General features: G+C 65.2%; 56 protein-coding genes and 1 tRNA gene (2 of these 57 only partly in view). 15 read left to right on the forward strand and 42 right to left on the reverse strand.

Annotated elements, in window-relative coordinates; genetic code table 11:
* Positions 1–1,126, reverse strand: partial view of a proline--tRNA ligase gene (locus ACPUD7_RS00500; RefSeq protein ID WP_135539409.1) — the 5' portion only. It extends 749 nt beyond the left edge of the window; only the first 1,126 of its 1,875 coding nucleotides appear in the window; the start codon lies at positions 1,124–1,126; the stop codon falls past the left edge of the window.
* Between the two features lie 242 nt (positions 1,127–1,368).
* Here ACPUD7_RS00500 and ACPUD7_RS00505 point away from each other — a divergent pair, with 242 nt between their 5' ends.
* Positions 1,369–2,115, forward strand: a complete 747-nt coding sequence (locus ACPUD7_RS00505) for an NUDIX hydrolase (protein ID WP_135539411.1) — start codon at positions 1,369–1,371, stop codon at positions 2,113–2,115.
* A complete protein-coding gene (locus tag ACPUD7_RS00510) occupies positions 2,112–2,528 on the forward strand; it encodes an RNA-binding S4 domain-containing protein (RefSeq protein ID WP_135539413.1) in 417 nt (138 codons plus the stop codon). The genes ACPUD7_RS00505 and ACPUD7_RS00510 overlap by 4 nt, the downstream gene beginning before the upstream one ends.
* Positions 2,529–2,542: 14 nt before the next feature.
* Here ACPUD7_RS00510 and ACPUD7_RS00515 read toward each other — a convergent pair whose 3' ends face one another.
* Both ACPUD7_RS00515 and ispG read right to left on the reverse strand, forming a co-directional pair.
* Positions 2,543–3,424 (reverse strand): DUF4081 domain-containing GNAT family N-acetyltransferase, encoded by an 882-nt coding sequence (locus tag ACPUD7_RS00515; protein ID WP_240689746.1) that lies wholly within the window; start codon positions 3,422–3,424, stop codon positions 2,543–2,545.
* Positions 3,425–3,513: 89 nt separating this feature from the next.
* Positions 3,514–4,665 (reverse strand): flavodoxin-dependent (E)-4-hydroxy-3-methylbut-2-enyl-diphosphate synthase, encoded by a 1,152-nt coding sequence (gene ispG, locus ACPUD7_RS00520; protein WP_135539415.1) that lies wholly within the window; start codon positions 4,663–4,665, stop codon positions 3,514–3,516.
* A 236-nt stretch (positions 4,666–4,901) separates the two neighbouring features.
* On the opposite strand from ispG, the gene ACPUD7_RS00525 reads away from it, so the two are divergent.
* Positions 4,902–6,341, forward strand: a complete 1,440-nt coding sequence (locus ACPUD7_RS00525; RefSeq protein WP_425118799.1) for a serine hydrolase domain-containing protein — start codon at positions 4,902–4,904, stop codon at positions 6,339–6,341.
* A 12-nt stretch (positions 6,342–6,353) separates the two neighbouring features.
* Here ACPUD7_RS00525 and ACPUD7_RS00530 read toward each other — a convergent pair whose 3' ends face one another.
* Both ACPUD7_RS00530 and dxr read right to left on the reverse strand, forming a co-directional pair.
* A complete protein-coding gene (locus ACPUD7_RS00530; protein WP_425118800.1) occupies positions 6,354–7,862 on the reverse strand; it encodes a M50 family metallopeptidase in 1,509 nt (502 codons plus the stop codon).
* Positions 7,859–9,151: a 1-deoxy-D-xylulose-5-phosphate reductoisomerase gene (gene dxr, locus ACPUD7_RS00535; protein ID WP_135539420.1), complete on the reverse strand. Its 1,293-nt coding sequence runs from the start codon at positions 9,149–9,151 to the stop codon at positions 7,859–7,861. The genes ACPUD7_RS00530 and dxr overlap by 4 nt, the downstream gene beginning before the upstream one ends.
* 171 nt (positions 9,152–9,322) lie before the next feature.
* Between dxr and ACPUD7_RS00540 the strand changes: the two genes are divergently transcribed.
* Entirely contained in the window at positions 9,323–10,522 is a 1,200-nt protein-coding gene (locus tag ACPUD7_RS00540) for an acyl-CoA dehydrogenase family protein (RefSeq protein ID WP_135539676.1), read from the forward strand.
* 96 nt (positions 10,523–10,618) lie between these two features.
* On the opposite strand, the gene ACPUD7_RS00545 is transcribed toward ACPUD7_RS00540, so the two are convergent.
* From ACPUD7_RS00545 to rpsB, 9 genes are all read right to left on the reverse strand, one after another.
* Positions 10,619–11,503, reverse strand: coding sequence for a hypothetical protein (locus ACPUD7_RS00545; protein ID WP_425118801.1), 885 nt, complete (start codon positions 11,501–11,503; stop codon positions 10,619–10,621).
* Between the two features lie 31 nt (positions 11,504–11,534).
* The gene (locus ACPUD7_RS00550) at positions 11,535–12,221 is read right to left on the reverse strand and encodes a hypothetical protein (RefSeq protein WP_425118802.1); all 687 of its coding nucleotides are present in this window, start codon (positions 12,219–12,221) and stop codon (positions 11,535–11,537) included.
* On the reverse strand, positions 12,214–12,774 hold the full coding sequence (locus ACPUD7_RS00555; RefSeq protein WP_425118803.1) for a DivIVA domain-containing protein: 561 nt from the start codon (positions 12,772–12,774) through the stop codon (positions 12,214–12,216). The genes ACPUD7_RS00550 and ACPUD7_RS00555 overlap by 8 nt, the downstream gene beginning before the upstream one ends.
* 114 nt (positions 12,775–12,888) lie before the next feature.
* Complete coding sequence (gene rlmN, locus ACPUD7_RS00560) at positions 12,889–14,193, reverse strand: 23S rRNA (adenine(2503)-C(2))-methyltransferase RlmN (protein WP_240689748.1); 1,305 nt, start codon at positions 14,191–14,193, stop codon at positions 12,889–12,891.
* Between the two features lie 65 nt (positions 14,194–14,258).
* A complete protein-coding gene (locus ACPUD7_RS00565) occupies positions 14,259–15,281 on the reverse strand; it encodes a phosphatidate cytidylyltransferase (protein WP_135539426.1) in 1,023 nt (340 codons plus the stop codon).
* Entirely contained in the window at positions 15,281–15,838 is a 558-nt protein-coding gene (gene frr / locus ACPUD7_RS00570) for a ribosome recycling factor (RefSeq protein ID WP_135539428.1), read from the reverse strand. The genes ACPUD7_RS00565 and frr overlap by 1 nt, the downstream gene beginning before the upstream one ends.
* A gap of 168 nt (positions 15,839–16,006) precedes the next feature.
* The gene (gene pyrH, locus ACPUD7_RS00575; protein WP_135539682.1) at positions 16,007–16,759 is read right to left on the reverse strand and encodes a UMP kinase; all 753 of its coding nucleotides are present in this window, start codon (positions 16,757–16,759) and stop codon (positions 16,007–16,009) included.
* A gap of 185 nt (positions 16,760–16,944) precedes the next feature.
* Positions 16,945–17,772: a translation elongation factor Ts gene (gene tsf, locus ACPUD7_RS00580; protein WP_135539430.1), complete on the reverse strand. Its 828-nt coding sequence runs from the start codon at positions 17,770–17,772 to the stop codon at positions 16,945–16,947.
* A 33-nt stretch (positions 17,773–17,805) separates the two neighbouring features.
* The gene (rpsB, locus tag ACPUD7_RS00585) at positions 17,806–18,780 is read right to left on the reverse strand and encodes a 30S ribosomal protein S2 (RefSeq protein WP_135539432.1); all 975 of its coding nucleotides are present in this window, start codon (positions 18,778–18,780) and stop codon (positions 17,806–17,808) included.
* A gap of 588 nt (positions 18,781–19,368) precedes the next feature.
* On the opposite strand from rpsB, the gene ACPUD7_RS00590 reads away from it, so the two are divergent.
* The 5 genes from ACPUD7_RS00590 (at position 19,369) to ACPUD7_RS00610 (ending at position 24,314) form a co-directional block, all read left to right on the forward strand.
* The gene (locus ACPUD7_RS00590) at positions 19,369–20,505 is read left to right on the forward strand and encodes a D-alanyl-D-alanine carboxypeptidase family protein (protein ID WP_425118804.1); all 1,137 of its coding nucleotides are present in this window, start codon (positions 19,369–19,371) and stop codon (positions 20,503–20,505) included.
* Between the two features lie 142 nt (positions 20,506–20,647).
* Entirely contained in the window at positions 20,648–21,766 is a 1,119-nt protein-coding gene (locus ACPUD7_RS00595) for a tyrosine-type recombinase/integrase (RefSeq protein ID WP_193084467.1), read from the forward strand.
* On the forward strand, positions 21,763–22,119 hold the full coding sequence (locus ACPUD7_RS00600) for a helix-turn-helix domain-containing protein (RefSeq protein ID WP_193084466.1): 357 nt from the start codon (positions 21,763–21,765) through the stop codon (positions 22,117–22,119). The genes ACPUD7_RS00595 and ACPUD7_RS00600 overlap by 4 nt, the downstream gene beginning before the upstream one ends.
* A gap of 75 nt (positions 22,120–22,194) precedes the next feature.
* Positions 22,195–22,821, forward strand: coding sequence for a histidine phosphatase family protein (locus ACPUD7_RS00605; RefSeq protein WP_193084465.1), 627 nt, complete (start codon positions 22,195–22,197; stop codon positions 22,819–22,821).
* A gap of 353 nt (positions 22,822–23,174) precedes the next feature.
* Positions 23,175–24,314 (forward strand): hypothetical protein, encoded by a 1,140-nt coding sequence (locus tag ACPUD7_RS00610; RefSeq protein ID WP_425118805.1) that lies wholly within the window; start codon positions 23,175–23,177, stop codon positions 24,312–24,314.
* Between the two features lie 37 nt (positions 24,315–24,351).
* Here the strand turns inward: ACPUD7_RS00610 and ACPUD7_RS00615 are convergent, their stop codons facing one another.
* The 18 genes from ACPUD7_RS00615 to smc all read right to left on the reverse strand — a co-directional run bounded on the left by ACPUD7_RS00615 (position 24,352) and on the right by smc (position 43,310).
* Positions 24,352–25,404 carry a tyrosine recombinase XerC gene (locus ACPUD7_RS00615; RefSeq protein WP_135539436.1) on the reverse strand — a complete coding sequence of 351 codons (1,053 nt, stop codon included), beginning with the start codon at positions 25,402–25,404 and terminating at the stop codon, positions 24,352–24,354.
* Between the two features lie 156 nt (positions 25,405–25,560).
* Positions 25,561–26,769 carry a DNA-processing protein DprA gene (gene dprA, locus ACPUD7_RS00620; RefSeq protein ID WP_135539438.1) on the reverse strand — a complete coding sequence of 403 codons (1,209 nt, stop codon included), beginning with the start codon at positions 26,767–26,769 and terminating at the stop codon, positions 25,561–25,563.
* Entirely contained in the window at positions 26,766–28,346 is a 1,581-nt protein-coding gene (locus ACPUD7_RS00625) for a YifB family Mg chelatase-like AAA ATPase (protein ID WP_240689750.1), read from the reverse strand. Before ACPUD7_RS00625 ends, dprA begins: the two co-directional genes overlap by 4 nt.
* On the reverse strand, positions 28,343–28,744 hold the full coding sequence (locus tag ACPUD7_RS00630; protein ID WP_240689752.1) for a YraN family protein: 402 nt from the start codon (positions 28,742–28,744) through the stop codon (positions 28,343–28,345). Before ACPUD7_RS00630 ends, ACPUD7_RS00625 begins: the two co-directional genes overlap by 4 nt.
* A gap of 154 nt (positions 28,745–28,898) precedes the next feature.
* Positions 28,899–29,216 carry a DUF2469 domain-containing protein gene (locus ACPUD7_RS00635; RefSeq protein WP_135539440.1) on the reverse strand — a complete coding sequence of 106 codons (318 nt, stop codon included), beginning with the start codon at positions 29,214–29,216 and terminating at the stop codon, positions 28,899–28,901.
* The gene (locus tag ACPUD7_RS00640; protein ID WP_135539442.1) at positions 29,203–29,964 is read right to left on the reverse strand and encodes a ribonuclease HII; all 762 of its coding nucleotides are present in this window, start codon (positions 29,962–29,964) and stop codon (positions 29,203–29,205) included. Before ACPUD7_RS00640 ends, ACPUD7_RS00635 begins: the two co-directional genes overlap by 14 nt.
* Entirely contained in the window at positions 29,964–30,668 is a 705-nt protein-coding gene (gene lepB, locus ACPUD7_RS00645; RefSeq protein ID WP_135539444.1) for a signal peptidase I, read from the reverse strand. Before lepB (ACPUD7_RS00645) ends, ACPUD7_RS00640 begins: the two co-directional genes overlap by 1 nt.
* Positions 30,669–30,841: 173 nt before the next feature.
* The gene (lepB, locus tag ACPUD7_RS00650; RefSeq protein ID WP_425118806.1) at positions 30,842–31,465 is read right to left on the reverse strand and encodes a signal peptidase I; all 624 of its coding nucleotides are present in this window, start codon (positions 31,463–31,465) and stop codon (positions 30,842–30,844) included.
* Positions 31,466–31,496: 31 nt separating this feature from the next.
* Positions 31,497–31,838, reverse strand: coding sequence for a 50S ribosomal protein L19 (gene rplS / locus ACPUD7_RS00655; RefSeq protein WP_135539448.1), 342 nt, complete (start codon positions 31,836–31,838; stop codon positions 31,497–31,499).
* Positions 31,839–32,012: 174 nt separating this feature from the next.
* On the reverse strand, positions 32,013–32,783 hold the full coding sequence (gene trmD, locus ACPUD7_RS00660) for a tRNA (guanosine(37)-N1)-methyltransferase TrmD (RefSeq protein ID WP_425118892.1): 771 nt from the start codon (positions 32,781–32,783) through the stop codon (positions 32,013–32,015).
* Positions 32,784–32,857: 74 nt separating this feature from the next.
* The gene (rimM, locus tag ACPUD7_RS00665; RefSeq protein WP_425118807.1) at positions 32,858–33,358 is read right to left on the reverse strand and encodes a ribosome maturation factor RimM; all 501 of its coding nucleotides are present in this window, start codon (positions 33,356–33,358) and stop codon (positions 32,858–32,860) included.
* A gap of 190 nt (positions 33,359–33,548) precedes the next feature.
* Complete coding sequence (locus ACPUD7_RS00670) at positions 33,549–33,779, reverse strand: RNA-binding protein (RefSeq protein WP_135539452.1); 231 nt, start codon at positions 33,777–33,779, stop codon at positions 33,549–33,551.
* 1 nt (position 33,780) lies between these two features.
* Entirely contained in the window at positions 33,781–34,215 is a 435-nt protein-coding gene (gene rpsP / locus ACPUD7_RS00675) for a 30S ribosomal protein S16 (protein ID WP_135539453.1), read from the reverse strand.
* 157 nt (positions 34,216–34,372) lie between these two features.
* The gene (ffh, locus tag ACPUD7_RS00680; RefSeq protein ID WP_425118808.1) at positions 34,373–35,986 is read right to left on the reverse strand and encodes a signal recognition particle protein; all 1,614 of its coding nucleotides are present in this window, start codon (positions 35,984–35,986) and stop codon (positions 34,373–34,375) included.
* 327 nt (positions 35,987–36,313) lie between these two features.
* Entirely contained in the window at positions 36,314–37,534 is a 1,221-nt protein-coding gene (locus tag ACPUD7_RS00685) for an ammonium transporter (protein WP_425118809.1), read from the reverse strand.
* A 161-nt stretch (positions 37,535–37,695) separates the two neighbouring features.
* Positions 37,696–38,838 (reverse strand): signal recognition particle-docking protein FtsY, encoded by a 1,143-nt coding sequence (gene ftsY / locus ACPUD7_RS00690; protein WP_425118810.1) that lies wholly within the window; start codon positions 38,836–38,838, stop codon positions 37,696–37,698.
* A 195-nt stretch (positions 38,839–39,033) separates the two neighbouring features.
* Positions 39,034–39,435 (reverse strand): hypothetical protein, encoded by a 402-nt coding sequence (locus ACPUD7_RS00695; protein ID WP_135539461.1) that lies wholly within the window; start codon positions 39,433–39,435, stop codon positions 39,034–39,036.
* Between the two features lie 287 nt (positions 39,436–39,722).
* Positions 39,723–43,310 carry a chromosome segregation protein SMC gene (gene smc / locus ACPUD7_RS00700; protein WP_425118811.1) on the reverse strand — a complete coding sequence of 1,196 codons (3,588 nt, stop codon included), beginning with the start codon at positions 43,308–43,310 and terminating at the stop codon, positions 39,723–39,725.
* An 86-nt stretch (positions 43,311–43,396) separates the two neighbouring features.
* Between smc and ACPUD7_RS00705 the strand changes: the two genes are divergently transcribed.
* A tRNA-Asn gene (locus tag ACPUD7_RS00705) sits at positions 43,397–43,469 on the forward strand.
* Between the two features lie 534 nt (positions 43,470–44,003).
* The gene (locus tag ACPUD7_RS00710) at positions 44,004–44,486 is read left to right on the forward strand and encodes a hypothetical protein (RefSeq protein ID WP_135539465.1); all 483 of its coding nucleotides are present in this window, start codon (positions 44,004–44,006) and stop codon (positions 44,484–44,486) included.
* An 89-nt stretch (positions 44,487–44,575) separates the two neighbouring features.
* Here ACPUD7_RS00710 and mutM read toward each other — a convergent pair whose 3' ends face one another.
* The 7 genes from mutM to ACPUD7_RS00745 form a co-directional block, all read right to left on the reverse strand.
* Complete coding sequence (mutM, locus tag ACPUD7_RS00715; RefSeq protein WP_135539467.1) at positions 44,576–45,595, reverse strand: bifunctional DNA-formamidopyrimidine glycosylase/DNA-(apurinic or apyrimidinic site) lyase; 1,020 nt, start codon at positions 45,593–45,595, stop codon at positions 44,576–44,578.
* Between the two features lie 38 nt (positions 45,596–45,633).
* Complete coding sequence (gene rnc, locus ACPUD7_RS00720) at positions 45,634–46,338, reverse strand: ribonuclease III (RefSeq protein ID WP_135539469.1); 705 nt, start codon at positions 46,336–46,338, stop codon at positions 45,634–45,636.
* 4 nt (positions 46,339–46,342) lie between these two features.
* On the reverse strand, positions 46,343–46,546 hold the full coding sequence (gene rpmF / locus ACPUD7_RS00725; protein WP_025777330.1) for a 50S ribosomal protein L32: 204 nt from the start codon (positions 46,544–46,546) through the stop codon (positions 46,343–46,345).
* A gap of 2 nt (positions 46,547–46,548) precedes the next feature.
* Complete coding sequence (locus ACPUD7_RS00730; RefSeq protein ID WP_240689754.1) at positions 46,549–47,028, reverse strand: YceD family protein; 480 nt, start codon at positions 47,026–47,028, stop codon at positions 46,549–46,551.
* A 155-nt stretch (positions 47,029–47,183) separates the two neighbouring features.
* Entirely contained in the window at positions 47,184–48,374 is a 1,191-nt protein-coding gene (locus ACPUD7_RS00735; RefSeq protein ID WP_135539473.1) for an MFS transporter, read from the reverse strand.
* Positions 48,375–48,377: 3 nt separating this feature from the next.
* Entirely contained in the window at positions 48,378–48,908 is a 531-nt protein-coding gene (gene coaD, locus ACPUD7_RS00740) for a pantetheine-phosphate adenylyltransferase (protein WP_135539475.1), read from the reverse strand.
* Between the two features lie 66 nt (positions 48,909–48,974).
* A complete protein-coding gene (locus ACPUD7_RS00745; protein ID WP_425118812.1) occupies positions 48,975–49,733 on the reverse strand; it encodes a GntR family transcriptional regulator in 759 nt (252 codons plus the stop codon).
* A 116-nt stretch (positions 49,734–49,849) separates the two neighbouring features.
* Here ACPUD7_RS00745 and ehuB point away from each other — a divergent pair, with 116 nt between their 5' ends.
* Genes ehuB through ehuA form a run of 4 tightly spaced genes read left to right on the forward strand, consistent with a single transcriptional unit; the run spans position 49,850 to position 53,046 of the window.
* Positions 49,850–50,728, forward strand: a complete 879-nt coding sequence (gene ehuB, locus ACPUD7_RS00750; protein WP_135539478.1) for an ectoine/hydroxyectoine ABC transporter substrate-binding protein EhuB — start codon at positions 49,850–49,852, stop codon at positions 50,726–50,728.
* A gap of 23 nt (positions 50,729–50,751) precedes the next feature.
* Positions 50,752–51,582, forward strand: coding sequence for an ectoine/hydroxyectoine ABC transporter permease subunit EhuC (ehuC, locus tag ACPUD7_RS00755; protein ID WP_425118813.1), 831 nt, complete (start codon positions 50,752–50,754; stop codon positions 51,580–51,582).
* Entirely contained in the window at positions 51,579–52,238 is a 660-nt protein-coding gene (gene ehuD, locus ACPUD7_RS00760) for an ectoine/hydroxyectoine ABC transporter permease subunit EhuD (protein WP_425118814.1), read from the forward strand. Before ehuC ends, ehuD begins: the two co-directional genes overlap by 4 nt.
* Positions 52,225–53,046 (forward strand): ectoine/hydroxyectoine ABC transporter ATP-binding protein EhuA, encoded by an 822-nt coding sequence (gene ehuA, locus ACPUD7_RS00765; RefSeq protein WP_425118815.1) that lies wholly within the window; start codon positions 52,225–52,227, stop codon positions 53,044–53,046. The genes ehuD and ehuA overlap by 14 nt, the downstream gene beginning before the upstream one ends.
* A gap of 35 nt (positions 53,047–53,081) precedes the next feature.
* Here the strand turns inward: ehuA and rsmD are convergent, their stop codons facing one another.
* The 3 genes in view from rsmD to ACPUD7_RS00780 are tightly spaced (at most 10 nt apart) and all read right to left on the reverse strand, a layout consistent with a single transcriptional unit that may run on beyond the window.
* Positions 53,082–53,669 (reverse strand): 16S rRNA (guanine(966)-N(2))-methyltransferase RsmD, encoded by a 588-nt coding sequence (rsmD, locus tag ACPUD7_RS00770; RefSeq protein ID WP_135539486.1) that lies wholly within the window; start codon positions 53,667–53,669, stop codon positions 53,082–53,084.
* A 10-nt stretch (positions 53,670–53,679) separates the two neighbouring features.
* Positions 53,680–55,827: an ATP-dependent DNA helicase RecG gene (locus ACPUD7_RS00775; protein ID WP_135539488.1), complete on the reverse strand. Its 2,148-nt coding sequence runs from the start codon at positions 55,825–55,827 to the stop codon at positions 53,680–53,682.
* Positions 55,824–56,697, reverse strand: partial view of a DAK2 domain-containing protein gene (locus tag ACPUD7_RS00780; protein WP_135539490.1) — the 3' portion only. It continues 758 nt past the right edge of the window; only the last 874 of its 1,632 coding nucleotides appear in the window; the start codon falls outside the window, past its right edge; the stop codon is at positions 55,824–55,826. Before ACPUD7_RS00780 ends, ACPUD7_RS00775 begins: the two co-directional genes overlap by 4 nt.

The raw sequence follows: 56,697 nt of genomic DNA on the forward strand, positions 1-56,697 counted from the left end.
CGAGCAGGTAGCGGATCTTCGAGGGCGATTCGAGACCGAGCACGGGGTCGGCCAGGTCGTTGCCGGGCCCGATGTAGCCCTTGACGAGTTCCGGGTGGGCGGCAAGATCCTCGGCGGTGGCGGCCTCGAGGCCGACCTCGCCGTTGCCGAGCATTCCGGTGCCGGCGGCCCGGTCGAGGTCGACTTCGCGATCACCGGGCAGGCCGATGACGATGATCTCGCGCGTGCCGTCGGGATGGGTGACGGCACAGACGACGTTCTTCAGTGTGTCTGCGGCCGTCCACTCGCGGTCGGCGCGCGGATGCTGAGCGTTCGCGGCGGCGACGAGGGTTTCGATCGTCGGGGTGTCCGGGGTGTCCTCGACGTGGGCGGCAGGAGATTGAGCGTACGGAATCGCCTCGGGAACGATCGAGGTCACGGCCTCGACGTTCGCGGCGTACCCGCCGGGCGAGCGCACGAAGGTGTCCTCGCCGACCTCGGAGGGGTAGATGAACTCTTCGGTGCCGGAGCCGCCCATCGCGCCCGGGGTCGCCTTGACGGGCAGGCAAGGCAGGCCGAGGCGAGCGAAGGCCCGCAGGTAGGCCACGCGCATGGCCTCATAGGAGGCGTCGAGTCCGGCATCGTCGATGTCGAAGGAGTAGGCGTCCTTCATGATGAATTCGCGTCCGCGCAGCAGTCCTGCCCGGGGCCGGGCCTCGTCGCGGTACTTCGTCTGGATCTGGTAGATCGACAGCGGCAGGTCCTTGTACGAGGAGTAGAGATCCTTGACGAGGAGGGTGAAGACCTCCTCGTGGGTGGGCGCGAGGATGTAGTCGTTGTCCCGACGGTCCTTGAGGTGGAAGAGGTCGGGTCCGAAGGCTTCCCAACGGCCCGAGGTCTTGTACGGGTCGGCCGGCAGCAGGCCGGGGAAATGGACTTCCTGGGAGCCGGCGCGCGCCATCTCTTCGCGCACGATGGCCTCGATCTTGCCGAGTACGGCCAGACCCAGCGGCAGCCACGTGTAGATCCCCGGGGCGGACCTGCGGATGTATCCGGCGCGGTGCAGCAGTTTGTGGCTGGCCACCTCGGCGCCGACCGGGTCCTCCTTCTGGGTTCGCACGAACAGGGACGACATGCGCAGGGCCATGGGTGATTCTCCTCAACTTGTCAGGACTCTGCTCGAACACTATCGCACGCGGGCGAGGGTCAGGGAATCGGCGCGGAACAAACGGCGGGGGCAGGATTTCGCTCACCGGTGAGAGAGGATTCGTCACCCGGCAGAAGAGAATTAGACTGGTGCGTGCTGCACGGAAGTCCAGCACCACGCGAGACCTCCGGTCTCCTCGCCGACCACCTGCACCGACGACGAATTCGAACGATACGAAGAGCATGCCTGATCCGAGTCAACTCACGCAGTTCCCGCGGCCCTCGGTCGCGGTCGACACCGCGGTCCTCTGCCCCGTGCCCGGCCGCGGCCTGCATGTTCTCATGACCCATCCCGGGGATGGGGTCTGGCAGCTGCCCGGGTCGATCCTGCGTCCGCAGGAACGGCTCGCCGAGGCGGTCGCCCGGTGCCTGCGCGAGAAGGCCCGGCTGGTCGACCGGGCACCGGTGCAGCTGCACGTGTTCGATCAGCCCGACCGTGACGATCGCGGGTGGGTGATCTCCGTGGCTCACCTCGATGTGCTCTCGGCCGCCGACGTCGGCCTCGCCGAGGATGATCATCCCCACCCCGCCGCCGAGGAGGCTGCGCGGGATTCCGATTACGCCGACTCCCCCGCCCACCGCCGCAGACTCGTGCCCGTGCACGAGGTCGAGGAGCTCAGTGAGGAGCATCGGGAGATCGTGCGCGTGGCCGTGCACCGGCTGCGGGCGCTGCACGAACGGACTCCGGATCCCTTCGGTCTGCTCGAAAGCGAGTTCTCGCTGCGGCAGCTGCGCGAACTCCACGAGGTTGTGGCCGGGGAGAGTCTGCAGGCCGATACGTTCCGGCGCACCATGCTGCCGCTGCTCGATCCCACCGGTCAGGCCGTGACTCAGGGGCGGGGCCGTCCCGCCCAGACGTTCACCCGCCGCTCCGAGCTGGCCCTGCGGGCCGACTCTCGCAGCCAGGAGCCCGAAGGACACCGGCGATGACCGAGATCAACCGTGATGCGGCAAAGCACATGCGCGTCGACGTGTGGCTGTGGACGACGCGGATGTTCAAGACCCGCAATCTCGCCACTCAGGCCTGCCGAGGCGGGCATGTGCAGGTCGACGGTCAGCGGGTCAAAGCCGCACAGAAGGTGACGATCGGCCAAGAGGTGCGGGTGCGCAAGGCCGGGTCCGAATTCACCTGGAAGATCACCGGCTTCATCCCGACCCGGATGCAGGCGTCCGTCGCAGTCAAGTGCTACGAAGATCTCACTCCCCCGCCGGACCCGGCTCTGCGCGGGTTCGTGCCCCGTCGCGACAAAGGGCTGGGACGTCCGACGAAGAAGGACCGTCGGGAGATGGAGAAGTTCTTAGGCGACATGGCCAAGCCCCAGTCCCGCAACCGCCGCGACTGAGGTTTACCACCCGATCAGTACATGACGGTGGCGAAGGTGCCGACCTGGTCGAAGCCGACGCGGGCGTACATCCGCAGCGCGGACTCGTTGTAGTCATTGGCATACAGGCTCACCGTGGAATGGCCCTTGTCGCGCGTGCGTTGGACGACGGCGGCCATCCCGGCCGCCCCGAGCCCCTGGTTGCGCACCTCAGGGTGGACCCACACGCCTTGGACCTGGACGATGCGGCGGGCCCGAATGCCGATATCGGCTTTGAACAGCACCTGCTCGTCCTGTTCCGTCGCCGGCCATCGGGGCACGGCTCCGCCGTCGGGCAGAGTGGTCGAGATCCGGGCGTAGCAGTTCTTGCTGCGGATGATGCCGCGCACCCGAGACAGGTAACCGGCGGTGCCGTCTTCGACGGGTGAGAATCCGACCTCTTTGGTGAACATGTCGACGCTGGCGGGAAACACCGCGCCGAGGTCATCGAGGGTCACCCGGTGAACGTGTTCGTCCGGGGTCACGAGCGGATCCGAACTGATCGCCAGCAGCGGCTGGCGCTGCCTGACGCCTCGCGGTCGACCCCAGTTCAGCCGCGACTGCAGGTCGAGGATGACGGTGCGCTCACCGATGAGCGAACAGGAGACGCGGCCATCGGCATTGAGTTTGCGTGCCAGCACCTCGTTCGTCTCCGGCGTCGCCGCGACCGGGATGATGTTCCCGCCCACCCAGTAGGCGGCCACCGGCCGGTCGCGGTCGAAGACCCCATAGAGAGTCCCGGCGGGCGAACCGAGTCGGGCGGTGCCGGTGACTTCGAGCAGGGAGATGAGGTAGACGTTCTGGCAGGGATTGCGGGCGAGCAGGTCTGTCAGCCACTGCGTATGCTGATGCTCCAGTCGCGCGATTCTCAGCACCATCTGCCCGTGCACTCTTCCCTGACGCTGTCCGTGGCCGTCACGAAGGAGGCGGCCCGGATGATGAACGTGTTCGACTCAAGGTATCGCACTCACCCGACGACGACCGCAGGCGGGCCCGATGAGTCCCCGGTGGCATCCTCGGCGATCCGGTTGGCCTCCTCGATGAGCGTCTGGACGATCTCGGATTCGGGCACGGTCTTGATGACCTCCCCCTTGACGAAGATCTGGCCCTTGCCGTTTCCGCTGGCGACTCCGAGGTCGGCGTCGCGGGCTTCACCGGGGCCGTTGACCACGCAGCCCATGACCGCCACGCGCAGCGGCACTTCCATGCCTTCGAGCCCGGCGGTGACCTCCTCGGCGAGGGTGTACACGTCGACCTGAGCCCGACCGCACGAAGGGCAGGAGACGATCTCGAGCCGGCGCGGGCGCAGGTTGAGCGATTCGAGGATCTGGTTGCCGACCTTGACCTCTTCGGCCGGAGGCGCGGACAGGGAGACGCGGATCGTGTCGCCGATGCCCTCGGCGAGCAGGTGGCCGAAGGCGGTCGCGGACTTGATGGTGCCCTGGAAGGCGGGTCCTGCCTCGGTCACACCCAAGTGCAGCGGCCAGTCCCCGCGTTCGGCGAGCAGTTCGTAGGCACGGACCATGATCACCGGGTCGTGGTGCTTGACGGAGATCTTGAAGTCATAGAACCCGTGCTCTTCGAACAGGGAGGCTTCCCACAGCGCGGATTCGACGAGTGCTTCCGGGGTGGCCTTGCCGTACTTGTCCATGAGTCGCCTGTCCAGGGAACCGGCGTTGACGCCGATGCGGATGGACACTCCGGCGTCGGCGGCGGCCTTCGAGATCTCACGCACCTGATCGTCGAACTTCCGGATGTTGCCCGGGTTGACGCGCACTCCCGCACATCCGGCGTCGATCGCGGCGAAGACGTACTTGGGTTGGAAGTGGATGTCGGCGATGACAGGGATCTGGGACTTCCCGGCGATGATCGGCAGGGCCGCGGCATCCTCGGCCGTCGGGCAGGCGACACGCACGATGTCGCAGCCGGCTGCGGTGAGTTCGGCGATCTGCTGCAGGGTCGCGTTGATGTCGGTCGTCGGCGTCGTCGTCATCGACTGCACGCTCACCGGGGATTCGGATCCGACCCCGACCTTGCCGACCTGGATCTGCCGGGTCTTCCGCCGGGGCTGAAGCACGGGAGGTGGAGCGGCGGGCATTCCGAGATTCACCGATGTCACGAAGACGATCCCTTCCGTCTGGCTGGTGACCAGCGACGATGATGGTGCCGACGCCGAGGTGGCGCCTCGCTGCGGCCGGATTGTTCGAACCACGTCCATTGTAGGACCTCTGGGCGAGTCCCGGTCGCGCGTTCGAAGGTCGATTCCGTCCCAGCCGCCCCTTCCGGTCTGCCGCCCGACCGGTAGTGTGACAGTGACCTGTCAGAACTGTGCCGGAAATGTGAAGGAGCGGACCCGTGAGCGAAGGCGCATACCCCGAACCCGACATCGAGGCGATGACCGCCTCCCTGGATGCGGAGGCGAGCGCGCTGGCCGATCAGGGTGGATCCCTGGCTTGGGGGATCTTTCGCCGAGGCGGCCCCGCACGAGCCGTCAACGCCGACGTTCCGTACCGGATCGCGTCGATGACGAAGTCCTTCACCGCCGGCGCCATCGGTCTCCTCGCCGCGGACGGCCTCGACCTCGACCGGCCGTTCGGTCGGCTTGTGCCCGAACTGGCCGGCACGGCGATCGCCGACCGCACCTGCCGGCAGGCTCTGACCATGGGCACCGGGTTCACGAAGGACGATCCGTGGGCCGACCGGATGGAGCCGATGGCCCCGGACGAGCTGATCGCCTGGCTGCGCCGCGGCGCGATCGCCACAGCGCCCGCCGACACCGGTTACGAGTATTCGAACCTCGGCTATGCGGTGCTCGGCATGGTCGCCGAGGCGGTCACCGGACGCCCCTTCACCGAACTCGTGAGCGCGGAAGTCTTCAATTCCCTGAGACTCACGCGCACCGGTTTCGACCACACCGACTTCCCGGACCTGACACCGGGATTCCGAGTCGATGCCGACGGCGGTCTTCACCCGGCCGAGCTCACCGGGCCCGGGGTCTTCTCCCCCATCGGCGGCGTGATCTCCACGGTGGGCGACATCGGCACGTGGATGGCGGCCCACCTCGACGCGCTCGACGACCTCGATGCGGAGCCCGGAACGCTTCCGCACATTCTCACCGGCAATCAGCAGGGCCGACGGCTCATCGAGACCCAGCGCAGCGAGCACCATACGGAGACCCTGGTCTACGGGTATGGCCTGGAGACCCGGCTGGATTCGCGCTTCGGGCGAGTGGTCTGCCATTCGGGCGGCTATCCCGGCTACGGCTCGCACATGCGCTGGTTCCCCGACCTGGGGTTGAGCATCGTCGTGCTCGGCAACACCACGTACTACCCGGCTCAGCGCAGTGTTCAGAACGCCGTCGACGCCGGTTGGGCGGCAGCCATTGGGAGGCCGGGCCTGGCTCTTGACCGCAGCTCCACCTCGGCGCCGGTGCCCCGCTATGAGGCGAAGTCCGCACAGATTCAGACGGTCTTGGACGCGGCGAACCTCGTCACGCAATTCGACGACACGATCGCCGATGAGCTGTTCTCGATGAACATGGACCTCGACGAACCCCGGGACGAACGACGGGAGCGCTTCACAAGGTGGCGGGCGACCAAGCAGGTCACGGCCCCGTTCACCGAAGCGGACCTGACCATGGTCTCCCCGCTGCGCGGAGTGGTCACGGTGCCGGGCAACGGGACAGCGACGGGCACCAGCGATGCAGCAGCGACGGATGCACCGGATCAGACGGTGACGATCACGGTCGGGCTCAACCACCTCGGTGAGGTGCAGGCGATCACCCTGAGCGCCTGAGGCCCTGCACCCCTATCCGCCGGCGTTGAAGATCGCGTCGAGGGTGATGGGTTTGACGAGGTCGACGTAGATGAGCAGCGCCGTCATGCACAGCATGAGTCCGATGCACACGTAGGTCAGCGGCAGCAGCTTCGCCGTGTCGAAGGGTCCGACCAGTCCGCGACCGCGCAACCGATTGATGCGGCGGCGAGCGCCTTCGTAGAGGCCGACGGCGATGTGTCCGCCGTCGAGCGGCAGCAGCGGGATCATGTTGAACGCGAAGAGGAAGATGTTGACCGAGCCGAGCATGCCCAGACCCATCTGCGCCTTGTTCATGACGTCGATGCGGTCGGTGGACACGATCTCACCCGCGATGCGGCCGACGCCGACCATGCCGACGAGCCCTTCGGCGTCGCGGTCCTTCGACCCGACCGCGACCTCGCCGATGTCGACGAGCTTGACCGGCAGGGTGACGATCGCGTGGAAGACTCCCGAGACCTGGTCCCAGACGGCTCCGGGGAATTCGCCGAGCGGCAGAGGCTGGCGATCGAACACGGGTCCGATGCCGAGGAAGCCCTGGCTCTCGGTCTGCGGGGTGCCGTCGGCGTTCATCAGCGCATTGCCGGAGTCATCGACCTTCGGACGTTCAGTCGCGATGATCGGCACCGTCACCGACGCTGCCTTTCCGTCGCGGATGTAGTCAACGTCAACGCGCTCACCGGCATGGTCTTTGATGACTGCAGACAATTGGTCCCAGTCCTTCGTCTCGACACCGGCGATCGCTGTGATCTCATCGCCGGGTTCGATCCCGGCCTCCCAGGCGGGGGTGAGCTGGTCATCGGCACGGCACGTGTTCTGCTCCGACGCGGGACGCTGCTGAGCCTCGGAGGCCGGCACCGCGCATTCGACGACGGTCTGCACCGTCGTCGTCGGCGTCATCACGCCGATGCCCAGCAGCGAGATCGCCATGATGAGGATGCCGAGGACGAGGTTGACGAAGGGTCCGGCGAACATGACAACGAGCCGCCTTGGCACGCTCAGCGCGTAGAACGTCCGGTGCTCTTCCCCCGGCTCGATCTCCTGATTCGAAAATTCCCGGGCATCAGCCATCGTGTTCTCAAACAGGCGACCCTTCCGCCGATTCCGACGTGGTGAGTCACCGTCGAGAGGCTCGCTCCGATGAAGGTCGGAATCACCCTCGCCGAGGTGGCCCGCCGTTGCCGTGACTTCACCGTCCGTCCCCGTGCCGCTGTCGACCGCAGCCACAGCACCGACCCGGTCGACGCGCTGCGTCGTTGCTTCGGCAGGCGGGTACATGCCAGGCATCGCGATGAACCCGCCGAGCGGGAACGCTTTGATGCCGTATTCGGTCTCTCCCCTGCGGAAGGAGAACAGGGTCGGGCCGAACCCAACCATGTAGTGGGTGACCTTGACCCCGAACTTCTTCGCCGGGGTGAGGTGGCCGAGTTCGTGCAAGGCGATGGAGATCGAGATGCCGATGAGGAAGAGGATGATCCCGACGATGTAGAGCACAACGGTCATGCGCGGCCCCCGTTCCCTGCAGAGTCGTGCGCGGAATTCCGGGCAGAATCGCGTGCGGAGTCGCGCGCAGGCTTCTGGGCCGCCTTCTGTTCTGCGACGTCGGTGTGGGCGAACTCGCGGGCCCAAGCATCGGCTGCGAGCACGGTGTCCACGGTGTGTGCGGCGGCCGGTTCGTGCGCGGCCAGGGCTCGGGCGAGGCCTTTGTCGATTCCTGTGAACGGAATGTCACCGGCGATGAACGCTGCTACGAACACCTCGTTGGCGGCGTTGAGCACCGCCGGATAGCTGCGTCCCTTCCGCCCGGCATCGATGGACAGGCCGAGTGCCGGGAACGCGAGATGGTTGACGGGTTCGAACGACCAGTGCATGGGCTGGCCCCAGTTGTTCGCCACCGCGCCCGAGGACAGACGTTTCGTCGTTCCATCGTCCTCAGTGCCCAGGGCGTAGGAGATGGGCAGTCGCATGTCCGGCGGGGAGATCTGCGCGATCGTCGAGGCGTCGCTGAATTCGACCATCGAGTGGATGTGGGACTGCGGGTGGACGACGACTTCGATGTGGTCGAAGTCGATGTCGAAGAGCAGATGGGCTTCGATGACTTCGAGGCCCTTGTTGACCAGAGTCGCGGAGTTGATGGTGATCATCGACCCCATCGACCATGTGGGATGGTTGAGCGCCTGTGCCGGGCTGACACGGCGCAGGGCATCGCGAGTCATGCCGCGGAAGGGCCCGCCCGAGGCGGTGATGATGAGTTTGCTGACCTCACCGTGGGTGCCGGCGCGCAGTGCCTGCGCGATCGCCGAATGCTCGCTGTCGACGGGAATGAGCCGGGCACCGGTGGCACGGGCGGCGTCGAGGACGATGGAGCCGCCGATGATGAGGGATTCCTTGTTCGCCAGAGCCACATCGGTGCCCTGGGCGAGGGCGGCCAGGGTCGTGCCCAGGCCGGCGGCACCGGTGATCGCGTTGAGGATCATATCCGCGTCCAGGCCCGCAACCGCCTCGGCGGCGGTGTCGCCGAGGTGGATGACCTCGACGGGATCGGCGATTCCTCGCTGCGCGGCCATCTCAGACAGGCGCGCACGCACTTCGGCCTCTCCCCCGGCCGGTGGGGTCGTGAGCCCGATGACGGGAACGCCGAAGGTCAGCGCCTGGTCGGCCAGCAGATCGAGTTGGGATCCGGCGGCGAGGCCGACGATCCGATGCTCGTCCCGATGTCCACGGAGAACATCGAGGGCCTGGGTGCCGACCGAACCGGTGGAGCCGACTACAATGAAGCTACGTTTACTCACGCCAACCGATGATGCCAAAGTTCTCTGGGAAATGACTCGACACGACCCCGCGTGGCAGCTCGTGTCCCACCCGATGAACCGCAGGTGTCTGCTGTGGTTCGCCGGCGCTGGTCTTCCACCGCGATCCGGTGAAACAGTGAGTGAGAAGAATCAATGGCGAAAGAGATGGATATGAGCAAGACGCTGAGCCCTGACGACATTCTTGGACTGGATTCGGTCTTCGAATCCGATGACCTCGAATTCGCATCGATTGTCAAGAAGTGGTTGGACGAGAACGTTCGCGAGAAGATCGGTGACTACTTCCTCGACGCGACCATCCCCGCCCGTGAGCTCGCGGAGGGTCTCGGCGAACTCGGTCTGCTCGGCATGCACCTCGACGGCTACGGCTGCGGCGGATCGACTGCCACACAGTACGGTCTGGCCTGTCGTGAGCTCGAAGCCGTCGACTCCGGTCTGCGCTCGCTCGTGTCCGTGCAGGGCTCGCTGGCGATGTTCGCCATCCACCACTTCGGTTCCGAGGAGCAGAAGGAAGAATGGCTGCCGAAGATGGCCGCCGGCAAGGCCATCGGCTGCTTCGGACTGACCGAACCCGATGTCGGCTCCGACCCTTCGGGGATGAAGACGACCGCGAAGAAGGACGGGTCCGATTGGGTCCTCAACGGCGCGAAGATGTGGATCACGAATTCCCCGGTCTCCGATGTCATGGTCGTGTGGGCCAAGACCGAAGAGGTCGACGACAAGGGCAAGCAGGTCGTGCGCGGTTTCGTCGTGCCGTCGAACACGGAGGGTGTGCAGACCCCGGAGATCCATCGCAAGATCTCGCTGCGGGCGTCGATCACCGGTGAGATCGTCCTCGACAATGTCCGTCTGCCCGAAGATGCCATGCTGCCGAAGGCCAAGGGACTCAAGGGCCCCCTGTCCTGCCTGTCCGAGGCTCGCTACGGAATCGTCTTCGGTGTCACCGGCGCCGCTCGTGACGCGCTGCTCTCGGCGCTGGAGTACACCGGAACCCGGATCCAGTTCGACCGTCCGCTCTCGTCGTTCCAGATCACGCAGCAGAAGCTCGCGAAGGCCTTCGGCCAGTATTCGCAGATCACTCTGCTCGCCGCTCACCTGGGCAAGCTCAAGGATTCCGAAAAGGGCGTGCGTCCGGAGCAGATCAGCCTCGGCAAGATGGTCAACGTCGATACCGCGATGAACGTCTGCCGTGACCTGCGTGCCCTGTTCGGCGGTTCGGGCATCACGAGCGAGTACCCGCCGCTGCGTCACGCGGTCAACCTCGAAACCGTGCTCACCTACGAAGGCACGCATGAGGTCCACCAGCTCACCCTGGGTCGGACGATGACCGGAATCAACGCCTTCGCCAACTGAAGTTGGGCCGCCGGCTTCTGCGCAAGCTCGGCGCTCCCGCCGCTCAGTGTCGCTGCCGCCCGCCGGCCCTTCGGGGTTCGGCGGGCGGTGTCGCGTTCACGACACCGGTCGCAGTTCCAGCGTGATCGTCAGTTCGTCCTCGCCGAGGCGGCTGTGAGCGTGCATCCCATGGGCAGTGGCGAACTCGGCGGCGTCCGCGGCCTGTTCCCGGCCGAGTTCGATGAGCAGCACACCGTCGGCTGCGAGCCAGTCAGTGGATTCGATGATGAGACGTCGCACGAGGTCGAGCCCATCGGGACCCGCGAACAGTGCACGGGCCGGTTCGAAGTCCACGGCTTCACGGGGCAGGAAGTCCGCGGCGGTCTCGGGCACATAGGGTGGAACGGCGGCGATGACCGAGAACCTGTGCCGCAATGCCTCGGGCAGGCCGTGCAGACAGTCGAGAGTGTGTCCGTGCACGGTGATCCCCGGCCGCGGCGCATGCCCAGACATCCCTGACTGCCCAAGCGCTCCCGGCTGCCCAGGCGCCCCGGCCTGCGAGGATGCTGTCACATTCCGCACGGCGCACCTCACCGCCTCTGCCTGCACATCACCGAGATGGATCTGAACGTCCGGCACCGAAGCGGCCGTGACTGCGGCGGCTGCGACCGAGGCGACGGGACCGACTCCGCAGAAGACTTCGAGCACCACCGGGCCTGCTCCTCCTGCACCGCGGCGGCGCGCCACGTCCCTGATCGCGGACGCCGTGGCCTCGGCCAGCTGGCGGGTGCGCTGCCGGGGAACGAACATTCCGGGCAGCACGTTCAGGCGCAGTCCGGCGAAATCGACCCAGCCGACGATCTGTTCGAGCGGTTCTCCCGCGACCCGTCGTGCAACGAGGTCGACGAGCTTCGTGTCCGGGTCGCCGAGGTGCGCCGCTTCGAGAAGAATCGCCGCTTCGTCTTCGGCGAAGACGCAGCCGGCGGCGCGCAGACGCTCCACGGTCGGTGCGAGCTGCGGATCGTGCTGCGGCCTACGAGGCAGAGAGGGCCTCGTTGCGCAGCCACTCGAGGCTCGACTCGGCATCGATCTCGCCGGAGTCCGTGAGCAGAAGGATGTGGTCGGGTGTCAGCGGGACGAGTGCGGCGAATTCGACCCGGGAGTCGCGCATCGCCTGATCGAGGTTCGCGGTCTCGGCCCCGATGGTCACGCCCACGCCTTCGAACCGCGAGCGGGTGACCCGCACCGACGCCCGACCCGGTTCGACCGGTTCGGCTTCGATGGCGTGCAGAACGATCGCATCCCCGGCACCCGCGACACCGTCAGAGGAACCTTCAGGGCCGCGCAGGTCCACGGTCAGCCCGATCCGGGCGGCGGCGAGGAGACTGAGCGCCCGCGCCACCGGTGGGACATCCTCGGCGACGGTGAGCGTGGCACCGGACTCCGGGACCACACCCATGGCCCGCAGCACCCCGGCGAGTTTCGAACTGCGGTCGAGCACCTCCGCGCGGTCGAGTTCGACAGGCACGGACAGGGCCTTGATGAGCCGGGGGTCGGTGACTTCACGACCGTCGACGAGCGGTTTCTCCGGTGCGGGACCGGTGAGGACGACGTCGTCGGCCTGCCCCATGGCGATCGGGAAGTCGAGGATCTCGTAGACGGGGTTGAGGGTGCCGGGATGCGACTTCGTCGGAACGGAGAAGAAGTGGAAGTCAGTCAACGGAGGCCATCACCTCGACGACGCGGTCGATGAACGCATCGACCTGGTCCTCGTTGTAGGCCTTCTTGCCCTTCGCCGTCTTGAACAGCACACGGCGGACCTGGTCGACGCTCATCGCCACGCCCTGCGTGAAGTAGGAGTTGACCTTGTCGCACATGTCATCGACCTGCTCGATGTCATAGCCGATAACACCGGGAGGCGGGTTGTCGAAGCGTTCCCCGGCCTCACGCACCAGACGGCCCCGCAGGGACGCGGCGACGCGGGTGAGCTCGGAGACCCAGGCGTCCTGACCGGACTGTGCGATGAGACGGTCGCGGGCCTGCTTGGCGAAGGCGTCTTCGAGGCGGTCGAGTGCGGCATCGACGACGGCGACATGATAGCCCTTGCGGACGAGGTCGAAGCCGACCGTGCGCACGGCACGCGAATCCAGGTCCCCGGGCTGCGGGGTCGGCCGTTCGAAGGACTCGCGGGCGCGCTTGAAGAAGCTGTCGACCTGCTTGGGGTCGTATCCGTTCTTCCAACCGGACATCCGAGGGAAAGTCGTGTCCGCCATGTCTCCTCCAGAAGCGAGTGGCTGTGGTGTTTCCACCATGATAGATGGAAGCCGCAGAAATTGCGTGCCGGCACGTACGTGCCGGGCATCGGATGTCTCCGACCGGGCCGTGTCTCAGTCGGCGGCGGCGAGCTGACCGCAGGCACCGTCGATGTCGGAGCCGCGGGTATCGCGGATCGTCGTCGGAATGCCGTGGTCGAGGAGGCGGCGGACGAATTCGTCGGCGACTTCCGGTTCCGAGGCCGTCCACACCGATCCGGGGGTCGGGTTGAGGGGAATCGGGTTGACGTGCACCCAGCCGCGGCCACGCGCATTGAGTTTCTTCGCGAGCAGTTCGGCGCGCCAGACGTGATCGTTCATGTCCTTGATGAGCGCGTACTCGATGCTCACGCGCCGCCCCGTGACCTGGTAGTAGTTGAAGGCGGCGTCGATGGCCTCATCGGCCTTCCACCGGGTGTTGACCGGAATCATCTCATCGCGCAGCTCATCATCGGGTGCGTGGAGGCTGAGCGCGAAGGTCACGGGGATGTCCTCGGCGGCGAGCTTGTTGATGCCCGGCACCAGCCCGACCGTGGAGATCGTGATCCGCCTGGCCGACATGCCCAGGCCCTCCGGTGCCGGTCCGACGAACCGGCGAACCGCGTCCATCACCCGCTTGTAGTTGGCCAGGGGCTCGCCCATGCCCATGAAGACGATATTCGAGACCCGTTCGGGTCCGCTCGCCGAGGCGGCCGTGCCGTCCCCGTCGAACGCGGACTCCCCTGCCGCGTCATCATCGTCGGCTTCGGCGCCGAGCGCGGTCTCGCCGGTGCCCGGCATGTCCGACTTCGGTGCCTCGGCGAGTTCGCCGGCGGCGATGACCTGGTTGGCGCGGATGACCTGTTCGACGATCTCGGCGGTGGACATGTTGCGCGTCAGCCCCTGCTGACCGGTCGCGCAGAACGGGCAGTTCATGCCGCAGCCGCACTGGCTGGACACACACAGGGTGACCCGGTTGCGGTAGCGCATGAGGACGGACTCGACGAGGGCGCCGTCGAAGAGACGCCAGAGGAATTTGATGGTGTCGCCGTTCTCGGTGCGCAGCCGACGGACCTCGGTGAGCAGGTGCGGGAAGAACCGCTCCTGGATCTCAGCCCGCTTGTCCTTGGGCAGGTCGGTCATCGCCTCGGTGTCGGTGACGTAGTGGCTGAAGTAGTGCGTCGAGATCTGCTTGGCGCGGAAGGCCGGCAGGCCCATTTCCTTGACCGCTTCGACCCGTTCGCCCATGCTCATGTCGGCCAAGTGCTGGGGAGGCTGCTTGACCCGCGCGGACTTGAAGTTGAGAAGGGGACGGCCATCGCGCATCGGGGTCTTCGATGTCGTGCCGTCGGCGTGTTCGACGACGGGCCTGGTCTGCCTTCTGCCTGCTTGAGAACTCACGGACCCATTGTCTCATGTCGGGCACGGGACTGTCGTGTGTGAGCCGCCACGCCGGTGAACGCTGCTCAGAGGTAGCCGGGCAGCACCATGAACAGGACGAGGGCGACGGGGGCGGTGGGCAGGATCGAGTCGAGTCGGTCCATCACTCCGCCGTGGCCGGGCAGCAGGGTGCCCATGTCCTTGAGTTCGAGATCGCGTTTGATCATCGATTCGCTGAAGTCGCCGAGGGTCGCGAACGCGGGAATGACCGCACCGATGACCAGTCCGGTCCAGAACGGGGCACCGACGAGGGTGACGGCGAGGATGGTCGCGACGATCGCGGCGAAGACCGTGGAGCCGAGGTAGCCCTCCCAGGACTTCTTCGGCGAGATCCTCGGTGCGATGGGGTGCTTGCCCCACAGCACGCCGAAGACGTAGCCGCCGGTGTCGGAGGCGACGACGGAGGCGAGGAAGATGATGATGTAGAAGTTGCCGTCGGGCTGGGTGAGCAGGAAGACGATGAAGCAGGCCATGAGGCCGACGTAGGTGAGGGCGAAAAGGGAGAGCGAGACGTCTTTGACCGCGTTCTTCCGCCGTTCGACCATCGTGAACAGCATGACCGCGCCGGCGCTGGCGGCGAAGGTCACCCACAGGGCCTCACGACCGCCGATATAGGTGGCCACGACCATGCAGGCCGCGGAGACCATGGTGGGCACACGGGAGACGAGGGAACCCGAACGCGAAAGCGCATTCGCCAGTTCCCACATCGCAGCGACGATGCCGATGAGGACGATGAAGAGGAACGAGATCGGCAGGAACACGAGGGAGGCGAGCACGACGCCGCCGATGAGCATGCCCATGCCGATGGCGGCGGGGAGGTTGCGGCCGGCTCGACCGTAGTCCTTCGGTTCGGGTTCTTCGGACTCTTCGACCGCCTCGGGGGTCGGGTTCGAATCCGGATCGTCCGGCGAATACGGCTTGTCCGAGTGGCGCAGGTCCCGTCGTTTGGGGAACGGCGCCTCTGATTGTGCTGCGTCGCGCGAGTGATCCGGCTCCCCGAGGGGAGCCGGATCTGCGGCTGGGCTGTCGGACCCGGTCACGGAGATCATCAGACCTCGAGGAGTTCGGCTTCCTTCTGGGAGAGCAGTTGGTCGATGTTGTCGACCTTGCTCTTCGTCAGATCGTCGAGTTCCGAGATGCTGCGAGTGACCTCGTCCTCGCCGGCCTCGCCGTCCTTCTTGATGCGCTCGAGGACATCCTTGGCGTGGCGACGGATGTTGCGGATGGAGACCTTGCCGTCTTCGGCCTTGCCCTTGACGATCTTGACGTATTCCTTGCGACGTTCCTCGGTGAGTTCCGGGAGGACGACGCGGATGACATGTCCGTCGTTGGCCGGGTTCGCACCGATGTCCGAGTTGCGCAGAGCGTTCTCGATATCGCCCAGGGTGCCCTTGTCGTAGGGGGTCACGAGGATCGTGCGGGCCTCGGGGGTCTGGAACGATGCCAGCTGCTGCAGCGGGGTCGCAGCACCGTAGTAGTCGATTTCGATGTCGGCGAACAGTGCGGGGTTGGCGCGGCCGGTGCGGATCGACGCGAAGTCGTCCTGCGTGAATTCGACGGCTTTGTCCATCTTCTCTCTGGCTTCGGCCAGTGTCTCTTCAATCACGGTTCACTCTTTCCATCTCTGTAAGCTTTGGGTTCATTCTATGGGTCATGACTGAAAAATGCCGCACCGAATCTTCACAGGGGTGTCCTCACCTGCGTGGATGCGAAACGGTGGGCCCGCCTCGGCGCCTCCTCTGTGGAGGGGTGACCGCCTCGGTGGCGGCGGATCTCAGTGGACGACGGTGCCGATCTTGTCGCCCATGATCGCCTTGCGCAGATTGCCTTCGCCTTCCATGCCGAAGACGTGCATCGGCAGCTTGTTGTCCATGCACAGGCTGAAGGCGGTGGCGTCGACGACTTTGAGTCCGCGCTGCAGGGCTTCCTGGTAGGTGATCTCGGTGAGCTTCTCAGCAGCCGGGTCGACCTTCGGGTCGGCGGTGTAGACCCCGTCGACGCCGTTTTTCGCGATGAGCACCTCATCGGCGTGGACTTCCAGGGCGCGCTGGGCGGCGACGGTGTCGGTGGAGAAATAGGGCAGTCCAGCGCCGGCACCGAAGATGACGACGCGGTTCTTCTCCATGTGCCGCATGGCGCGGCGGGGGATGTAGGACTCGGCGACCTGGGACATCGGGATCGCCGTCTGGACCCGGGTGTCGACTCCGGTCTGTTCGAGGAAATCCTGCAGTGCCAGGCAGTTCATCACGGTGCCGAGCATGCCCATGTAGTCGGCGCGGGTGCGGTCCATGCCGCGCTGGGACAGTTCGGCGCCGCGGAAGAAGTTGCCGCCGCCGACGACGATGCTGACCTCGACGTCCTCGACCGTGGGGGCGACTTCGCGGGCGACCGCAGCCACGACATCCGGGTCGACGCCGATCCGACCGCCGCCGAAGACCTCACCGGAGAGTTTGAGCAGGACGCGCCGGCGATGGGTGCGGACGGGATGGCTGACGTGAGCAGATTCGTGAACCGGGGTGCTTGTCATGGAGTCCTTCTTCCGTGCGGGCAGATCGATGCCCGGGTGGATCGTCATTCGGTTGAGTCGTCTGGGCCAGTCTAGCGAAAAACGGGGTCGGACCGATCGGTCCGACCCCGTTGCGCAGGTGAGTTCTCACTCACGCAGCGAACCTGCCGAGCAGACGCAGGGGCTGCTCAGCGGTCAGTGGTGTTTCAGGCTCCGACGCGGTAGCGCAGGAAGCCGGTGGCCTTGACGCCGGCAGCCTCGAGCACCGCGGCCACGGACTGCTTGGGATCCTTGGCGAATCCCTGGTCGAGCAGGCAGTTCTCCTTGAAGAAGCCGTTGACGCGACCTTCGACGATCTTCGGCATAGCCTTCTCGGGCTTGCCTTCGTTCTTCGCGGTGTCTTCGGCGATGCGGCGTTCGTTCTCGACGATGTCGGAGGGAACGTCTTCGCGGGAGAAGTACTTCGGGCTCATGGCAGCGATGTGCACGGCGACATCGTGTGCCACGGTCTCGTCGTCACCTTCGAAGGCCAGCAGCACACCGACCTGCGGGGGCAGGTCCTTGTTGGTGCGGTGCAGGTAGGAAGCGACCTTGGCGCCTTCGACGCGACCCACGCGACGCAGGTCGACCTTCTCGCCCAGGGTGGCACCGGACTCGGTGATGAACTGGGAGATGGGCTTGCCGTCGGTCTCGGCGGCGAGCAGCGACTCGGCCGATTCCGACTTGTTGGCCACGGCCAGCTCGAGGACCTGGTCGGCGAGCTTGACGAACGGCTCGGACTTCGCGACGAAGTCGGTCTCCGAGTTGAGTTCGATCATGGTGCCGACACCGCCGTCCACGTGCGTGGCGACGAGGCCGTCGGAGGTGGAGCGGCCTTCGCGCTTGGTGGCTCCCTTGAGCCCCTTCACGCGCAGAGCTTCCATAGCCTTGGCCTGGTCGCCGTCGGACTCGTCAAGAGCCTTCTTGACGTCCATCATGCCGGCGCCGGTCTTCTCGCGCAGTGCCTTGATGTCAGCGGCAGTGTAGTTTGCCATTCTTTCTCCTCAGGGTGGTGGAGTTAAAGGAAATCAGGACTCGGTCGACTCGGTGGAGTCGGCAGCTTCAGCGGTCGGAGCGGCTTCAGCGGTCTCAGCTTCAGCAGTCTCGGCGGCGGGAGCTGCGGCAGCGGTCTCAGCCTCGGCGGCAGGAGCTGCGGCAGCGGTCTCGGCCTCAGCGGCAGGAGCGGCTTCAGCGGACTCGGCAGCAGCCTCGGCGGGCTTCTCCTCGGTCTTGCCTTCGAGCAGCTCGCGCTCCCATTCGGGCATGGGCTCGACAGCGGAGACGTTCTTCTCACCGGACTGCTCGTCCGAGGAGTGACGGGCGATGAGGCCCTCGGCGACAGCGTCGGCGACCACGCGGGTCAGCAGCGAGACCGAGCGGATGGCGTCGTCGTTGCCCGGGATCGGGTAGTTGACGTCGTCCGGGTCGCAGTTGGTGTCGAGGATGCCGATGACCGGGATGCCCAGCTTCTTGGCCTCATCGACGGCGAGGTGTTCCTTCTTGGTGTCGACGATCCAGACGGCCGACGGGGTGCGCTGCATGTCGCGGATGCCGCCGAGGGTCTTCTCGAGCTTGTCCTTCTCGCGACGAAGGATGAGCAGTTCCTTCTTGGTGTGCGAGGAGCCTGCAACATCGTCGAAGTCGATCTCTTCGAGTTCCTTGAGGCGGCGCAGACGCATCGAGATGGTCTGGAAGTTCGTGAGCATGCCGCCGAGCCAACGCTGGTTGACGAAGGGCTGACCCACGCGCTTGGCCTGTTCGGCGATGGATTCCTGGGCCTGCTTCTTGGTGCCGACGAAGAGGATCGTGCCGCCGTGGGCCACGGTCTCCTTGACGAACTCGAAGGCTGAGTCGATGTAGCCCAGCGACTTCTGCAGGTCGATGATGTAGATGCCGTTGCGCTCGGTGAAGATGAAGCGCTTCATCTTCGGGTTCCAACGACGGGTCTGGTGTCCAAAGTGTACGCCGCTGTCGAGCAGCTGGCGGATGGTGACGACGGCCATGCCGACGCCCTCCTTTCTGTTGCACCCGAGGGTGCTTTTACGTCACGCGCGCGTCGGTCCTTCCGCGATGCGAAACCCGTGAGGGATCGCTTCGATCCGACCGACGGGGAGCGTCGATGACATTTTCGGTTGATTCCTGGTACCCGGTTCGTCCGCCCCACAAGCACACCTGATGGCAGCTTGCACCATGGGAAGGAGAAGAATTCGGATACGCGTAGTCAGAAGACATGCTTCTGCTGACGCGATTCTATCCCGGTTGGGCAAGTCATTTCCAATCGAGGTCCGCCCTCGCCGAGGCGGCGCTCGGCTGCCTCCCGAACCCGCCGACTCGTGCGCCGCAGGGTGTGGAGGGGAACCGCCCCTGGGACGGTTCCGGTGCGCGGCCCTGCAGGCAGTCGCGCGCGGTTCGTGCCTGAAGTCCGCAGACCGGAGAGGGCTGCACGCGGGTGCGCACGCGGGCACTCGACCACCTGTTTCTGTGGACCCTGCCCCGACTCCACCTCCCGAGCCCTGGGGACGGCCTACACGTGTCCACAGGCGGCTTCTGGGAGGGTGACACGGTGGAGGGGCGGGGGCTTCTATGGGCGCATGAACCTCGTCTCCCCTGATCCGCATCACCCGCTTCACCGCCGAGGATGGACCCACCCGCTTCACCGCCGAGGATGGACCCGCCGGTCCCACTATCGCGGTGCATCCGGCGGGCCCCACCATCGTCGACGGTCATACCGCCCCGAGTGGTCGTTCGCCAGTTCCGGGCAGATCCGGTCTCTGCTGCTGACGTCGCTCCTCGCCTCGGCACTCATCTTCACCACGTCTCCCCCGAGTGCTTCAGCGGCGACCGATGCACAGAACTGGGTCAGCCCGGTGCCCGCGATGGAGATCATCAACGCTTTCGACCCGCCCGACAAGCCCTGGCTCAAGGGACACCGGGGAATCGATGTGCTCGCGGTCGAGGGAGAACCGCTGCGGGCGCCGACGAAGGGCACCATCCGCTTCGCCGGCACGGTCGCAGGCACGGCCACCGTCAGCGTGCTCACCGCCTCCGGGCATGTGCTGTCATTCCAACCGGCGGCGACAATGCTGAAGAAGGGCGAAGAGTTCTCGGCCGGCGAGCGCATCGGCACGATCGGCTCCGGTGACCACTGCGACCGGTCGTGTCTGCACATCGGGGCGTGGCCGGACGAGGCGAAGAAGCGCTATATCGATCCGAGCAGGTTCTTCGGGCAGGAGCAGTCCCTGCTGCTGCCGCTGTCGCGGAAACCGGATGAGGAGGCCAAGGCCGGCGGTGGCGGTTCGGCGACGTCGGGGGCCGGGGCCTGGGGCGGACACAGCAACGGCCGGATTCCCGCCTCGGCGATGTGTCCGCTGAAGACGGCGCCCGGTCAGATGCTGCGCTGCGATGCGCAGGCCGCCTTCGACCGGATGTCGCTGGCGTTCGCGGCTCGGTTCGGATCACCGATCTCGGTCACGGATGCCTATCGCGACTACGCCACGCAGGTGATCCTCAAACGACGGAAAGGTCGGATGGCCGCCACACCGGGCACGTCGAACCACGGGTGGGCTCTCGCGGTCGATCTCGGCAGCGGCATCAATTCCTTCGGCACCGCTCAGCACCAGTGGATGCGGGCCAATGCCCCGAAATTCGGATGGATCCATCCCGGGTGGGCGAGGCAGTCGGGTTCGCTGCCCGAGCCCTGGCACTGGGAGTTCTATGGTCACGAATAAACTTAAAGTTGCGTCCCTGGAGTCCGTTGGGCGGCCGAATGCTCCAGAACGAAGAACGCGACGCGCTTCTCATCAAGCAGTCTATTCCAATCTCTACTTTAAGTTGCTAATCTCTACTTCAAATAGACGATTTGGAGTGTTGATGATGGATGTTCCTGGATCAGCCCAGTTGGTCCTCGTACCCGGTGTTCGCCACCTTAACGAACCAGAAGCTGTGTTCAACGCAATGGTGGCTGGGTGGCAGCGACAACTACGATCCCGATCCTTAAGCAACCAAACCGTGGACAGTCGAATCTCGTTGATCCGCCGCTTCAACGAGTTCGCAGGATCCCACCCCTGGTCCTGGACCCCCGGCGATATGGAAGACTTCACGCTGTCGTTGATGTCGGGTTCTAAGAAGGCTGCGCCATCAACGATCCGTGGCTATCACTTTGTGATTCGTATGTTTTGCGACTATCTTCTCGACGGCCGCTACGGGTGGATTGAAGAGTGCCAGAAACGATTCGATCAGATCCCGTCACAGGTTTGTCATGACTACAACACAGTCGCTCACACCACCGACTACGAGGGACGCCCGGGCCGCCGCCCATTTACTTACGACGAGATCCAGCACCTCTTCGACTTCCTCGATACCCGAGTCGAGCGTGTCAAAGCCTCGGGCCGTAAAGGCGCGTGGGCGGCACTGCGCGACTCCCAAATCGTAAAAACGATCTATGCCTATGGACTACGCCGTCGCGAGGCCTGCATGCTTGACATTGCTGATCTGCGACCCAATCCTGATATGCCTCAATGGGGAACGTACGGAGCAGTCCACGTCCGTTACGGCAAAGCTGTCCGCGGAGGAGTTCCTCGACGACGCACAGTTCACACAGTCCCTGAGTTCGATTGGGTCGTGACTGGACTGACCCAGTGGGTCGAACAGGCACGACCCATGGTCCTCGGTACCGACGCTGAAAGAAGAGTTGAACTGTGGCCAACCGAACGCGGCGGACGCATTGACCCGAGAACCATGGACCTACGGTTCGCCTGGTTGCGGCGCGAAGCCGAGCTACCAGACGAACTGACGCTTCACTGCCTTCGACATTCTTACGTCACCCACCTCATCGAATTCGGTTACCCCGAACGATTCGTCACCGAGCAAGTCGGCCACTCATATGCTTCGACTACTGCTATCTACACCTCAGTTTCAAACGACTTCAAGACCAAAACTTTGCAGGCTGCTCTCCGCCGGGTCTACAACAACGAAGAAGGGCAACAATGAATACAGCAAGCAACAAATTCCCGACACCGGGCCGGCAGGTTTCTCTGCAGTGGAATCTGCGTCAGGTCATGGCCTCTGCTGGCATGTTCAAGACCACAGACCTTGTCGAACCGCTTGCCGCACGAGGCGTCGATATCTCAAAGCAGATGATCTACAAAGTCGTCACTGGCACCCCTCAACGCATCAATGTTGAGTTGCTCGCCGCGCTCTGCGACATCTTGGACTGCACACCCAACGACCTCCTCGAACTGAATTATGACCAAATGTCGGCGCCGCAGTCGCCCAGCGGTACTGCGGGCATCGGCGACCTCCGACCAGTTCGATCCACTGTCCGACGCCCGGATGGCCTATGACTTGGCGCTATCGCTCTGTCAGGTAACTGCTAGCGCCCCTTGACCCACATTCCCCGTAACTGAAAGGCACAGGAAATGCGCACAATCCACGTCGTCGCCCATCCCGAAGCAACACACCACGTGGAAAACTTGGTCGGTGGGTGGCATGACTCCGAACTCACACTCGCCGGACACAAAGCCGCCGTCGCGATTGCTCAAGCGTTGCGGTCGAAACTTCCGGAAAATGCAACAGTCGACTTGTTCTCTTCGGACTTGAAACGCACGGCTCAGACTGCGGACCACATATCCGCGATGCTCGGGGCGGAGTCAGTTCTGGATCGTAGGTTGCGTGAGAAATCGTATGGCGAAGGAGAAGGAAGGCCCCAATCATGGCTGGACAGTCGGTTCGTTCCGCCACCGCACACAGGTGATCGCCTGAACCATGACGAAGGCGTAGTGGGGGCGGAACCAAACCGTGTCTTCGCCCATCGTGTGTACGCCGCCATGGACGACATCTTGGCAAGCCCGACAGAACACCAAGTCATCGTGACGCATGGATACGCCCTCACGTTCGTTGTAGCCTCTTGGATCAAGATGCCACTCGAATCGCTGGGATACATCAATCTCCGTGCGCCTTCCGGAAGCATCACCACTCTCAGGGAAGACGATTTCTTCCATAACCGACAGGTCGTCAGCTTGGGCGACACGTCTCACCTGACATGACTTCATCGACCCAGAAAACCCGTCTCAGTCCTTGCATCGGCTGTGGCCGCACCGATACACCGATCGACCAACGCATCACCGGATGGCAAATGTGTCGACCTTGCACGAAACGCCGTCGCAATCATCCAGCCCCATGCCCAACTTGTGGCCTGGTCCGAGTGCTCGCTTTCCCATTGGGTAAACAAGCCGTGTGCACCACTTGTGCAGGAGCACCACCGCTCTTCGAATGTCCCAATTGCGGGGAGGAATCTCACCCTTATGGCAAGGTGTGCGCCCGGTGCACACTGGCGACCCGCGCCACCGAGCTCCTGACCGACCCAGCCACGGGCCACCTCAATCAACAGTTGCGACCGTTGCTTGACTACTGGATTAATTCAGTTGACCCGCGCACCCCACTACGCTGGGTCTCCCAGTCGCAAGCGAGCACCGATCTCCTGAGACAAATGGCCTGCGGGCAGTCGTCCATTAGCCATGTTGCTTTTCGGCAATTGCCACCGACGAAACCCAATGACTACCTGCGCAATCTGCTTGTCTCGATCGGGATCCTCGGCCCGTGGGAACCACATGTCGACCGTTTCATCTCGTGGCTCGACACCGAAATCGCCCCGAGACTGGAACCCGACTGTGCTTTTACCATCAACAGTTATGCCCGATGGCACATCCTGCGCAACCTCCACCGCCATGCGAGCAACGGAACACTGACGCAGGCGGTTGCGAATTCTGCTCGTATCCGGGTTCGCGCAGCAATTGAGTTCTGCGAGCTGCTAGCTCGTCGTGGAGTCTCTATCGAGGATGCCACACAGGTCGACCTCGAAGAACTCATCAGCAACTCTCCCGGCTATAACCGAACCAAGACGATTGCTTCATTCATCGCTTGGGCTAGAAAGACTCGAGTTAATAGAAACTTGACCGCGTCTGGTGAGCCGTGGCCGAATGCAACTGTCACTATCAGCACTGAGCAACACTGGTCGGATGTCGAGCGACTTCTGAACGAGAACCACCATCCTGCTCATATTCGTTTGGCCGGGCTTTTCACCCTCCTGTTTGCTCAGCCCCTCAATCGCATTGTGGCAATGAGGCTTCAGCAGATCCATGCCACCGAAACCGACGTGTTGGTCACTTTCGCCAATGACCCAATTGAAATGCCACCCATTCTTGACGACCTACTACGGAACTACCTGACTACCCGTGCAGACAGGCTGGTCGAGACCAGCGATCCGGGATGGCTCTTCCCCGGGGGCCAGCCCGGTCGTCATCTCGTTACCGAGGTGTTCCGTCGGGACCTTACCGCGATCGGGATCAAGCCGTACGAGAGTCGAAAGGCTTCCATGTTTCACCTCGCAGCCAGAATTCCTGCACCCGTGCTTGCTGGGCTACTCGGGATCACCGATAGGAACGCGGCGGCATGGGCCAAGTTAGCCGGCCGCGACTGGAGTGCATATATCCAGCACCGTGATGAGGCAGGCCAAAAAGGAGGAATTCATGCAATCTGAATATGACACCCCACCGGTACGCAAATAGCGCTGGTGTTCAGGCCCGCGGATGGGCGCGGCGGTACGTCTCCTGCAGACGCTGCATCGACACGTGAGTGTAGATCTGGGTGCTGCTCATGGTCGAGTGGCCGAGCAGCTCCTGAATCTGTCTGAGGTCGGCCCCGCGGTCGAGCATATGGGTGGCCGCCGAGTGCCGCAGCCCGTGGGGCCCGATGTCCGGTGCGCTCGGATCCTCGGCACCGTAGCGGTGGACGAGTTCGCGCACCTGCCGGGCTCCGATGCGTCCGCCGCGGACCCCGAGGAACAGAGCGTCCCCGCTGTTGGGCCCGGCGAACAGATCGCGGGCGGCGAGCCAGTCGTTCAGCGCCGTCTGTGCCGGAGCGCCGAAGGGCACTCGGCGTTCCTTGTCGCCTTTGCCGAGCACTGTGATCATCGCTTTCCGGTGGTCGACGTCGCGGCGGTCGAGGCCGGTGAGTTCGGAGACACGCACTGCGGTCGCGTAGAGCATTTCGAGGATCGCGGCATCACGGAGACGTTTGGCGGCTTCGAGAGGATCGTCGCTGCGCTCACGTGCGGATCGCTGAGAACCCGATCCTGGCGAGGCTGAACCGTCGGCGGCGGAGGCTTCGGGCGGAGAATCGTCCCGATCGGCGGCGGAGACGAGGGCAGCGGCCTGCTGCGGTTTGAGCACCGTGGGCAGGCGCGAGTCCTTCTTCGGAGTCCGCAGCCGTGCCGCGGGGTTGTTCGGCAGTCCCAGATTGTTCACGCCGAAGGCGAAGAAGGAGCGGACGGCGGCGATCTTGCGTGCCACCGTTGACTTCGCGGCACCGGCATCGTCGAGGGCGATCAGCCATGATCGCAGATCATCGAGTTCGACGGCAGCCAGATCGATCCGCTTTCCCTCAGCCTTCGGCGAACCGGAGTTCTCCTCTGCCCTGCCGAGGCGCAGCTTCGACGAGTGCACGGCGTGGTCGAGGAAATCGGTGACATCGGAGACATAGGCGCGAGCGGTGTGTTCGGAGACGTCACGGGATCGCAGGTGGTCGGCATAGCCTGCCACCACTTCGGCGACCGTCGACAGTGTGCTCACAGTCCCCAGGATACGTGTGCGATCACGTGCGAGTGAGGATTGGCCTCTGCGGCAGGTCGGACACCATCGGATCGAGGTCGTCGACGATGAACTCACCGATGGAGAAGACGCCGGTGAAGCCTCGCGGCACGGTTATGGGGAATCACCCACGAGGAATCAGCGCCGCACGCGCAGCTTCACCCACCCGGTGTCGCGGCGTTCGGCCAATCCGGCGAGGTCGAGCACGGTCAGGGAGCTGAGCGCACCTGTGATGGTCAGTCCCGCCCGGGAGGCGATCGTGCCGACGTCGAGTGGTTTCGACACGGTCAGCGCATTGAGGCAGATCTTCTCCCTCTCCCCGAGGTCCTCAAGCGGATCGGGTCGTTGAGAGGCACCGCTGTCGGTGTCGAAGAGCGCCGGAGCGTGATCGTCCATGAGTGCGATGACGTCGTCGCTGCAGGTGACGAGTTCTGCCTCATGCTCACGCACGAGCCGGTGGGCCCCGGTCGATGACGCCGAATAGACCGATCCGGGGAACGCAGCGACCTGCCGGGAGAGTTCGAGGGCATGACGGGCCGTGTTGAGCGCTCCGCTTCGCCATCCGGCCTCGACGATGACGCTCACCTGTGCGGAGGCGGCGATGAGTCGGTTGCGCAGAAGGAACCGGTGGCGCATCGGGGTCATCCCCGGAGCGGTCTCGGACACGATCGCGCCGGTGGCCAGGATCTGCTCGAACAGATCGGCGTTTGCGGCCGGATAGAAGCGGTCGACTCCCCCGGCCATGAACGCGATCGTCGGTGCCTCGCGGGCGATGGCGGCCCGGTGCGCGGCGGCGTCGATGCCGAACGCTCCACCGGAGACGACGGTGATCCCGTGAGCGGCGAGATCCCAGGCGAGGTCGGAGGCGCATTTGGTGCCGTAGTTGCTCGCGGCCCGGGCTCCGACGACGGCGACCGCGCGGGAGAGGGCGCGCGTGAGGCTCACAGTGCCTCTCACCCACAGCCCCAACGGTGCGGCCGGACCGAGGTCGTCGAGCATGCTCGGCCATTCTTCGTCGCCGGGGATGACGAGCCGACCGCCGAGTCGTGCGATCTTGTCGAGATCGCGCCCGGCGACAGCAACGTCCTCGTCGCCTGCGCGGACTGCCCACCTCTCGATGGCTTCGCGCATCTGCCCGTGCGTGGCCGCCTCGGCGCCGGTGGAGTTCAGCCCCGCCATCGCCTCATCCGCGGTGGCCTCACCTCGGCCGACGACGGTGACGATCGTGTGCGCGGCGACCGGTCCGATGTCGTCGACGAGGCGTTTGAGCAGACCGTCGCCGGGTTCGCCGATGCGCAGCAGGGAGGCGATGGCCGCGCGGACCTCCTCGTTCGTGTTCACGGTCATGACTCCTGCGTCCTCAGGGCGAGCGCCATCCGCATCGCGTCGTGGTCGGGTCCCGGTTTTCCGTCGAGGTCGGCCAGGGTGGTCGCGACCCGCAGCACCCGGTCGTAGCCGCGCATCGTGATCCGTCCCGTGTCGAGTGCCCGGTCGAGGTCGGTCAATGCCGCAGGGCTGAGACCGAAGTGGTCGCGCAGCCAGGTGCCGGGCGCTTCGGCATTGAGGTGCCAGGAACAGTCGGCGAAGCGTTCGGTCTGTCGCCTCCGGGCTTCGAGCACACGTGCGGCCACGACGGCGCTGGTCTCCTGTCCCCCGCCGAGGCGGATGTCTGCAGGAGAGACGGGGAAGAGTTCGAGCTGCAGGTCGACTCGGTCGAGCAGCGGCCCGGACAGGCGATTGCGATAGCGGCGTTTGTCCAAGGGGGTGCACCGGCAGTCCGCTCCGGCCCCGGCCATTCCGACTCCGCAGGGGCACGGGTTCGCGGCCATGATGAGTTGGAAGGCCGCCGGCAGCACCATGGAACCCCAGGCCCGGTGGATGTGGACGCGGCGGGATTCCATCGGCTGCCGCAGCGCTTCGAGCACATCGCGGGAGAATTCCGGAGCTTCGTCGATGAACAGCACCCCGCGGTGTGCGCGGCTGAGGATCCCGACCGTTCCGGGGCGACGTCCCCCGATGAGCGCCGAGGCGGTGCTGCGGTGGTGGGGTGCTTCGAACGGGGGTCGGTGGTCGAGTCCCTCGCTGCCGTCGAGTTCTCCCCGCAGGGACCGTACGGTGGCGACTTCGACGGCTTCGTCATCGTTGAGAGCCGGCAGAATCCCGGGCAGGCACTGGGCGAGCAGTGTCTTGCCGGCTCCGGGTGTGCCGCGCATGAGCAGGTTGTGTCCTCCGGCGGCGGCGACTTCGAGTCCGAATCGCCCTTCGGCTTGGCCCTGCACCTCGGCGAGGTCGTGGAGTTCCGGTGTGACGGGGACGGGACGGTCCATGTCGATCACCGCGGGCAGAGGAGGTACGGCCATGGATCCGCCGTAGGCGTTGACGAGTTCGGCCAGGGAGGCGACGGGGAGGGTGCGGGCTCGTCCGAGCAAAGAGGCTTCCGAGGCATTGCCGATGGGGACGACGAACCGGTCGAAGCCTGCCTGCATCCCGGTGTGCAGGGCGGGCAGAATTCCCGTCACGGGTCGGATCCTGCCGTCGAGTCCGATCTCGCCGCAGTGGATGATCGACCCGGTGTCCTCGCTCGAGATGAGGTCCAGGGCCTTGAGCACGGCGACGGCGATGCCGAGGTCGAAGCCGGTGCCGATCTTCGGCACCGTGCCCGGGGTGAGGTTGATCGTCAGGTGCTGTGTCGCCACAGGGGCACCGAGGAAGGCGAGGGCCGCACGCAGTCGTTTGCGTGACTCGCTCACCGAGGTGTCCGGCAGTCCGACGATGTCGATTCCGGGCAGACCGGCGCTGATGCTGGCTTCGATCGACACGATCTTTCCGCTCAGTCCCCACAGAGCCACGGCGCAGGCGCGGCCGATGATGTGGCCCTTCGGCTCAGCGGTGCCGGGTTCCCGCATTTCCGGTGCCTCGGTCATGAGTCGACCTGGATGTTCGGGCAGTGGAAATACTGGATGCTCGGCTCGATGATGATGCCGAGCGCGTCGATGCGGACTGCGGGGAAGTATTCGCTCTGCCCCCGCAGCCAGATTCCGGCGAGCATGCGGATGCGGGTGAGTTTGGCTCGCGTGACGGCTTCGAGCGGTGATCCGAGGGCAGCGGTGCGACGGGTCTTGACCTCGACGAAGACGGCGGTGTCACCGTCTCGGGCGATGATGTCGAGTTCACCGCGCGGACAACGGAAGTTGCGTTCGACGATGACGAGCCCGGCGTGCTCGAGGTAGGCCGCCGCGAGGTCCTCTCCTCTGTCGCCCAGAGCCTGCTTGCGCATGCCCTTCGCAGTGCGTTTTCGCCGAGTTGCCCGTGTCTGTGCCATGTCGGCCAGCTGACCACGGCAACGAGAGCGGCGAGAAGAGGGAGAAATGAGCCTGTGGAAGCCGCACGGCCGTCCACAGCCGAATCACGCCGGAGTCAGAGCATGATCCACAGATGCTGGTGCGCGAGTGCCCGCCCGGACTCGCTTCCCGAACTCAGCCCCGGATCGACGTCGGCGGTTCGAGATCGGATTTCGCGATCTCCTCGATGTTCACGTCTTTGAAGGTCAGCACGTGCACGGTCTTGATGAACCGGGAGGAACGGTAGCTGTCCCACACCCACGCATCGCGCAGGGTGAGTTCGAAGTACACGTCCCCGGCATCGTTGTGGGCTTTGAGGTCGACGTGATTGGCGAGGTAGAAGCGTCGTTCGGTCTCGACGACATAGGCGAAGAGACCGACGACATCTCGGTATTCCTTGTACAGCTGGAGCTCGAGTTGAGCCTCGTAGTCGTCCAGATCATCGGCGCTCATGATGACCCCTCCCTTCTGATACCGCGTGCAAGCGGAAGCTCTGACGGTGGTGGATGCTGGGACCGAAGTCGACGATGCCCTGCCGGTGCTTCGCCGTGCCGTATCCCACGTTCGACTCCCAACCATAGTGCGGCAGATCCTCGGCGAGTGCGATCATCGTCTCGTCGCGAGTCACTTTCGCGACGATGCTCGCCGCCGCGATCGCCGGCACGGAGCCGTCGCCCTTGATCACGGTGCGAACCGGCGGCAGTTCGAATTCGGCGCAGTGCCCGAATATCCCCAGGCAGTCGAGGGTAAGTGGGGCCGAGAGCCAATCGTGGCGGCCGTCGAGGAGAACCATCGTCCGCTCCGGGCAGTCCCCCGCCGAGGCGACCGAACCAACACCGGCACCACCCCAAGCGTCGAGCATCTCGATCATCGCCCGCCGTCCGGCGAGGTTGAGCGCCATGGTCATGCCGATCTCGTCGAGTTCGGCGGGGCTCGTCGAACCCACCGCCGCGGCAGTCGCCCACGAACGCACACGGTCGGTGGCGTCCTGCCGAGACCGGGCGCTGAGCTGCTTGGAATCATGGATGCCCGCGGGCACCTCGGCGCCGGTGATCTTCCGCAGATCGAACAGGGCGACACCGACACTGACGGGGCCGGCCAGGGCGCCGCGTCCGACCTCGTCGACACCGATGACGAAGTCGAAGCCCTCTCTCAACAGTCCGTTCTCGACACTGAGGTCGGTCAGTCCGCGCATGGTCATCAGTTCCCGGTGATTCCCTGCGAATCGGGGACGTCGGCGAAAACGTCTTCGGGGTTCGACACCCAGCTGAAGTGATTGAACGGCCAATTGATGAGGAACACGGTCCCGACCATGTCGTCTTCGGAGACGAAGGGTTCGCTGTCCATGTGATAACGGGAATCGGCGGAGTTGCCGCGGTTGTCGCCCATCACCCAGTAGTGGCCTTTGGGGACGGTGACCTTGAACTCGACCTCGGACGGTGCGGTGCCTTCATCGAGGTAGGTCTCGTCGATCGATTCGCCGTTGACCATGAGGCGCCCCTGCCCATCGCAGCATTCGATGGTGTCGCCGCCGACCCCGATCACGCGTTTGATGAGCTGGTTTCCCGCATCCGAGGGGGCCAGGCCGATGAATTCGAGGACCGGGTTGGGGGTGTATTGGGTGGTCTCGGCTGCCGAGAGCCAGTGCGCGGGGTCGTCGAAGACGACGATGTCGCCGCGGTTGGCCGGCCCGAACCGTGGGGCGAGCTGGTTGACCAGCACCCGGTCATCGACCTGCAGGGTGGTCATCATGGATTCCGAGGGAATGTAGAACGAGCGGACGACCCAGGTCTTCAGCGCCGTCGAGATGAGCAGGGCGATGACGATGATCGCCACGGTCTCCAACAGCCCCCGCACGAACCGTTTCGAGGCGGGGGGCGGGGAAGCTTGAGAGTCGCTGGTCATTCGTTCGCTTTCACATTCGGCCACGGTTTCCGCTGGGACTGAACCGAGCGTACCAGCACGAACCTGACCGGATCCTCAACCGCACACGGTTGCCCTCGCCGAGGCGGAGGCGCAGTCGCGAACCGCCTCACCCACCATGGCGGTTGAGTCGCACCGACGGTCGCGGCGAAGGCTCAGTCGATCGAGGAACCGTGGCCGATGACCGGGCCGATGACCCGGTCGGTGGGGATGAATCCCCCACCGGGACGGCCGAGCAGCGACCGCGAGTCCGCGGAGTCGGTGCGGTTGTCACCCATCACCCACATCGTGTCGGCCGGCACTTCGACGGAGAATTCCACCGCCGAGGCGGGGGTGGGGGCATAGTCTTCACGCAGAGGTTCGCCGTTGAGCAGGAGCCGACCGTCGGCATCGCAGCACTGCAGAGTGTCGCCGCCGACGGCGATGACGCGTTTGACGTAGTAGACGTCGCGGGGGCCGAGTCCGACCCAGGACCCGATCTTCTGCAGAGGCGTCGGCAGGGCATCGTCGACGAAGGAGCCACGGCCGTCGAAGACGACGATGTCGCCGCGCTGGATGTCGCCGCGCAGGGCGTCGGGACGCCAGACGGTGATCGAGTCGTCGACCTTGAGAGTCGGCTCCATCGAGGCGCTGGGAATGGTGAAGCGCTGGATGACGAATCCGCGGACGGATCCGCCGAGGATGACGATGACGACGGCGATGGCCGCGATCGTCTTCCAGAACCTGGCCGAATACAGAAGACGCGACCCGAAGGTCGCGTCTTCATGTCGGTTCGGCACGGTGTGATCATCTCCCACAGTGCCGGGCAAATCAGGCCTTTTCGCGGATGCGAGCAGCCTTGCCGCGCAGTTCGCGCAGGTAGTAGAGCTTCGCACGGCGGACATCGCCGCGAGAGAGGACCTCGATCTTGTCGACGTTGGGCGAGTGCACCGGGAAGGTACGCTCGACACCGACGCCGAAGCTGATCTTACGAACGGTGAAGGTCTCACGGACTCCGTCGCCCTGGCGACGGATGACGATGCCCTTGAACACCTGGATACGCGAGCGCGAGCCCTCGATCACCTTGACGTGAACGTTGAGGGTGTCGCCGGCGCGGAATTCAGGCACATCGGACTTCAGCGAGGCTGAATCTACAACATCGAGCTTCTGCATTGTGGTTTCTCCTGTGGCCCCAGCTTCAGGTCGAGGACACGCATATCGGACCGGTGAACCGGTGACTGGATCGTCTGTCGGGATTGCTCCCCGTCGATCCGCCGCATCAGAGACGGCGGATCATGGTGGACCCACATCCCCCTGAAGCAGGTGAGGGCCAACAAACGCGACGCTCTATTCTGTCACGGTTCCACGCTCAGACTCAAACCGTTCGAGCGCGGCCAGGTCCTCTCTGCTCAGGTCGGTGAGCCGGGCGAGGAGGTCGGGTCTGACCTCGGCGGTCTTTTCGAGACGTCGGTCACGCCGCCACCGCGCGATCGCCGCATGGTTGCCGCTGAGCAGGATCTCCGGCACGTCCCGGCCACGCCAGCTCGCCGGCTTCGTGAAGATCGGGTATTCGAGCAGACCGTCTTCGTGGCTCTCCTCGGTCAGGGATTCCGGGTTGCCGATGACCCCGGGGATGAGTCGGCTGATCGCTTCGATCATCACCATCGACGCGACTTCACCGCCGTTGAGGACGTAGTCGCCGATGCTCATGGGCCTCAGTTCGAAGCGCTCCCCGGCCCAGTCGATGACCCGCTGATCGATGCCTTCGTAGCGACCGCAGGCGAACACGAGATGCTGCCGGGAGGCGAGATCCTCGGCGATGCGCTGGTCGAACACCTCTCCGGCGGGGCTCGGGACGATGAGCGTGGGCTTCGCCTCCCCGGCGGGGCGACCGGCGAGGATGTGTTCGAGCGCCAGCGCCCAGGGTTCGGCCTTCATGACCATGCCCGCTCCCCCGCCATAGGGAGAGTCGTCAACGGTGTTGTGCCGGTCGAAGGTGAAGTCGCGCAGGTCATGGACGTTGAGTCCGAGCTGCCCGCGTTCGACGGCCTTGCCGATGAGCGAGAGCTGCAGTCCGGCAAGGTACTCGGGGAAGATCGAGACGACGTCGATCGACATGGCCCGGTCCCCCTGCCCAACGGCGGCGGCCTCTTCGGCGGGGGTGTCGTTGCTGCTCATCGGGGACGGTTCACTCATTCGGCGTCGAAGAGGCCTGCGGGCGGGGTGACGACGAGGCGGCCGGCCTCGATGTCGACATCGGGCACGATCGCGGTGACGAACGGGATGAGCACGACGTGGCCGAGCGTGTGCTTCATGTGCAGCAGGTCCTGAGCGGTGCCGTTGGTGACGTCGACGATCTCTCCGACGAGCTCGTCGTTCTCATACACGTTGAGGCCGATGAGGTCGTCGAGGTACCAGGCGTCGTCGTCCTCATCCTCTTCGTCCTGTTCTGCGAGGATGAGGGTGTTGCGGATCTCCTCGGCGCGGTTGCGGTCGGGGACTTCCTCGAAGGCCAGGAGAAGTCGGTCGCGGTGCCACCTCGCCGACTTCAGCGTCAGCGTGCCGATGTCCGGGTCGGTGGCGAAGCTCGCCCCGGGGGTGAGCCGTTCCTCGGGACGGTCCGTGCGCACCTCGACAGTGAATTCGCCCTTGATCCCGTGCGGCTTGCCCAGGCGGGCGATCACCGTGTCCATTCTGCTCCTCGAAGTTCGCGGTCGTTGAGTGTCCGGCCGGCTGACGTCGGTGCATGTGCGCGACGATCCGTCGCGGCAGATCCTGCGCCTGCGGCCGTGTTCAGGCACCAGTCTAGTCGGCGAAGGGGTGGTGAATGCACGAGAGGGGATGCAGCGCATATGCACTGCATCCCCTCTCGCACAGAAGGTGTTACGCCTCGATGAGGTCCACTCGCACCGACTCACGGCCGGCCAGAGAGTTCATCACGGTGCGCAGGGCCTTGGCGGTCCTGCCCGCACGGCCGATGACCCGACCGAGGTCTTCGGGGTGAACCCGAACCTCGAGGGTCGTGCCGCGGTGCGATGAACGCGAGCGAACGGACACGTCGTCGGGATGATCGACGATGCCGCGGACCAGATGCTCGAGCGAATCAGCCAACATCTCAGGCTTCAGCGCTTTCTTCAGCGGCCTCAGGTGCGGCTTCGGCGGCCGGAGCCTCAGCAGCGTCAGCGGACTTGCCGCCCTTCTGCGTGATGGCTTCCTTCACGACCGACTCGGCGTTGGGAGCCACGTAGGCTTCCTTCTCCTGCTGCGGCTTGACGGTGTTGACCGCTTCGCCCTCGCCGGTGAACTTCTGCCAGTCACCGGTGAGCTTGAGCAGGGCACGCACCTGTTCGGTGGGCTGAGCGCCCACCGAGAGCCAGTACTGAGCGCGCTCGGAGTCGATCTCGACGACCGAAGGCTCACGGGTCGGGTGGTAGATGCCGATCTGCTCTTTGGCCTTGCCGTCGCGGCGCGTCCGCGAATCCATGACGACGACGCGGTAGAAGGGTGCACGGACTTTGCCCATGCGGGTCAGACGAATTTTGACTGCCACTTGAGTGGTGTCTCCTTTTGTGTTCTGTGTGCACAGCTGATCCAGTTCGATCGTGGGGTTGACCTGCTGGAAGCCGCGGCTCGGACTATCACTTCGGCGCGGATGAGAGGGCCCGGACCGAGAGCAAAAGTACAAGAGTCAATTGTGCCAGAAGGCTCTACTTCTTGCCACCTGGAACGATTCCGCCGAATCCCTTCGGCAGGTTCGAGGGGTCGAATTCCTCGTCCTTGCCCAGATCGACTCCGCCGAAGGCCGAACCGACCGGATCTTGGGTCTTGCCGGCCTTCTTATCGGCCAGCGCCTTCGCTTCCTGGGCTCGCTTGGCCGGGTTGCCTGACTGACCGCCCTTGCGGCCCTTCTTCTTCCCCGAGACCTTCTTCTTCCGGGTCCCCGGACCACCGGGCATTCCGCCCATTCCGGGCATCTGCGGCATGCCACCGCCGCCACCGGGCATTCCGGGCATCCCGCCGCCGCGGGTCATCGAGCGCATCATCTTCTGCGCCTGGCCGAAACGCTCCATGAGCTGGTTGACCGCGGTGACGGTGGTGCCGGCACCCTTGGCGATGCGGGCGCGGCGGGAGCCGTTGAGGATCTTCGGGTTCGATCGCTCCTGGGGTGTCATCGATCTCACAATCGCTTCGACCCGGTCGACCTCACGCTCGTCGAAGTTCGCCAGCTGTTCCTTGTACTGGCTCATGCCGGGCATCATGCCCAGCATCTTCTTCATCGAGCCCATCTTCTTCAGGCCCGCCATCTGCGTGAGGAAGTCGTTGAGATCGAAGTCCTCGCCGGCTTCGACCTTCTTCTTGAGCTTCTCGGTCTCTTTTTCGTCGAAGTTCTTCTCGGCCTGCTCGATGAGCGTCATGATGTCGCCCATGTCGAGGATCCGGTCAGCCATCCGGTCCGGATGGAACTGTTCGAAGTCCTTCATCGACTCACCGGTCGAGGCGAACATGATCGGCTTGCCGGTCACCTCGGCGACCGACAGTGCCGCACCGCCGCGGGAGTCGCCATCGAGCTTCGAGAGCACGACGCCGGTGAAGTCGACGCCTTCGAGGAACGCCTCGGCGGTCTTCACCGCGTCCTGGCCGATCATCGCGTCGATGACGAAGAGGACTTCGTCGGGGTTGACCGCGGTGCGGATGTCCGCGGCCTGGGCCATGAGCTCCTCGTCGATGCCGAGCCGGCCGGCCGTGTCGACGATGACGACATCGTGCAGCTTCGACTTCGCGACCTCGAGGGAGTCGGTGGCGACCTGGATCGGATCGCCCACACCGTTGCCCGGTTCGGGAGCGTAGACGACGGCTCCGGCACGTTCACCGACGATCTGGAGCTGGTTGACCGCATTGGGCCGCTGCAGGTCGGCGGCGACGAGCATCGGGCGGTGGCCCTCGGACTTCAGCCAGTGCGCGAGCTTTCCGGCCAGGGTGGTCTTACCGGCACCTTGGAGGCCCGCGAGCATGATGACCGTCGGCGGACGCTTGGCGAAGTTCAGACGGCGCGTCTGACCACCGAGGATGCCGACGAGTTCGTCGTTGACGATTTTGACGACCTGCTGGCCGGGATTGAGTGCGCCCGAGACTTCCTCGGACAGCGCACGCTCCCGGATCCGGCCGGTGAAGGCACGCACGACAGGCAGGGCGACGTCGGCGTCGAGCAGGGCACGTCTGATCTCACGAATGGTGGCATCGACGTCGGCTTCGGACAGCCGGCCCTTCCCGCGCAGATTCTTGAAAGTCGCGGTGAGCCTGTCTGACAGAGAGTTAAACACGTACAAGCCTTCTTCACGATGATTTGGTCGACTCTTAAGCCTAGCAACTCACCCGCGTCCGGCTGAAACCGTGAGTGCTGACAATGCCCGGTGAACTCTCGCCGAGGCGGCCCCGCCTCGCACTCCCCCACCCGCTCCCTCGCAACAGGCACCGTTAGTCGCAACAGGCACCGTAAGCAGCAAACCCCCTCGCTGCGCCACGGTGATTTGCGGTGAACGATGATGGATGCCCGCCTGACTGCAGGAGAGAGCACCTGCAGACGGGCGGCGGGGCAGTGACCACCGGGCCGCAGTGACCGGCGGGAAGCGGCGGCCGCCGGTCGCAGGTCACCGGAAGGAGTAGGCCTGCTCCGCGTGCTCGAAGGCATCGATCCCCTCGAGCTCCTCGCGAGGGTCGATCCGCAGCCCCATCGTCCCGCGCAGCACCAGTGCGATGGCAAGCGTGGCGAGGCCGGCGAAGACGACGGCCACGAGACAGGCGAGCACCTGCGCGATGAGCAGTTCGAAACCGGCTCCGTAGAAGAGACCGGCCGGCCCGTCCTCGTGCGGGAAGGCGAAGAAGCCGATCATCACAGTGCCGATGACCCCCGCGACGAGGTGGACGGCCACCACATCGAGCGCATCGTCGTAGCGCAGACGATTCTTCGCCTCCACGGCGAAGATCGCTCCGGCACCTGCGGCGATGCCGATGAGCACGGCAGCATAGGGGTCGACGTCAGCGCACGCCGGGGTGATCGCGACGAGGCCGGCGATCGCTCCGGAGACGCTGCCGATGCTGCTCGGTCGCGAAGCCCGGAGGCGTTCGATCATGATCCAGGTGATCATGCCGGCGGCCGGGCTGGCCAGGGTGTTGATCCAGATCAGACCGCCCTGTTCGATCGTCGCGGCGGCGCCCCCGTTGAAGCCGAACCATCCGAACCACAGCAGGGCCGCTCCCAACACGGTGATCGGAATATTGTGCGGCTTGTGCGGGGCCGAGAATCTGGCGCGGCGACCCATGACGATGACGAGGACGAGGGCGGAGATGCCGGCGTTGATGTGGACGACGGTGCCGCCGGCGAAGTCGATGGCGGGTCCGAACAGGCGGCCGATCGCACCCGATTCGCTGAGCAGACCGTCGCCCCAGACCATGAACGCCAGCGGGCAGTACACCAGAGTCACCCAGGCGGCGGAGAAGACGAGCCAGGTGGAGAACTTCGCTCGGTCGGCGACGGCTCCGGCGATGAGCGCGATCGCGATCATCGCAAAGGTCGATCCGTAGCCGATCGAGATGAGCGAGGCGGGATCATCGGCCACGGCACCGCTGAGTCCGAGCTGGGACCGCGGATTGCCGACGATTCCGGCGATCGAATCACCCGAGCTCAGACCATATCCGCAGAGCACCCAGACGAGCCCGCCGACGGCCATTGCGGAGAAGACCATCATCATCATATTGATGGCCGAGGTGATTCGCGTCATCCCGCCGTAGAAGAACGCCACCCCCGGTGTCATGAGCAGCACCAGCCCTGCCGCGACCATCATCCATACGTTCACTGCATCGAGTTCCATGTCGTCTCTCATCTGTCCAAGCCGGTTCCGGATCGAACCGCGCAGAGACAGTCTCCATGACGCATGTCACAGTGATGCTTCGGTCATGTTTCCGCAGTGTGACAAGCCGGGCCCCACCCCGTCGATACAAGGGTGAGACCCGGCAGGATCAGTACGCGAAATCAGTCGAGCAGCGCGTCGACGAATCCTTCGGCGGTGAAGGGCGCGAGATCGTCTGCACCCTCACCCAGCCCGATGAGCTTGACCGGCACGCCGAGCTCACGCTGGACGGCTATGACGATGCCGCCCTTCGCCGTGCCGTCGAGTTTCGTGAGCACGATTCCGGTGACGTCGACCGCCTCGGCGAAGACCTTCGCCTGCTGCATGCCGTTCTGCCCGGTGGTCGCATCGAGGACGAGGAGCACCTCGTCGATCTCGTGGCCCTCGCCCAGCGGGCGGGTGGCCACACGCTTGACCTTGCCGAGCTCGTCCATGAGGCCGCGCTTGTTCTGCAGCCGTCCGGCCGTGTCCACGAGGACGACGTCGGTGCCGTCGGCCTGCCCCTTCTCCACGGCCGAGTAGGCCACCGAGGCGGGATCGGCCCCTTCTTCCTTGCGCACGGTTTCGACGCCGACGCGTTCACCCCAGGTGGCCAGCTGCTCGGCGGCGGCTGCGCGGAAGGTGTCCGCGGCCCCGAGGAGCACGGTTCTGTCCTCAGCGACGAGCACGCGGGCGATCTTGCCCACGGTCGTGGTCTTCCCCGATCCGTTCACTCCGACGACGAGGAAGACCGCGGGATCTCCGCCGGTTCCCTGATCGGCCAGGGAGCGGTCCATGGTCGGGTCGACGAGGGTGATGAGCTCTTCCCGGAGCAGCCCGCGCACCTCGTCGGGGTCACGCGTGCCGAGGACCTTGACGCGTTCGCGCAGCCGGTCGACGAGTTCGGTCGTCGGCTCCACACCGACGTCGGCGAGGATGAGCGTGTCTTCGATCTCCTCCCATGCGGATTCGTCGAGGTTGTCCCGCGACAGGAGGTTGAGCAGGCCACGGCCGAGCCCGGAGTTCGACTTCGCGAGGCGTTCGCGCAGGCGCACGAGCCGGCTGGCCGGTTCCGTGGGAACCTCCGAACCGCGGGCCTCGGCCTTCTCCTTCGCGACCGCCTCGGCGACCTCATCGGTACTGAGCTCACCGGTGACATCGGCATCGATGCTGCGTTCTTCGCGCGGTCCTCGCTTCGTGCCGCTGACGCGCAGGGAGATGCCCAGCGCAACAACGAGAATGAAGACGATGGCCGCGACGACGAGCAAGATGATCGGCTGATCCATTGTTCTTCCGTCCTCCTTTGAGAGCCTTCGGTCAGGCCGCCGGCACTCGAGTTCCCGGACTCATCCGGTGGTGTCTGTCTGTCGTGTCCCACGCCGGAATCAGTCGGCGCGGTTTCCATTGTCCTCGGCCCCGATTCCGCGGGGACCGGTTTGTCTGTGATCTTGGTTTCGTCTGCGCTCAGAACCTGTCAGCACTCAGGATCCGCGGCTGCCGAAGAGCAGACCGGCGGTGGTCTTCCACCCGGTTCCCGACTCCGGGATCTTCCAGTGGCGGGTACGCGGACGCACCGTGATGAGCGAGGGGGCCGCATGACGGCGAGGCTGCGGACGCAGCACATAGGAATGGTCGCGGATCGCGGTGACCGCCGCCTGTTCCCGCGTGGCCAGATGCGAGGTGCCGTCGTCGTGGCCGAAGAATTCGTGGACTTCGTCGTCGTAGCCGGTCCATTGGGCGGGCAGACGGAATCGCTGCACCTCGGAGGAGTACTTGAGTCGGCCCTCGGCACGCAGGCCGGGCAGAGCGACGAGGAGGACGACGACGAGAGCCAGAGCGAACGAGATCGCCAGTCCTACGATGATGACAAGCACCGAATTCATGCCCTCGAGCCACCTCGCAGATCAGCAGCCTCGGCCATGGACGTCCCGCTCCTCACATTCTTCGAATACCTGGGTCTCGACCCAAGTCTATAGTCCCGGGCGACGACAATCGTATTACAGGGCCGCATGGCAGTTGGAGAATTCCCTGGGACTGTCCTGGGCGTCCGTGCCGAATCGCCTCATCGGCCCGGGCCCGAACCTCCACATCGCCCCCGTGGCGAGCCCTCAGGCGCGCCCGCCGCCGCGCTCGTGGCCGCGGGCAGTCCTTCGACATTGACAAGCTGGGTTCACGGAATGCGCTGCGATATGACTTTTGACACTCCATCGCCGTGCATCGTCACCCCGTAGAGCGCATCGGCGATCTCCATCGTCCGTTTCTGGTGGGTGATGACGATGAGCTGCGAGGAGTCCTGCAGCTCCTCGAACACCGTGAGCAGACGCGAGAGGTTGAGGTCGTCAAGAGCGGCTTCGACCTCGTCCATGACGTAGAAGGGACTCGGTCGGGCCTTGAAGATCGCCACGAGCATCGCCACGGCGACCAGCGAGCGTTCACCGCCGGAGAGCAGGGAGAGCCGTTTGACCTTCTTGCCGGCCGGCCGGGCGTGGACGTCGACACCGGTGGTGAGCATATCGTCGGGGTCGGTCAGGCTCAGCGCACCTTCACCGCCGGGGAAGAGTCGGGAGAAGATGTCCTCGAACTCCCGTGCCGTGTCCGCATAGGCGTCCGCGAAGACGCGTTCGACGTGCCGGTCGACCTCCTCGACGAGCTGCATGAGGTCCTTGCGGGAGGTTTCGATGTCGGCGATCTGCTTCTCGAGGAACTGATGCCGTTCCTTCAGCGCCTCATACTCCTCGAGCGCGAGCGGATTGACCGTGCCGATGCGCTTGAGCGAGGCAGACGCCTGCTTCTGCCGCTTCTCGACTTCGGCACGCACGTACGGCGTGTCCTCCACCCCCTCCTCGAACGAGGGCACGGGCAGGTGGGGGCCGAATTCGTCGATGAGCCGATCGATGCCCAGCCCAGTCTCCTCTTGCGCCCGGTGGGCGATCTCCTCGAGTTTCAGTCGATACCGTTCCTTGGCCAGCTCCGCCTCGGCGGCGGCGTCCTTGAGTTTCTGCAGCTGGGTTCGAGTGGCAGCCAATTCCTCGCCGAGGCGGCCCTTCTCTTCGCGCAGACCGCCGCGTTCGTCGACGAGGACCTGGATCGCCTCGCCGAGTTCGACGACCGTCGACTGTGCCAGTTCCGCGGCGTCGGCCGCGGTTTCAGCGATGAGTTTCGCCGAGGCGGCCGCGCGCTTCTTCTTCGCAATCGTGCGCTGGTTCTGCTCCCGCGCCGCCTCTTCGGCCTTCGCCGCCCGCAGCAGAGAGTCGACCCGGTCGCTGAGGAACCGTGCCCGGTCCGTGGCCGAACGGTGGCTGATGCGTGCCTCGACGAGGTCTTCGGACGACTGGGAGACCTGCGCGCTCAGTTCGTCCCGGCGGGAGGTGTCGACGACTTCGACGACCTCGGCGGTTCCGGCCAACGCCGCCTGCGCGGTCTCGACCTCGCGCTGGGCCGCATCGAGGCGGGACTTCAGCTCCGTTTCGTTCTCTTCGGCACGCTGCAGGCGGGTGCGGGCAACACCGATCTCGCCGGTGATACGCGAGACCTCTTCGGCTGCGGCCATGATCTTCGCGTCCGAGGAGTGGAGCGCATCGAGTGCCGCCGCCGCTTCCTCGCGGGCTCTGCTCAGGCGCGGTTCGAGGTCGGCGAGCGCAGTCTTGAGCGTCTCCGCCCGATCCTCGAGTTCGATGATCGTCGCACGGGTGTCGTCGAGTGCGGTCTGAGAGGCCAACCGGGTGCCCGAGGCCGTGCGCGCCCGGCTGATGCGCGTGGCCGAGACCACCTCCCCGTCGACGGTGACCGCGGTGAGTTCGGGGCGGGCCTTGGTCAGAGCGACGCCGGCACGAGCGTCGGGGACGCAGACGACTGCGTGCAGGGCGGCCGCGAGCAGGATCCGCAGCTCGGGGACATCGCTGGTGACGAGTTCGCTCAGCCATTGCAGCTTCCCCGCCCCGGCAGCTGGCTGCCCCGCCTCGGTGCCGGAGAGCCCCGCCAGCTCGGGCAGCGGAGCGAGCTCCGTTCGCCCCGTTCCATTGCCGCCCTTGCCGGCGACCGCCTCGGCGCCGGTCGGGATCGTCAGGGACACGTTCGTGTCCTCGCCGAGGTGGTCGAGGACTCCCAGCGCCGACTGGCCGTCGTCGACGATGACGCCGGACACCGTGGTCGACAGGGCCGCGGCCACCGCCATCTCGAAGCCGGTCGTCACACTCAGGTGTTCGGTCACGGCGGTGCCGACTCCGGGCAGTTCGGCGTTGATGATGTCTTCGAGGTCGGCCTCGAGCGCGGTGCCCAGTGCCAGGGCTTCGGCCCGCGCTCTGGCCGAGGACAGTTCGGAGGCGACCTGCGACTGCTTCTCCTGCAGCTCGGCGCGTTCGGCCTCACACTTCTCCTGGGCCTCCAGCGCCGTCTCATAAGCGGAGTCGAGTTCGGTCTCCCCTGCTTCGACGTCTTCAACCCCGGTCTCTGCGGTCTCGAGTTCGGCGCTGCGTTCGGCGATGCGAGCGGTGACGGTGTTGATTTCGGACCGGTTGGCGGCGATGCGCGACTGCAGGTCCGCGATGCGCTCCTCGGCCTGGGTCTGCTTCGACTGCAGAGCCGACCGGTTCTTCACTGCTTCGGTGATGGCGATCTGTGCTGCCTTGACTTCGTCTTCGGCGGTGCGCAGGTCCCGGGTGAGTTCTTCCTTGCGTTTCTGGCTGGCCTCGAGCGCTGAGTTCGTCTCGGTGACGGCCGCCTCGGCCTCGGTGAGTTCGTCCTTGAAGCGGGCGGCTTGGGCACGCAGCTCATCGGGAGACTTGGATTCGCGGCGGCCCAGGCTCGCGACCTCCGAGAGCAGGTGGGAGCGCTTGTCTTCGGCCCGCTGGCTCAGGCCCTGGGCACGGACGATCTGCGTCTGAGTCTTCGATTCGGCGGTCCGCTGCGCCTCGAGTTCGGTGTCGAGTCCCGACAGGCGGGTTTCGACCTCACCCAGTCGCGCCTCGGTGCTGGTGCGGAGCCGGTCGAGTTCGTCGATGCGGTCGCTGTGGTCCTCGCCCCCGCTCGTCGTCGCCAGCGAGGACTGCATCCGCACCGCATCGTCGGCGAGGAGTCGGGCGGTGGTGTCTCGCAGTGTGGCTTGGACGGTGGCGGCCTTCGCCGCGGCTTCGGCCTGTCGGCCCAGGGGCCCGAGCTGCCGGTTGAGTTCGGTGCGCAGATCGGTGAGCCTGTCGAGGTTCGTCTGCAGTCCGGTGAGTTTGCGGACCGCTTTGTCTTTGCGGCGACGGTGTTTGAGCACACCGGCGGCCTCTTCGATGAAGCTGCGTCGCTCCAGCGGGTCGGCGTGGAGGATCGCGTCGAGGCGGCCCTGACCGACGATGACGTGCATCTCCTTGCCCAGGCCGGAGTCGTTGAGCAGCTCTTGGATGTCGAGGAGCCTGGCCGGGGCCCCGTTGACGGCGTATTCGGACCCGCCGGTGCGGAAGAGGGTCCGCGAGATCGTCACCTCGGTGTAGTCGACAGGGATGGCTCCGTCGGTGTTGTCGATCGTCAGAGTCACCTCGGCGCGCCCCAGGGCCTGGCGTTTCGAGGTTCCGGCGAAGATGACGTCGTCCATCTTTCCGCCGCGCAGATTCTTCGCACCCTGCTCGCCCATCACCCAGGACAGGGCGTCGACGACATTGGATTTGCCTGAACCGTTGGGACCGACGACGCAGGTGATGCCCGGCTCGAATCTGAGAGTCGTCGCCGAGGCAAAGGACTTGAATCCCCGCAGTGTCAGGCTTTTGAGATGCATATTGGAAACCAGCATATCCGGGCGGGCCACGAGATTCGGAATCTTTTGGTAAAGTGTCTCCCCGTGCGCAGGCAACTGCGCCGTTTTCCTCCGTAGCTCAGTTGGCAGAGCATTCGACTGTTAATCGAAGGGTCGCTGGTTCGAGCCCAGCCGGGGGAGCTGGTGGGGGCCCTGTCGTGCGCGACGGGGCCCTTGACCATTCACCGCCCGCCGACGGCAGGTGGTGTTGCACAGCGAATGCGACCGATGACGGTCCGAGAAGACGGACATCCGGCCATCTTCGCCCATTGCCCGCAGGCGGCTTCATTGCGCCCGCGACGATCATGGGGGTGAGCCGATCGGGTGCATTCTGCTCGGTTCGCATCGGCCGCCAGTCCGAGCCCGTCTCCGAGCTTCAGCCGGGCATCCGGCACCGTTAGCGGCAATTCAGCGCGCCGCACCGGTGCATGCTGCCGCGAACGGTGTGATTCGCCGCGAACGGTGTTGGATGCGTTCGTACACAAGAGACGAAACAGCACCGGCGAGCAGAGCTTCTGCCCCGTCTCCCCGTGCCCGCTTCAAGGAGCGCTGCGGGACAGGTGTGGGATCATAGTGACGCTGAGACGCTGACGCGCACGGCGATCGCTGTTCTTGAGGGATCGGTTCGCGGGGAAGCCAGCTTGGTCGACACGAGGAAAGGCAGAGTCTGATCAGATGAACGCGGTCATCAGGCGCGAGGGGAAGATCTCATTCGTCATCGGCTGGATGCTCACCATCATGGCGGCTCTGGCTCTCATTGCGGTGATCCTCTTAGCCGTCCTCGGCGACACCATGTTCCTCATTTTCCTCTTCGGCCCCCTCCTCCTGCTCATCGGTGCCGGAGTGAACTTCTGGCTCGGCTCGCGGGCTCGGCTCGAAATCACTCCCGACGAGTTCATCTGGTGCGGGTTCGTCGGGCGGGCCAGGCGAATCTCGTGGCGAGAACTCGACAGGATCCTCATCCCGGCTCCCGGCTCCCGCCCCCGCCTCGTCGCGGCTGCACGACTGAAAAACGGAGCCGTCGTGGAGGTCGACGCCTTGTGGCTGTCACCGACGAACCCCGCGAACATGCTTTCGGCCCCGAACCACTCGCAGGCGCAGCGAACTCTCATCGACGGTCATCGCGCTTTCCTCGCCGGGGCTGCCGGACGTCGCTGATTCCACTCCCCGTAACCGGCACCCCTCACCCGCTCGGACGGTCGGCAGCTCGGCCGAGCCCACGTTCGCCGAGGTGATCGGCCCGGGGACTACCGGTACCGTGGGGGTTTCTGGCACTCCGGGCAGAAGTGAGTGCCGCGGCCGCCGACGGTGATCCTCGCGATCTCGGTCCCGCAGCGCACGCATTCCTGTCCTCCGCGCCCGTAGACGAGCAGCGCCCGGTCGAAGTATCCGGATTCGCCGTTGACGTTGACGTAGAGGGCATCGAAACTCGTCCCGCCCACGGCCAAGGCATCGGTCATCACCTTCGTCGCGGATTCGAGGACCGCAACGAGGCGGCTCTTCCGCGTGCGCGCAGGGACAGCAGAAGGATGGACTCCCGCCCGGAACAGCGCCTCATCGGCGTAGATGTTGCCGATGCCGCTGACTAAAGTCTGGTCGAGCAGCGCCGCTTTGATCGCCGTGCGCTTCTTCGCCAGAGCTTCCACGACCCGTTCGGGGTCGAATGCGGGTTCGAGTGGGTCTGCGGCGATGTGGATCGCCGAGGCGGGCACGAGCCGCCCATACCCGTGCACGAGCGGTTGGACGCCGATATGACCGAAGATCCGTTGGTCGACGAAGCGCAGTTCGCGACCCACTCCGGCGACGCCTCCCCCACCGTTGGCTGCCCCACCGTTGGTTGCCCCATCGCCTGCTCGGCCACCGAGCTCACTGTCGCTGCCGCCGAGGCGCAGGATCGCTCGCGTGTGCCGGTGCAGTTCGTCATTCGGATCGTGGATGCGCAGCTGCCCGCTCATCCCGAGATGGACGAGAATGCCCAACTCGGGCGTCTCTCCGAGCATCGTATTCTGCCGATCGGCCGGGCCCGGCTGTGGCCGGCTGCCCTCCCCCAGGCTCAGCCACATGAACTTCCCGCGCCGTTCGGCACCGAGGATGTGCGCACCGTTGACGGCGGTGACGAAGCCGTCGATCGCGGACGGGTCGATGCGGCGCTGGGAGGTCGTGCCGAGTATTCGGGGGTCGATCACCTCGGCGCCGGTGATCGTCGTCCCCGTCGTCCATTCGTCGACGCCGCGGCGGACGCTTTCGACCTCGGGAAGCTCAGGCATGGGAACACCGTCCTGTCACACGCGGACCCACAGATCGCTCAGCGACGGTAGTCCGGGTAGACGGTGCGGATGGCTTTGACGGCGACCTCGGCGGCGGCGGCTTCGGCGGCCTTCTTCGACGAGCCGTCCCCGCTGCCCCAGCCGTTGTCGCCGAGCATCGCGGTGGCGGTGAACACCATAGCGTGGTCGGGCCCGGACGAGGTGATCTCGTAGCTCACGGCCCCGAGGCTGAGGTCGGCCGCAGCCTCCTGCAGCGTGGTCTTGTAGTCCATTCCGGCGCCGAGGTTGACCGCGTCGTCGAGCATGCCGTCGATGAGGCGATGGACGAAGGCGAAGGCGACGTCGCGTCCCCGAGAGACGAAGACGGCGCCGATGAGAGCCTCGACGGTGTCGGCGAGGATCGAATCCTTGTTGCGGCCGCCGGTCAGCTCCTCACCCTTGCCGAGCAGAATGTGCTCGCCGATCCCATGCCTGCGGGCGATCGCGGCCAGGGCTCGAGTGTTGACCACGGCCGACCGCATTTTGGCCAGCTGGCCTTCGGGCAGGTCCGGGTTGTCGTAGTAGAGCGATTCGGTGGCCACGAGGCCGAGCACGGAATCGCCGAGGAACTCGAGGCGCTCATTGGTGGGGATTCCGCCGGCCTCGAAGGCATAAGAACGATGCGTGAGCGCGAGACGAAAAGTCTCGGGATCAATATCGATCCCGAGACTCTTCTTCAGTGCTGCTGTGGTGTCAGTGTCCACAGTCTCAGACGTCAGCGACCTTGCGGCCCTTGTACTCGAGGTACAGCGGGGTGCCGGCTGCGTCTTCGACGACTTTGGCCTGGTGGGGGCGCGAGTACACAACGCGACCGTTCTCCACAGTCTTGACCAGGTTCGGAGCCTTGGCCTTCCACTGCGAACGACGGTGGCGGGTGTTGCTGCGCGACAATTTACGCTTCGGAACAGCCACGTCTAGCTCTCTTTCTTCTCATCCAACAGATTCTTCAATGATGCGAACGGCGATTCGGATTCGTCCGGTTCCACCTCGAGGTCCTCCCCCAGGGTGTAGCTGAACTCCTCGCTCTCATCCTGTGAAGGATTGAACGGCAGAGCCATCACCACGGCGTCTCTGATCGCGGGCTCGAGGTCGAGCTGATCCCGGTCGATGACGTAGGAGTCCTCGTCGCCTTCGGCCTGCTCATAGACGTACATCTCCTGGATGTCGACATCTATCGGCAGCTCGATGGGCTCGAGTGTCCTCGCGTCCTCGCCGCGGGCCGTCGCCGAGACTGTGCCCGACACGTAGATCCCCTCCGACACGCTCTCGAACATCAGCTCGAGCGCCAGTGGTGAACCTTGACCAACCCCGATCACTTCGATCTTGAGATCCGCTGGAGCAGACAAGGTGGTGTTCACCCGTTCCCACTCACCCGGATTGCCGAGCAGACCCATCGATCTGAGATCGAAGACGAATTCAGATCGCTGCTTCATGCCGTCCTCCCGGTGGTTTGAGGATGTCGCTCCTGCGTTCACACGCGACTCACCATTCTAATCATCATCGGCGGTCATTACCAATCGCCCCGATCGACCGCCGCAGGTGTTCCTCATCACCATCGCTCGTGTTCGTTGCGCCAGGTCACTCCCCCGGCAACGAGGAGCAGCGCGCCGGCGATCATGAACACGGCCCCGGAACCGGCGATGACCGTCAGCGCCGAGGCGGCCGAGGGGATCGCGACCTGGCTGAGTCGATTGCCCGCCAAACGGATGGACAGCACCGCGGCCCGATTCTTCGCATCGGCCAGGGTCGAGACCCAGGTCATCGTCAGCGGCTGGGTGAGTCCGAAGCAGAATCCGGCGAGGGCGAGCAGGAGTCCGAGCGTCCACGGCTGACTGAGCACGGGGATGAGCGCGACACAGACACCGGCCGTCGCCGAGGCGGTCCACAGCAGGGACAGGTTGCGCCACCTGGTCGTGAGCATCCCGATGAACAGGCGCGAGATCACCGAGGCGAGCGTTCGCAGCGCCAGCAGCCAGGTCACCAGCGTCACGGACAGTCCGTTCTCCTGTCCGATGAGCGGCAGGTACGCCGTCATCAGGTCGACGGCGGCGAGCGTGGCCATGGAAGCGAAGATCGCGGGTTTCATTCCCCGGGTCGACAGGAGCGTCCACGGTGCGATGGCGCCTTCGGCCGCCTCGGCGCGGGAGACGTGCGGGGTGCGCCCGCGGAGCATGACGACGACAGCGGCGATGAGGGTCAGCGCCGACAGCGCGGTCATGAACCACAGCGCATTGGTGATCGCGGCGTCACCCGAGGTGGCGTCGGCGATCATGCCGGCCACGGGCAGTCCGATGGTCTGGCCCATGGACACCCCGAGGGTGAGGTGGCCGAACTTCGCGGTCATCCGGTCGGCGGGGAAGCTCTGCGGAATGAGCGCTTGGGAGGCCACGGTCGTCAGCAGCTGCCCGACGCCCAAGCTCATCGTGGCGATGAGGAGTACGCCGAGGTTGGGTGCGACGGCCGCGAGCGCGACGGGCAGGATCGACAGGATGGTGCCGACCCACAGCACCGCGGTGGCGTACCCCCGATCGACGAGCCGGCCGACGAAGAGGGCCGTGAGCAGCGGAACGAGGGAGTAGACGGCGGTCATGAGACCGAGGACGACCCCCGATCCGCCGAGCTCGAGGGTCCGGTAGGAGATGAGCACGCGCACGCCGTTGTACGTCGCGTGTGCGATGACGGTGTGGGTGACGAGGCCCGGGAACCAGGCCCTGTTGGCAGGTGTTGCGGCCGCGCTCATCCCTCAGTCGGCGCTGTCGTTGCCGGAGCCGTCATCACCGGCACCGGTGTCATGACCGTGCAGAGCTTCCAGCACCGAGGCGGGGACGAGCCCGTGGATGTCCCCGCCGTTCGCGTGGACTTCCTTGATGAGAGACGAGGAGACGTGTTCGAACCGCGGATTGCCGGGGACGAAGATCGTTTCGAGCTCGGTGAGGTGTTTGTTCATCAGCGCCATCGGCAGTTCGTAGGCGAAGTCCGTGCCCGAACGCAGCCCCTTGACGACGGCGGGTGCACCGATGCTCGTGCAGTAGTCGACGAGGAGGCCGCCGGAGACGATGTCGATGCTCACGTTCTCGGCGCTCCGGGTTCGCTCATCGTCATCGAGCGAGCGGCGGATGAGGTCCGCGCGGACTTCCGGGGCGAAACGACCGGACTTCGAGGGGTTGTGCACGACGGCCACGACCACTTCCTCGAACAGGCGTGCGCTGCGGGCGATGATATCGAGATGACCCATGGTGATCGGATCATAGGAACCGGGACAGACGACCTTCATGCCCTCATCGTATCGGCTGGCGGTCGCCTGCGGTGCCGATCCCGGGTCGCGGACGCCCCACCGTGCTCACTGCACTCTCTCCCGCAGCCGCGACCACTGGTCATCGGCGGCGGCACCGTCGTCGAGGGCCTTGACGACCTGCGCGTCGACTCCGGCGTCGGGCCCGTGCAGTCGGGAAGCCGCTTCGGCCATGATCCGGGCAAGGACCCCAAGGGATTGTGATTCGCGGCCGGCGGTGACCGCCTCGGCGAGTTCGCGGTGGCTGTCGAGGACGTCGCAGCGAACCTCGTAGCCGCGTCGGTCCGACAGAGACAGCAGACGGGTGTGGACCATCGAGACCTTCATCAGGTCTGTCAGCCGGGCCGAACCGGAACAGGCGACGAGCGCATGATGGAACGACAGGTCGGCATCGCCGATGGTGCGCGCAGCATTGTCTTCGATCGCCCGCTCCAGCTCCCTGAGCGCGCGGGTGATCCGGGCGGTGGCGCGCTCCCGCCGGATGATGAGCTTGATCGCCTGCGATTCGATGGCTTCCCGGACGGCATAGACGTCGTCGATGTCGGTCACCCGCATCTTCTTGACATGGACTCCCCGCCCCGGCGCATGCGTCATCACGCCTTCGCTGATGAGCCGCTGCAGCGCTTCCCTCAGGGACGGCCGCGACACCTCGAGGAGTTCGGCGGTGCGCACTTCGTTGATCGACTGCCCGGGTTCGAGCGATCCGTTGTAGATGGCATTGCGCAGCTGGTCGGCGATGAGGTCGCTCGTCGAGGAACGGACCACTTTGCGCAGGACCGGCAGCTCGGAGGCGGGAGGATTCGTCACGGTTACGATCATATAACTTTGTCTGACAGTGTGACATTCGGACAACATAAGTATTGAATACTGTCCAGGAGACGCACGTCACGACGATGTGTCGACGTTCAAGGAAGGAACAGCACATGAAACTCAAAGGACTGGCCGCCGCGACATCGATTCTCGCGCTGACGCTCACCCTCGGTGCCTGCGGAGGAAGCGACTCGGACAAGTCGACTCTGCAGAAGGCCATCGACGACGGAAAGATCACCGTCGGCTTCGCCGGCGAAGCCCCGTACAGCTTCGAAAAGGGCGGAGAGCTCCAGGGAGCGTCCGTCGCCATAGCGAAGGCCGTGTTCAAGGAGCTCGGCGTCGACGACGTCGAAGGCGTCAACACCGAATTCGGCTCCCTCATCCCCGGCCTCAACGCCGAACGCTTCGACGCGATCTCAGCCGGCATGTCGATCCTGCCCGACCGCTGCAAACAGGCCTCCTTCGGCGATCCCGAATTCATGTACACCACCGCCCTGATGACGAAGAAGGGCAAGCAGGACGGCATGAAGAACCTCGACGACGTCAAGAAGAAGGGCGCCAAACTCGCGACGATGACCGGCGCCGTCGAATCAGATTATGCGAAGGACCTGGGCATCAAGACCCAAGAGGTCGGCACGCCCCAGGACGGCATGGACGCCGTGACGACCGGCCGCGCCGATGTCTTCGCCCTCACCGCCATCTCGCTCAACTGGATGGAGAAGAACACGAAGGACTCCGGCGTCGAAGTCAGCGACTCCTTCGTCCAGGTCATCGACGATGTTCCGCAGGTCGGTGCCGGTGCCACGGTCTTCCGCACCGATGACGATGAACTCCGAGACGAGTGGAACAAGGCTCTGGAGAACATCGTCTCCGATGAGAAGTCCTACCTCGACGTGGTCGGTGACTACGGATTCACGAAGGAAGAGCGTCCTGACGGTTCGATCACGACCGATCAGCTGTGCAAGGGCGACCTGCCCACCGCTGATTCCTGAGTCGTCCTTCGGCACTTGAGATCATGAACGACAATCTCGCAACGTTGCTGAGTTTCCTCCCACAGCTGTGGGAGGGAATTCAGACAACGATCATCCTCACGGTCGCGGGCTCGGTCGGCGCCATCATCATCGCGCTCGTCCTCGGCATCACGATGACCTCGCCGCACTGGTGGCTGCGCGCCCCTGCACGGATCATCGTCGAGTTCTTCCGCGGCACGTCTCTGCTCGTGCAGCTGTTCTGGCTGTTCTACGTCCTCCCGCTCCTCGGATTCGAACTCGACCCGCTGCTCTGCGGCATCGGGGCTCTCGCGCTCAACTACGGTGCCTATTCGGCCGAGGTCGTCCGCTCGTCGATCAAGACCGTGGCGCCCGGCCAGTGGGAGGCCGCGATCGCGCTCAGCCTCTCCCCCACCCGCCGGATGCTGCGTGTCATCTTCCCACAGGCCTGGGCTCTGATGATCCCCTCCTTGGCGACGCTGCTCATCCAGCTGCTCAAGGGCTCGGCGGTCGTCTTCTTCATCACGCTGTCCGATCTCACCGACAAGATCAATCAGCTGCGCCAGTCGACGGGCGATACATACTTCGCATTCTCCATCGGTCTCATCATCTACTTCATCCTCGCTTGGATGCTGCAGGAGTTCATGAACTTCCTCGAACGCAGGGCCACGGCCGCACTCGGCCGCCGACGCCCGAATTCGCGCACCGACCGTCGTGAGGCCCGACGCGCCGCCCGCGCGGACACCGTGCGCAAAGACCGCCTCGTCTCACACGGCGTCGCGGGTGAAGGCACAAACTCGGGACTCGGAACGGATCCGCTCAAACGTCCCTCTTCAGGCGAGGGAGGTGACCTGTGAACTGGAATTGGGAATTCGCCGCTGAAGCCCTGCCCCTCCTGCTCCACGGTTTCGTCAACACTCTCATCGCCACGGTCATCGGCACTGTCATCGCCGCGATCCTCGGCCTCATCCTCGCCGTGGCCATCCGCGGACTGCCGCGGTGGATCAACTGGCTCGTGCGACTGCTCGTGGCATTCATCCGCAACACTCCACTGGTCGTTCAGCTGATGTTCGTCTACTTCGCCTTCTCCGGCATCCCCGGACTCGTGGACGTCCCTGCACTCGTCATCGGCTTCATCGTCATCGGCATCCACTACTCGACGTACATGTCCGAAAGCTATCGTGCCGGCATCGACTCTGTGCCTCCCGGACAGCACGAGGCGGCGACAGCCCTGTCGCTTCCGCCCGTGCGGAAGTTCACGGCCATCATCCTGCCGCAGGCGCTGCGTGCGACCATCCCGTCATTGGGCAACTACGCGGTCGCGATGTTCAAGGACACCCCGTTCCTGTTCGCGATTTCCGTCGTCGAGCTCGTCACTGCGGCCAAGCAGTTCGGCGGTTCGACCTTCGCCTACACGGAAGCCTTCACCTTGGCCGGCATCATCTTCCTCGCCGCCAGCTACCCGACCTCACTGCTCATTCAGAGATTGGATCGACGCCTTGCCACCTACTGAGAACACCCCAGCCACCCCCTCCGGGCCGAACGCCTCAGCCTCGGGCACCCCGGCGATCGAGTTCAAGGACGTGGAGAAGAGCTTCGGGCCCACGACCGTGCTCAAGGACCTCAACTTCACCGTCGCACCCGGCGAACGCGTCACCCTCATCGGGCCCAGCGGTTCCGGCAAGACGACGATCCTGCGCCTGGTGATGACGCTCGAGGAGCTCACCGGCGGCTACATCTTCGTCGACGGCGAGCCGCTGACCTTCGAGGAACGCGACGGCAAGCGCGTCGAACTGCCGAAGAAGCGCACTCGCGAGATGACCACGCGCATCGGCATGGTCTTCCAGCAGTTCAACCTGTTCCCGAATATGACCGTGCTCGAGAACATCATCGAGGCCCCTGTCCATGTGCTCGGCAAGTCCAAGAGCGAAGCGAGCAAGGAAGCCAAGGAGCTGCTCGAACGCGTCGGGCTGGCCGAGAAGGCCGATGAGCACCCGACCCGGCTCTCCGGCGGTCAGCAGCAGCGTGTGGCGATCGCCCGTGCGCTGGCGATGAGCCCGGAGATCCTCCTCCTCGACGAGGTGACCTCGGCACTGGATCCGGAGCTCGTCGGAGACGTGCTGGGAGTGCTCCGCGACATCGCCGAGACCACGGACATCACGATGCTGCTCGTCACGCATGAGATGCAGTTCGCCCGCGACGTCTCCCACCGGGTGATGATGTTCGACGGCGGTCAGGTCCTCGAGCAGGGTCCGCCGGATCAGATCTTCAACAACCCGCAGCACGAGCGCACGCGGTCGTTCCTCTCCAGCGTGCTCTGATCTCGCTTCCGAAGCGTCAGCACCGCGTCGGGGAGTCAGGCCTCGCCCGGCTCCCCGACGAGCTGGACGAAATGGACCGCGGTCTCACCGAAGGTCTTCGACCGGAAGACTTCCAGCCCGTCGGGCATCGTCGGCTCGGGTGAGCGTGCGGCGCGTTCGACGACGACGATCGACTCGAGATCCAGGTGCGCGGTCAGCCGTCCGAGGATCTGTGTGACCGCGTCTTCGCTGAGCGGATACGGCGGGTCCATGAACACGAGGTCGAACGTCCGCGCTTCCGGGGCGTCCGTCACCGGCAGTCCCGCCAGGAAGTGGAGGACGTCTCCGGCGTGCACCTCCGCGGAGTGTTCGATACCGAGCTTCTCGGCATTGGACTGCAGGGAGCGGATGGAAGTCAGCGACGAATCGACGAAGTCGACCTGCGCGGCGCCCCGTGACATCGCTTCGAATCCGAGGCCTCCGGATCCGGCGAAGAGGTCGAGGACGTTCGCGGCCTGCAGCACCCCATAGCCTTCGAGCATGGAGAACAGGGATTCCTTGACCCGATCGGCAGTGGGGCGCGTGTTCGCCCCGGACGGGGAGGACAAGCGGGCACCCTTGTGCGCTCCGGCGATGATTCTCATACCTGCCTCCTCAGCCTGCTTCGATGAAGTGTGCGTCGCCTTCGGGCAGCACCCGCCGGATGAAGGCCTTGAGCGCCGGTACCGCGTCGAGCTGCGGGTCGACGGCGACGATCTGCTCGGCGACTCTCCTGGCTTCGGCCACGATCTCGGAATCGCGGAGGATCGACAGGTGCCGCAGCGAGGATCCGCCCCATTGGGAGGCGCTGAGCACATCGCCTTCCCCGCGGGAATCCAGATCGTACTCGGCGAGGGCGAATCCGTCGAGCGTCTCGGCCACGGCCTGCAGCCGCGCGAAGCTCTCATCGGTCTCGCTCAGCTCGGTGAGCAGGAAGCACATGGCCGCACTGCCGTCACGTCCGACACGTCCGCGCAGCTGGTGGAGCTGGGCGACACCGAAGTTCTCCGCCTCGGCGATGACCATCATCGTCGCCCGTGACACGTCGACTCCGACCTCGATGACCGTCGTCGAGACGAGGATCTCGATGTCCCCGTCGGCGAAGTCCTTGAGCACCTTGTCCTTCTCACCGGTCGACATCCGCCCGTGCAGCAGCCCGAATCTCTTCCCCGACAGCTCCGGGGTGTCTTCGAGTTTGCGGCTGAGATCCTCGATGCCCTGCTTCTGTCCGATCACGGCACCGGTCTCCGGGTCCTCGATGTCCGTGGGTTCGATCCGAGGGAAGACGACGAAGACCCCGCGCCCCGATTCGACGGTCTCGCGCATGAGCGTCCGGACCCGTGCGAACCAGTTCGGCTGGTCGACGATCGGCACGACGTGGGTGGCGATGTTCTTCGGCCCGGCCGGCATCTCGGTCAGTGTCGAGATGTCGAGATCGGCGAAGACCGTCATCGCGACCGTGCGCGGGATCGGGGTCGCGGACATCACGAGCGTGTGCGGGGTGGACTCCCCGCCCTTGGCCCGCATCGCCTCACGCTGTTCGACACCGAAGCGGTGCTGTTCATCGACGACGATGAGCCCGAGGTTCTCGAAGATCGTCGATTCCGACAGCAGCGCATGCGTGCCGACGACGATGTCGATGTTCCCGGTGGCCAGGTCGAGGGCGAGTTCCCGCCGCTCCCGGGCCGGCATCGATCCGGTCATGAGCGCCACCGTCACCTGGTCGTCCTCGGACAGCAGGGGCGAGAGCCCCATCTGTTCGCCGAGGAAGTGCTGGATGGAGTGGAAATGCTGAGTCGCGAGGACCTCGGTGGGGGCGAGCATCGCGGCTTGGGCCCCGGAATCGACGGCAGTGAGCATCGCCCGCAGAGCCACGAGGGTCTTGCCGGAGCCGACATCTCCGTGGAGGAGTCGGTGCATCGGCTGCTCCCGGCCCATGTCCGCACCGATCTCCTCACCGACTCTGACCTGGGACGGGGTGAGCGTGAAGGGCAGCGAGGAGTCGAAGCGCCGGCTCTTCGGCCCCTCGGTCAGCAGCGGGGTGGCGTTCTCCTGCGCATAGGCGGCCTTGCGGGAGACGAATTCGGTCTGCAGGGCCAGCGCCTCTTCCCACTTCCACCGCTGGCGGGCCCTCTCGACGTCCTCGATCCGGCGCGGCTTGTGCATGTCCTCGAGCGCCGTACGCAGATCCGGCAGATCGTATTTCTCGCGCAGGCCCTTGGGCAGGGGGTCGGCGAACTCTTCGGGCCCGGCCACGCTGAGCAGAGTCTTGATCGCGCTCCACAGCCGCGACTGCGCGATCTTCTTGACCGCCGGGTAGATGGGAAACGGCGAGTTGAGATCCTCTGGCGTCCACTCGTGGTCGTCCTCGGTGCGGTTGAGCCACGCAGGGGAGGCCAGGGTGAGCTGCCCGCGGTAAGATTCGACCTTGCCGCCGAATACCACGGTCAGCCCCGGCGTCAGAGCCTTGTCCAACCAGTGCTGGTTGAAGAACGCGATCTTCATCGACTGTTCCCCGTCGTGGACGATGACCTCGGTGATCGTGCCGCGCCGCTGCTTCATCCGCCGTGTGCTCACGCTGATCACCTCGGCCTGGATGATCGCGGTCTCCCCCAGCGGCAGATCGCCCAACCGTGTGGACTCACCGGGGACGAGGTAGCGACGGGGGAAGAACCGGAACAGGTCGGCCACCGTGTGCACACCGCGTTTGGCCAGGTGCGTGCGGTCGGCCTTGCGGAAATTGTCTTCGAGCCGGGTCGTCATTCGACCCCCATGATGACGAGCACCCCGCGGTCGCGGGCGTCGAACTCCTGGAAGTGGACATTGTCGTGGGACTTCGCGATCCAGTCCCGCAGATGGTCGAGCACCTCGGGGACGCAGTCGGGTCCGTGGACGACGGTGAGCAGCTCTCCCCCGGCCCCGAGGAGCCGGTCGGCGAGTTTGACGACGAGCGTGCTCAGCTCCGTGCTCTGCGTCTTCGCCTTGCCTTCGATGTAGACCCGGTAGAACTGCGCCGGATGAGCCGCTGCTCCCAGCGCCGAGGCTGTTCCTGCGTCGTCGCCTTCGCGGACGATCGGCAGCACCCCGGTCGGCGGGTCCGTGGCGAGTTGATCGGCCGAGAAGATCGTCCCGACCCGGGTGCCGGCAGCGGCTTCGGTCATATCGGCGAAGATCTCCGCGGCCGGGGCGAAGGGATCGTAGACGGCCAGAGCCGAGAGCAGGGTGGCGGCGTTGCGTGAGCGCACGACCTGCGCCCGCCCGGCCCGTTCCGCATCCTTTCCCGTGACCGCGCGCAGCCCGGAGAGGGCCTTGAGCGCCGAAGTGGAGCTGGGCACGACGATCACCTCACGGTCTTCGGAGGCGATGAGTTCGGACATCGTCTCCGCGAGATCCCCGACCGACGAGGTCAGTGCCGTGGCCCCGTTGAGCGCAGCATGCATGAGCAGTCCCGTGCCCTGGACGAGGGCGACGAGCTTCGTCTCCCCCTCCTCCTCGTGCAGGCGCAGATCCTCCATGTCCAGGCGAGCGATCCCATAGCCGCCGAGGTGGTCGATGACCGTCGCGGCGACCGTTTCGTCGATGACGTGGACGTGGACCTTGTGCGCGGTGATGACGATCGAGGTCCCGCCGAGG

The sequence above is a fragment of the Brevibacterium sp. FAM 24630 genome, from assembly GCF_049804075.1.
Lineage (GTDB): Bacteria > Actinomycetota > Actinomycetes > Actinomycetales > Brevibacteriaceae > Brevibacterium.

Bases quoted from the DNA above. Each gene is read 5' to 3' on its own strand.
- ACPUD7_RS00735 (WP_135539473.1), bottom strand. From the start codon at position 48,374: ATGAGCGCGGCCGCAACACCTGCCAACAGGGCCTGGTTCCCGGGCCTC.
- smc (WP_425118811.1), bottom strand. From the start codon at position 43,310: ATGCATCTCAAAAGCCTGACACTGCGGGGATTCAAGTCCTTTGCCTCG.
- trmD (WP_425118892.1), bottom strand. From the start codon at position 32,783: ATGTCGATCGACGTCGTCTCGATCTTCCCCGAGTACCTTGCCGGACTG.
- ACPUD7_RS00775 (WP_135539488.1), bottom strand. From the start codon at position 55,827: ATGACGACCCGGCTCGAAGACAATTTCCGCAAGGCCGACCGCACGCAC.
- ACPUD7_RS00730 (WP_240689754.1), bottom strand. From the start codon at position 47,028: ATGGGTCTGCTCGGCAATCCGGGTGAGTGGGAACGGGTGAACACCACC.
- ACPUD7_RS00595 (WP_193084467.1), top strand. From the start codon at position 20,648: ATGATGGATGTTCCTGGATCAGCCCAGTTGGTCCTCGTACCCGGTGTT.
- ACPUD7_RS00600 (WP_193084466.1), top strand. From the start codon at position 21,763: ATGAATACAGCAAGCAACAAATTCCCGACACCGGGCCGGCAGGTTTCT.
- ACPUD7_RS00695 (WP_135539461.1), bottom strand. From the start codon at position 39,435: ATGAATTCGGTGCTTGTCATCATCGTAGGACTGGCGATCTCGTTCGCT.
- ACPUD7_RS00505 (WP_135539411.1), top strand. From the start codon at position 1,369: ATGCCTGATCCGAGTCAACTCACGCAGTTCCCGCGGCCCTCGGTCGCG.
- rsmD (WP_135539486.1), bottom strand. From the start codon at position 53,669: ATGAGAATCATCGCCGGAGCGCACAAGGGTGCCCGCTTGTCCTCCCCG.
- rimM (WP_425118807.1), bottom strand. From the start codon at position 33,358: ATGGACACGGTGATCGCCCGCCTGGGCAAGCCGCACGGGATCAAGGGC.
- mutM (WP_135539467.1), bottom strand. From the start codon at position 45,595: ATGCCTGAGCTTCCCGAGGTCGAAAGCGTCCGCCGCGGCGTCGACGAA.
- ACPUD7_RS00510 (WP_135539413.1), top strand. From the start codon at position 2,112: ATGACCGAGATCAACCGTGATGCGGCAAAGCACATGCGCGTCGACGTG.
- coaD (WP_135539475.1), bottom strand. From the start codon at position 48,908: ATGAAGGTCGTCTGTCCCGGTTCCTATGATCCGATCACCATGGGTCAT.
- ehuC (WP_425118813.1), top strand. From the start codon at position 50,752: ATGAACGACAATCTCGCAACGTTGCTGAGTTTCCTCCCACAGCTGTGG.
- ACPUD7_RS00530 (WP_425118800.1), bottom strand. From the start codon at position 7,862: ATGACCGTTGTGCTCTACATCGTCGGGATCATCCTCTTCCTCATCGGC.
- dprA (WP_135539438.1), bottom strand. From the start codon at position 26,769: ATGACCGTGAACACGAACGAGGAGGTCCGCGCGGCCATCGCCTCCCTG.
- pyrH (WP_135539682.1), bottom strand. From the start codon at position 16,759: ATGACAAGCACCCCGGTTCACGAATCTGCTCACGTCAGCCATCCCGTC.
- rpsB (WP_135539432.1), bottom strand. From the start codon at position 18,780: ATGGCCGTCGTCACCATCCGCCAGCTGCTCGACAGCGGCGTACACTTT.
- rplS (WP_135539448.1), bottom strand. From the start codon at position 31,838: ATGCAGAAGCTCGATGTTGTAGATTCAGCCTCGCTGAAGTCCGATGTG.
- ACPUD7_RS00685 (WP_425118809.1), bottom strand. From the start codon at position 37,534: ATGGAACTCGATGCAGTGAACGTATGGATGATGGTCGCGGCAGGGCTG.
- ACPUD7_RS00670 (WP_135539452.1), bottom strand. From the start codon at position 33,779: ATGTTGGCTGATTCGCTCGAGCATCTGGTCCGCGGCATCGTCGATCAT.
- ACPUD7_RS00515 (WP_240689746.1), bottom strand. From the start codon at position 3,424: ATGGTGCTGAGAATCGCGCGACTGGAGCATCAGCATACGCAGTGGCTG.
- ACPUD7_RS00590 (WP_425118804.1), top strand. From the start codon at position 19,369: ATGAACCTCGTCTCCCCTGATCCGCATCACCCGCTTCACCGCCGAGGA.
- ACPUD7_RS00635 (WP_135539440.1), bottom strand. From the start codon at position 29,216: ATGAGCGCCGATGATCTGGACGACTACGAGGCTCAACTCGAGCTCCAG.
- ACPUD7_RS00640 (WP_135539442.1), bottom strand. From the start codon at position 29,964: ATGACCATGCGCGGACTGACCGACCTCAGTGTCGAGAACGGACTGTTG.
- ACPUD7_RS00630 (WP_240689752.1), bottom strand. From the start codon at position 28,744: ATGGCACAGACACGGGCAACTCGGCGAAAACGCACTGCGAAGGGCATG.
- ACPUD7_RS00565 (WP_135539426.1), bottom strand. From the start codon at position 15,281: ATGATCTCCGTGACCGGGTCCGACAGCCCAGCCGCAGATCCGGCTCCC.
- ACPUD7_RS00540 (WP_135539676.1), top strand. From the start codon at position 9,323: ATGAGCAAGACGCTGAGCCCTGACGACATTCTTGGACTGGATTCGGTC.
- ACPUD7_RS00710 (WP_135539465.1), top strand. From the start codon at position 44,004: ATGAACGCGGTCATCAGGCGCGAGGGGAAGATCTCATTCGTCATCGGC.
- tsf (WP_135539430.1), bottom strand. From the start codon at position 17,772: ATGGCAAACTACACTGCCGCTGACATCAAGGCACTGCGCGAGAAGACC.
- ACPUD7_RS00555 (WP_425118803.1), bottom strand. From the start codon at position 12,774: ATGGCGGACACGACTTTCCCTCGGATGTCCGGTTGGAAGAACGGATAC.
- ACPUD7_RS00625 (WP_240689750.1), bottom strand. From the start codon at position 28,346: ATGACCGAGGCACCGGAAATGCGGGAACCCGGCACCGCTGAGCCGAAG.
- lepB (WP_135539444.1), bottom strand. From the start codon at position 30,668: ATGACCAGCGACTCTCAAGCTTCCCCGCCCCCCGCCTCGAAACGGTTC.
- ftsY (WP_425118810.1), bottom strand. From the start codon at position 38,838: ATGGATCAGCCGATCATCTTGCTCGTCGTCGCGGCCATCGTCTTCATT.
- ehuB (WP_135539478.1), top strand. From the start codon at position 49,850: ATGAAACTCAAAGGACTGGCCGCCGCGACATCGATTCTCGCGCTGACG.
- ACPUD7_RS00605 (WP_193084465.1), top strand. From the start codon at position 22,195: ATGCGCACAATCCACGTCGTCGCCCATCCCGAAGCAACACACCACGTG.